Raw genomic sequence first — 57671 nt, forward strand, 5'->3', positions numbered from 1 at the left:
GAAGGCCGGGACCCAAGTTTGCGTGAGCAGCAGTTAGCCCATCAGCAAGCCGCGTGATTGACGGTCACCACATGCACCGCCAACCCGCCCAGCGAGGTTTCCTTGTACTTCACCTGCATATCCGCCCCGGTCTGGCGCATCGTCTCGATGACGTTGTCCAGGCTGACGAAGTGCGTCCCGTCGCCCTTGAGCGCCAGCGACGCGGCAGTAATCGCCTTGATCGCCCCCATCCCGTTACGCTCGATGCAAGGAATCTGCACCAGCCCGCCGATCGGATCGCACGTCATGCCCAGGTGATGCTCGATCCCGATCTCGGCCGCGTTCTCGATCTGCTCGTTCGTCCCGCCCAGCGCCGCCACCAGGCCGGCCGCCGCCATCGCGCAGGCCACGCCCACCTCGCCCTGGCAACCGATTTCGGCGCCCGAGATCGAGGCGTTCTTCTTGCACAGCATGCCGATCGCCGCGGAAGTCAGCAGGAAATCGCGCACGCCGCGCACCGGGTCGCTCGGATGGCAGTCCTCGGCGTAGTAGCGCAGCACCGCCGGGATGATGCCGGCCGCGCCGTTGGTCGGGGCGGTCACGACACGGCCGCCGGCCGCGTTCTCTTCGTTGACCGCCATCGCGTACAGGGTCACCTGGTGGGTGAAGTCGTGCGGCAGCTCGTTGACGCGCTTGCCTTCGTTGCAGTGCGCCTGCTTCCACAGCTTGGCCGCACGGCGCTTGACGTTCAGGCCGCCCGGCAGCTGGCCTTCGGTGACCAGGCCGTGGGCGATGCAGTCGCGCATCACGCGCCAGATGCGGTCCAGTCCTGCGTCCAGCTCGGCCTCGCCCATGCGCGCCAGCTCGTTCGCACGCAGCATGTGCGGAATCGACAGGCCGCTGCGCTTGCCCTGCTCCAGCAGCTCGCTCATGGTGCTGAACGGGAAAGGCACCTCGACCGCCGGCGCTTCGGCCGAGCGCGACTGGCTCTCGCCCGCCGCCGTGATGAAACCGCCGCCGACCGAATAATAGATGCGCTCGATGACGCTGCCGTCCGCCAGCTTGAGCACGAACTTCATGCCGTTCGGGTGCTCGGGCAAGGTCGAGGCCTTGTGCCAGACCAGGCCCGTATTGTAGGTGAACGGTACTTCCTTCGTGCCCAGCAGCTTGAGCACGCCGTCCAGCTCCGCCTCGGCCAGCTTGTCCTCGACCGAGTCCGGATCGATGCCCTGGGGCGTTTCGCCCATCAGGCCCAGGATCACCGCCTTGTCGGTGGCGTGGCCGACGCCGGTCAGCGCGAGCGAACCATACAGGTGAGCCTCGACGCCGACCGCCTGGTCCAGCGGGCCGCATTCCAGCAGAAAGCGGCGCGCCGCCACCATCGGGCCCACGGTGTGGGAGCTCGACGGGCCGATACCGATCTTGAACAGATCAAATACGCTCATGTCCATCTGTTGTCTCTTTATGTCGTTTTTTATGATGGTTTGACGATGACGATCAGGCGGTGATGCCGACGTCGATGTTCTTCAGCATGTCGGCGACCATCTCTTCGACGCCGATGCTGGCCTTCCAGCCCCAGTCGCCCTGGGCGCGGCTGTCGTCCAGGCTCTTCGGCCAGGAATCGGCGATCTGCTGGCGGCTGTCCGGCTTGTAGGCGATCTCGAATTCCGGCAGCGCCTTCTTGATGGCGGCAGCCAGTTCGCGCGGGTTGAAGGACACGCCCGCCACATTGTACGAGGAACGGATGACGACCTTCTCGGCCGGCGCGTCCATCAGCTCGATGGTAGCGCGGATCGCGTCCGGCATGTAGATCATCGGCAGCGTGGTTTCCGGACCCAGGAAGCATTCGTAGGTCTCGCCCTTGAGCGCCGAGTGGAAGATGGCGATCGCGTAGTCGGTGGTGCCGCCGCCCGGAGGCGACTTGAAGCTGATGATGCCCGGGTAGCGGATGCTGCGCACGTCCACGCCGTACTTGCTGTGGTAGTACTCGCACAGGCGCTCGCCGGCCAGCTTGCTGATGCCGTAGATCGTGGTCGGGTCCATCACCGTGTACTGGGCGGTGTTCTCGGCCGGGGTGTTCGGGCCGAAGGCGGCGATCGACGAGGGCCAGAAGATCTTCAGCGGCTTGCCGGTTTCGCCACGCTCGCGCGCGACTTCCAGGATGTTCAGCAGGCCGTCCATGTTCAGGGTCCATGCCTTCAGCGGGGCCTTTTCGCCGGTGGCCGACAGCAGCGCCGCCAGCTGGTACACCTGGGTGATGCCTTCGGCGTCGATCAGCGACGCCAGGCGGTCCTTGTCCAGCACGTCGAGCTGGGTGTAGCGCGCCGCGCCGTAGACGTTGTTGGCGCCGATGTCCGAGGCGATCACGTTGTTTTCGCCGTGCTGTTCGGCCAGGGCGGTGACCAGTTCGCTGCCGATCTGACCGTTGGCGCCGATAATGAGGATGCGTTCCATGCTGTTATTCCGATCTCTTGCTGATGACTGTTCTTATTGGTTCTTGATGATGCCCAGCTCGCGGCCGGCCTGCTCGAAGGCGGCCAGCACCTTGTCGAGCTGCTCGCGGGTGTGCGCGGCCGACAGCTGCACGCGCACGCGCGCCTGGCCCATCGGCACCACCGGGTAGAAGAAGCCCGACAGCAGCACGCCCAGCTCGAACATGCGGGCGGCGAATTTCTGGGCCACCGGCGCATCGAACAGCATCACCGGCACCACCGGGTGGGTGCCCGGCTTGATGGTGAAGCCGATGCGCTCGATCTCCTTGCGGAAGTGGGCGGTGTTCTCGTGCAGGCGGTCGCGCAGCTCGGTCGACTTGCTGATGCGGTCCAGGACGGCCAGCGAGGCGCCGGCGATCATCGGGGCCAGGGTGTTGGAGAACAGGTAAGGACGCGACTTCTGGCGCAGGGTCTCGATGACTTCCTTGCGGCCCGAGGTGAAGCCGCCCATCGCGCCGCCCAGGGCCTTACCCAGGGTGCCGGTAATGATGTCGATCTTGCCGATCACGCCGCAGTGCTCGTGGGTGCCGCGGCCCGTCTTGCCCATGAAGCCGGAGGCGTGCGATTCGTCGATCATGGTCAGGGCGCCGTATTTCTCGGCCAGCTCCACGATCTTGTCCAGCTGGGCAATGGTGCCGTCCATCGAGAACACGCCGTCGGTGACGATGATCTTGTGGCGCTTGCCCGCTTCAGTCGCGGCCTGCAGCTGATTTTCCAGGTCGGCCATGTCGTTGTTGGCGTAGCGGTAGCGCGCGGCCTTGCACAGGCGGATGCCGTCGATGATCGAGGCGTGGTTCAGGGCGTCCGAGATGATGGCGTCGTTCTCGTCGAACAGCGGCTCGAACACGCCGCCGTTGGCGTCGAAGGCGGCCGCGTACAGGATCGTGTCTTCGGTGCCGAGGAATTCCGACAGCTTCTGCTCCAGTTCCTTGTGCACGGTCTGGGTGCCGCAGATGAAGCGCACCGACGACAGGCCGTAGCCGTACTTTTCCAAGGCGGCGGCGGCCGCCTTCTGGGTTTCCGGGTCGCCGGACAGGCCCAGGTAGTTATTCGCGCACATGTTGATCAGGGTGCGGCCGTCCTGGGCGACGACTTCGGCGCCCTGGCGCGAGGCCAGCACACGCTCCGGCTTGAACAGGCCCTCGGTTTTCAGCGTGTCGAGTTTTTGCTGGAGGGTGCTGTAAAAGGCTTGATCGCTCATGTGATGCTCTCCTGGTTGGTCCGGCTTGACCGGGTGTTGTCGTATGTTGTACCGTTGACTCGTTCGATCTACAAAACTAGGTTCTTTATCTCGAACGAAAATTCAATATATTGAATCTTACCCCCGGCCAATGAACTTGGCAAGCTACTGTCTATAGGTAATGAATAAAAGTCTAGCAAACAACGCTCCGCCAGAAGTTGGCGCCACGCTACAGCGCCTGCGCCTCGCGCGCGGCCTCACATTGGAGGATCTGTCGCGCATCGCGGGCGTGTCCAAGTCGATGCTGTCCCAGATCGAACGCGAAAAAGCCAATCCCACCATCGCCATCACCTGGCGCCTGGCCAATGCGCTGGGTGTGCAGATTAGCGAATTGCTATCGTCCGAAGTGCGCCAGGCGGAACTGATCCGCGTGGTCGACGCGCACGAGATTCCCACCCTGCCCGGTGCGCATGCCGGTTATTCCCTGCGCATCCTGGGCCCGATGGACCTGGCCGGCAAGTATGAATGGTATGAGCTGACCCTGGCGCCCGGCGGCGCCCTGGCTTCGCAGGCGCATGATCCGGGCACCAACGAGCACCTGAGCGTGGTGGTCGGCAGCGTCGAGCTGGAAGTCGGCGGCGAGAAGAAAAAAATCCGTCACGGCGGCACGGCGCGCTATCCCGCGGACCAGGACCACGTGATCCGGAATCCCGGAAAGACCGAGGCCAAGGCGCTGCTGGTGGTCGTGCATCGCTAGCCCAAGCGCAGGTCAAATGAAAAACGGCTGCCGGATCGCTCCGGCAGCCGTTTTTATTTCGACAACAAGCTTAGTTCGAGCCGCCGACTGCTTTCGGCGCGTCGCCCATCTTCAGCTCGCGCGACAGGAATCCCCAGCGATCGGCCACTTCCTCGATCTGCTTGGTGGTCGGCTTGCCGGCGCCGTGGCCGGCCTTGGTCTCGATGCGGATCAGGATCGGTGCGCCGCCCGCCTGGGCCGCCTGGGCTGCCGCGGCGTACTTGAAGCTGTGCGCCGGCACCACGCGGTCGTCGTGGTCGGCCGTGGTCACCATGGTCGCCGGGTAGCAGGTGCCCGGCTTCAGGTTGTGCAGCGGCGAGTACTTGACCAGCGCCTTGAACTCATCCGGGTTCTCCGACGAGCCGTAGTCCGAGGTCCAGGCCCAGCCGATGGTAAACTTGTGGAAGCGCAGCATGTCCATGACGCCCACCGCCGGCAGCGCGGCGCCGAACAGGTCCGGGCGCTGGGTCATGGCCGCGCCCACCAGCAGGCCGCCGTTGGAACCGCCGCCGATCGCCAGCTTCTGCGGCGAGGTGACCTTGTTCGACACCAGCCACTCGGCCGCGCCGATGAAGTCGTCAAACACGTTCTGCTTCTGCAGCTTGGTGCCGGCCTGGTGCCAGGCTTCGCCGTACTCGCCGCCGCCGCGCAGGTTGGCCACCACATAAACACCGCCCATTTCCATCCAGGCCAGGTTGGCCGGCGAGAAGGCCGGGGTCAGCGAGATGTTGAAGCCGCCGTAGCCGTACAGGTAGGTCGGGTTCGAACCGTCCAGCTTGAGGCCCTTCTTGGACACGATGAACATCGGGACCTTGGTGCCGTCGCGGCTCGTGTAGAACTGCTGGCGGGTCTCGTAGTCGGCCGGGTCGAAGGCGACCTTCGGCTGGCGGAACACGCTGCTCTTGCCGTCCTTGAGGTTCAGGCGGTAGATGGTGGTCGGGGTGGTGTAGCCGGTGAAGGAGAAGAAGGTCTCGGTATCGTCCTTCTTGCCCTGCAGGCCGCCCACCGAGCCGATGCCCGGCAGTGCGATCTCGCGCACGGCCTTGCCCTTCAGGTCGACCACGCGCACGACGCTGCGCGCATCCTTCAGGTATTCGAGCACCAGCTGCTTGTTGACGATGTCGGCGCCCACCAGGGTGTCGCTGGACTCGGCGACGATCTCTTTCCAGTTGCTCTCCGCCGGCTTGCTCACGTCGATGGCGACGATGCGCTTGCGCGGCGCATTGCGGTCGGTGCTGAAGTAGAACACGCTGCCGATGTTGTCGATGAACTCGTAGCCGGCGTCGAAGTTGTCGATCAGGTCCACGACCTTGGAATCGGGCTTGCTCAGGTCCTTGTACGAGACGCGGTACTTCGGCGCGGTGCCCTTGGTGGTGGTGATGACCAGGTAACGGCCGTCGTCGGTGGCCTGGCCGCCGAAGCCCCATTCCTTCTGGTCGGGACGGTCGTACACCAGGGTGTCGGCGCTTTGCGAGGTGCCGATGCGGTGGAAGTACAGCTTCTGGAAGTAGTTCACGTCGGCCAGCTTGGTGGCTTCCTTCGGCTCGTCGTAGCGGCTGTAGAAGAAGCCCTTGCCGTCCTTGGTCCAGGCGGTGCGCGAGAACTTGACCCACTTGATATGGTCGTCGAGGTCCTTGCCGGTCTCGATGTCGCGGACCTTGATCTCGTTCCAGTCCGAGCCGGAGGCCGCGATGCTGTAGGCCAGCAGCTTGCCGTCCGGGCTGACTTCGGCGCCGGCCAGGGCGACGGTGCCGTCGGCGGCCAGGGTGTTCGGGTCGAGCAGCACGCGCGGGGTGTCGCCCAGGCTCTTCTGGGTGTACAGCACCGACTGGTTCTGCAGGCCGTCATTGCGGGTGTAGAAGTAGCGGCCGCCTTCTTTTTCCGGCACGCTGTAGCGCTCGTAGTTCCACAGCTGGGTCAGGCGCTGGCGGATCGCTTCGCGCTGCGGGATCTGCGCCAGGTAGGCCTGGGTCACCTTGTTCTGGGCGTCGACCCAGGACTTGGTCTCGGCGCTGTTCGCGTCTTCGAGCCAGCGGTAGGGATCGGCCACGGTGGTGCCGTGATAGTTGTCGGTCTGGTCGGTCTTCTTCGTTACCGGGTAGGTCAAGGAAGGGCCGGTGGCGGCGCAGGTTTGTGCGAGCGCATTGTGTGCGCCGAAGGCGGCGGCCAGCATGGCGACGAGCGTAGCGTGTCTCAGGTGCATGTTGTTCTCTGTCGGATTGAGATGGGGTATGGCATGTGCCGAGGGGCATCATAACGCGAATCACCGAGCATGCCTACCGCCGGGCCGGCTTTCCACCTGCGATTAGTAAATGTCCATACAGCAGCTGTCGACATCGGCATATTCATCCCCGCCGACAGTGCCGGCAGCCCGGCGCAAGCAGCCGGCACTGCGCTTATGCGGCATCCATACTGCCCAGCAGTCCCGGATTGAAGTCCGCCCTCCCTTCCCTCGCCGCGAGCCAGCGGCCCGCCAGTTCGCGCGCCCTTTGACGATCCGCGGGCGCGAGAGCCGCCGCCAATTGCCGCATGCGCGCCGCCGCCTGCTCGACGGCATGCGCCTCGGCCTGCTCGACCGGGCGCACCTCCGCCGGCTTGCGCGCCGGCGTGCCGGCGCCGGCCCGGGTGAGCGTCGCGGCAGGCAGCCCGGCCCGCGCGGCCAGCCAGAGCCACATGCAAGCCAGCACCAGGTCGCATTCGACGCCGCGCCCGGCCGCGTACATGCTGGCCAGGTTGACCTGCGCCGGCGCATACCCCTGTTCCGCGGCATGGCCGTACCAGTAGACGGCCAGCATGTCGTCGCGGCCCACGCCGTCGCCGCGTGCATGCAGTGCGCCGAGGTTGTTCTGGGCGCTGGCGTCGCCTTGCTGGGCCGCGCGGCGGTACCAGTCGGCGGCGCGCGCGAAGTCCTGGGGCACGCCCTGGCCATTGGCGTACAACAGGCCCAGCGCGAACTGGGCGTTCGCCGCGCCCTGCTCCGCCGCGCGCAGGTAGTAAGCCAGCGCGCGCGGATGGTTGCGCGCCACGCCGAAGCCGCGTCCGCAGCCGCCGGCCAGGATGTGTCCGGCCCGGTACTGGGCCTGGGCGTGGCCGAGGTCGGCGGCGCGCTCGAACCAGGACAGCGCGCGCTCGCGATCGCGCACCGAGCCGCGCCGCTCGGCCAGCAGCTCGCCGAGCGCATATTGCGCATCGCGGTCGCCCTGGTGGGCGGCGCGCTCGAGCCAGTGGCGCGCGCTGACCGGATCGGCGCGCACGCCCTGGCCGTCGGCATAGGCCAGGCCCAGGTGGCGCTGGGCGACCGGGTTCCCGGCCGCGGCCGCGTGCCGAAACCAGTACAAGGCCTGGGAAGGACTGGGATCGACGCCGTGCCCACGCTCGTACATCAGGGCCAGCTGCAGCTGGGCGTGGGGAAAACCCTGCATCGCCGCCTTGCGAAACCAGGCCATCGCGAGCGGATAGCTGACGGCGGCGCCCAGGCCATGCAGGTAGCACTCGCCCAGGTAGCTCTGGGCGCGCGCCATGCCCTGCTCGGCGGCGCGCCAGAACCAGCCGAGCGCGCACTCGTGCGACTGGCGCACGCCGCGCCCGCGCCGGTACAGCAGTCCCAGGTTGTACTGGGCGGAGCGGTCTCCCTGCTCGGCGGCGCGGCGGAACCAGGCGGCGGCCAGCTCCGCGCTGCGCGGCACGCCGCGTCCGTTGTAGTAGAGCGCGCCCAGCTGGCTCTGCGCATAGGCCAGCCCTTGCTCGGCCGCGCGCATCAGCAGATGGGCGGCGTGCTCGGCGTTGCGATCGGCGCGGCCGCCGCCATCAGCGTCCCGATTGCCGCCGTCCACGCTTTCGTCGTCGCGCTCGCCGGCTTTGCCCCGCAGGTACAGCAGGGCCAGGTTGAACTGGGCGTAGGGATTGCCGTCCTGGGCGGATCGGCGGAACCACAGGTAGGTCTCGTAGCCCTCGCGGGCGGCATTCTCGCGGCTCATCCATGTCCCCTTGCGGTGTCGGCGCTATCGCCGGTGGCGGCAGTGTCAGCGCGGCTGGGCGGCCATGGTCCGGGGCCGCAGCGGAAGCGCTGGCCCGCGCAAGCGAGGCCATCCACTTGCTAAAATTGTAAGTAGAGTGGCCGGGTCGGAGTTTGAGTCGGCACAATCGTGCGGACCGCGGCCGTCGCGTTCCGGGTTCGGACACGCAGCGGCCGGGAGGGAATCAGGCGGTGGCGGCGCGCTCGCGCATGGTGGCCGCGTACTTGTCCAGGAAGACGGGAATCTTTGCTGCCGCGACCTTGTTAATCGAGACCAGCAGATCCGGCGCCACACGCTCCAGGCCACAGGTGCGCCCCAGGTGGCGCGCGGCGTGCAGCAGCACTTCGGCGGCGACTTCGGCGTCGGCCTCGGCGCGGTGGGCGGTACCGCGGAACACGATCCCCAGCTGGCGCGAGAGCTGACCCAGCTTGTAGCTCGCCATTCCCGGATACAGCCGGCGCGAGAGCTTGAGCGAGCACACCAGCGCGGCGTGCGAGCAGCTGCGGCCGAGGCGCGCGCCTTCGGCCTTCAGGAACTTTTCGTCGAAGCTGGCGTTGTGCGCCGACAGCACGTCGCCGCCGATGAAGTCGAGCAGTTCCGGCACCACCTGGCGGGCCGACGGGGCGCTGTCGACCATCTCTTGCGTAATGCCGGTCAGGGCGGTGATGAAGGACGGAATGCGCACGCCGCAATTCACCAGCGAGACATAGCGTTCGGTGATCTCGCCGCCGACGATGCGCAGTGCCGCCACCTCGGTGATGCGGTCGCCCATCTCGGGCGACAAACCAGTGGTCTCGAAGTCCAGCATCACGATCGGACGCTCATAGCTACTCATGCTTCATCCCTTACAAATCTATCCAAACTTGCGCTGCGCATCCAGGGCCAGGCCGGCGCCGATACTGCCGAACAGGTCGCCTTCCACGGCGCGCGCATCCGGCACCAGCGCGGCGATATGCCGGCGCAGCAGGCCGACGCCGCTGGAACCGCCGGTAAAGAATACCGTATCGACGTCGCCAGGGGTGACGCCGGCGTCGGCGAACAGCCGGCGCACGGTCGCGCCGACGCTGTCGACCAGGTGGCCGATGGCCGCCTCGAACTCGGCGCGCCCCACGTGCAGCTCCTCGGGCGGCGACAGGCGGTCCAGCGACAGGGCCACCCGCTCGGCGCCCGAGAGCCCGATCTTGGCGGCTTCGACCTGGATCGCCAGCCAGTGCCCGGCCCGGTCCTCGATCAGGTTTTGCAGGCGCGCGATCTTGCGCGGCTCGGCCGCATCGCGCACCAGGTCGGCCAGCTGGGCCTGGCTCTTGCGGGTATAGGCCTGGTTGATCGTGTGCCAGGTCGCCAGGTTGAAATAATAGCTCGATGGCACCGCCGCGCCCGACAGCAAGTGGCTCCCATGGCCCAGCAGGGGCATCACCGTCGCCAGGCTCAGGTATTTGTCGAAGTCGGTGCCGCCGATGTGCACGCCGCCGTTGGCCAGGATGTCCTCGCGCCGGTCGGTGCGCCCTGCGCGTTCGGGTCCCAGGCGCACCAGCGAAAAGTCGGAGGTGCCGCCGCCGATGTCGGCGATCAGGACCAGCTCTTCGCGGTCGATCCCGGCTTCGTAGTCGAAGGCGGCGGCGATCGGTTCGTACTGGAAGCTCACGTCGCGGAAGCCCACCGAGCGCGCCACCTCGGCCAGCGTATCCTCGGCCAGCTTGTCGGCGCCGGCGTCGTCGTCGATGAAGAACACGGGGCGGCCGAACACGGCCTGCTCGAAAGGACGCCCTGCCTGGCGCTCGGCGCGGCGCTTGACCTCGCCGATGAACTGGGCCAGCAGTGCGCGGAACGGCAGCGCCCGCCCGGCGACCTCGGTCTGGCCGTCGATCAGGCTGGTGCCCAGCAGGCTCTTGAGCGAGCGCATCAGGCGGCCTTCGTAGCCTTCCAGGTATTCCGCCAGCGCTTCGCGTCCATAGGTCACGCGCTCATCGTCGGCATTGAAGAACACCACGGACGGGAGGGTCGGCTTGCCGTCCTCGAGGATGAGAAGCGACTCGGCCGCGGTGCGGGATGCGCCGGGGCGTAGCCAGCCGACGGTGGAATTGGACGTGCCGAAGTCAACGCCGCAAGCGTGCGTCATACAAACCTTTGCGTGGGAGGGGGCGGTATCGTAACAGATAACCGGGCTCTTGTATCGTGTGTCGCTGGCGCCCGACAGGCGAAGTAGCGCTATGATTAATCCTGTCAAATCGGCCACGGAGCGGCAATGGAAGCAGGAGGCGGCAGCGGCATGGGCCTGGGCGCCGGCGGCGCAGGTCCGGCCGCGTCCGTGCGCCATGAATGGCTCATGAAGCGCAATTGTTCCTTGAGCCCGCGCCAGGCGCTGCTGGTCTACGCACTCCTGAGCGCGGCCACCCTCGGCATCGCCCTGGTCTTCACCTTGCGCGGCGCCTGGATGGTGCTGGCCTTCGCCCTGGCCGAGAGCGCGGCGGTCGGCGCAGCCCTCCTCTACTACGCCCGCCACGCCCTGGACCAGGAGCGCATCCGCCTGGCCGACGGCTGGCTGCTGGTCGAGCGCCGGGACGGCGCGCGCGTGCTGGAGTCCAGGCTGGACCCGCACCATACCCGCGTCAGCCTGGCCGACCTGGGCATGCGCACCCTGATCGTCCTGGAAGCGCGCGGCGAGCGTGTCGACGTGGGGCGCTATCTCACCCCGCCCGCACGGCAGGAAGTCGTGCACCAACTGCGCCGCGCCTTGCGCCCCGCCTCCCTGTTGTCCTGAGCTACCGCGGGAAACACCTCTCTTCCCTGTAAGCACCCTCTTACATGCGCACGGCAATGCAACCGATATGGTGCGCGGCCGCGATCTTGCATAATTTTCATCACTCAGCGTGATCGAGCCTTGCATTCACGCCAAGACAACAATGAAGAGGAACAGGACAACATGAGTCACACCAAACAAGCCGGCGCCGTCGTGGTGCACGGCGGCGCCGGCGCGTCCGTCGACCACGAGGACGCCTGCGTGCTCGCCGCGCGCCGCGCGCTCGGGCAACTGGAAGTCAATGGCGACGCGCTCGATGCCGCCATCATTGCCGTCACCACGCTCGAAGACGATGGGCGCCTGAATGCCGGCAGCGGCGCCGTGCTGTGCCTGGACGGCGCCACGGTCGAAATGGACGCCTCGATCATGGACACCCGCGGCCGCCTGGGCGCGGTCGCCTGCGTGCAGGACGTGAAGAATCCGGTCCAGCTGGCGCGCGCCATTGCCGATACTCCGCACTGGATGCTGGCCGGCGAAGGCGCCCAGCGCTTCGCGCGCGCCATCGGACTGCCGGAAAGCCTGCCGCTCACCGAACGCCAGCGCGCCGAACACCGCAAGCTGATGGCCCAGATGGCCGGCTCGGTGCCGGTGATGCCCGGCGTCGACAATTCGGTCTTCGGCCGTATCTGGAACTACAACAGCCCCCTCGAATTGCCCGAGGCCAGCGCCTGCGACACCGTGGGCGCGGTGGTGCGCGGCCCGGACGGGCACTTCGCCGTCGCCACCTCGACCGGCGGCTCGGCTCCGTCCCTGCTGGGGCGCGTAGGGGACAGTCCGATCATCGGCAGCGGCTTCTTTGCGGGTCCGGAAGGCGCGGTGGCGGCGACCGGCATCGGCGAGCACATCGTGCGCCATCTGCTGGCGCGCACCGTCTACGGCTGGATCGCGGAAGGGATGCTTCTCGCACAAGCCCTGCAGCGCGGCATCGACCTGTTCGGCAAGGACGTGGCGGTCGGCCTGATCGCGGTCAGCCGCCAGGAGTCGGGCGCCTGCAGCAACCGCGGCATGCCGCAGGCGAGGATGACCCAGCGATGAGCGAACAGCAGAAGAACGGCCACCTGGTCATTATCGGCGGCAGCGAAGACCGCAAGGACGACATGCCGATCCTGAGCCGCTTCGTCGAGCTGTGCGGCGGGGCGGACGCAAGAATCATCGTGATCACAGCCGCCAGCCAGATCGCGGACCACATGTGGAAAATGTACGACGACGCCTTCAGCGCGCTGGGGGTGACGCGTCACAGCCATCTCGAAGTGACCAGCCGGCAGGACGCCAACAGCGCGGACTACGTGCGCCAGATCGCCGAGGCCGACGGCATCTTCATGACCGGCGGCGACCAGAAGCGCCTGCTGGCCCTGATCGGCGGCACCGCGCTGGATCTGGAGATGCACAAGGCGCTGAAGCTTCGCGGCGCCACCATCGGCGGCACCAGCGCGGGCGCCTCCGCCATGTCGGGCCACATGCTGGCCCAGGGCCGGGCCGAGATCCGCCCTGAAAAGGGGGCGGTGAGCCTCGGCGCCGGCCTGGGCTTCCTGCACCGCGTCGTCATCGACCAGCACTTCTCGGAACGCCAGCGCCTGTCGCGCCTGCTGACCGTGGTCGCGCAGAACCCCTACCTGCAGGGGATCGGCATCGACGAGGACACGGCCCTCGTGGTCGAGCGCGGCGTCGGCATCGAGGTCCTGGGGCAAGGCGCGGTCACGGTCGTGGACGGCCGCACCATGATCTCCAACGTCGCCGACATCGCCGATCGCGACACGCCCGAACTGATCGACGTCCGCTTGCACCTGCTGCCGGCGGGCAGCCAATACCGCCTGCCGGGCGGCGACGCGGCCAAGGCCAACAGCCTGCCGGCCCCGCTGCTCGACTTCCTGGAAAACGTCACCAAACGGAACCCGATTTCATGAGAATCAAGGAACGACGCGTCCTGCGCGGCCCCAACCTGTACGCCGCCAGCCCCTGCCTGATGGCGGTCATCGACGACCGGGCCGGTCCCAGACAAGTCTTCGCCGCCCGCCTGCTCGAGCTGCTTCCCGCGCTGCCTGCCGAGGCGGCGGTGCGCCTGGCCGACGACGGCCTTCCCGTCGACGCCCTCGAGGCGGTCGTGATGGAATTGCAGCGTCTCGCAGGCGCACCCGGCGTGTTCAGTCTTAGCCTTCCGGTCCCAAACCAGGCGGGGCGCCGCCGGGTAGTCTGCGGCTACACCATCGAACAGGTCGCCGTCGCCGCGCTGGACGAGGCCATGGCGCTGCTCGATGCGCTGGCTGCCGGCAAGGACTTCGACCTGGACGCGGCCGTCACCAGGCTGCACGGCCTGGCCGAAAGGCACGCGGTCGGGACCAGCACCGCCGCGGTGCTGGCGGCGGCCCAGAGGCGCGGCATCCCGTCGCTGCGCCTGACCGACGAGGCGAACCTGTTCCAGCTCGGCTGGGGCAGCCGCCAGAGACGGCTGCAGGCCACGATCACCGGGGCCACCAATTCGATCGCGGTCGGCATCGCCAGCGACAAGCAGCTGACCAAGGCCCTGCTCGACCAGGCCGGCGTCCCGGTCCCGGGCGGCGACACGGTCACCAGCCTGGAGCAGGCCCAGCGCGTGGCGCGCCGCCTCGGCGGCCCGGTCACGCTCAAGCCGCTGGACGCCAACCAGGGCAAGGGCGTGACCGTCGATTGCCGCACGCTTGAAGACGTGGCGCGCGCCTGGGAGCACGCGCGCCGCTACGGACGCCACGTCATCGTGGAGGAATTCCTGGAGGGCCGCGACTACCGCGTGCTGGTCACCGGCGACAGGATCGCGGCCGCCTCCTGGCGCCGCCCGCCCTGCGTCACGGGGGACGGCCGCTCGACCATCCGCGAACTGGTCGAACTGGAAAACCGCAACCCGGCGCGCGGCGACGGACACACCAATATCCTCACCAGGATTCCGCTCGACGGCCTGGCGCAGGAGACCCTGGCGAGGCAGGGCTTCGATCTCGACACCGTACTGCCGGAAGGCGTCCATGCCGACCTGCGCGGCAACGCCAACCTGTCCACCGGCGGCACCGCCGAGGACGTGACCGACCTGCTGCCCGAGGAGACGCGCGACATCTGCATCCGCGCCGCGCGGACCATCGGCCTGGACGTGGCGGGTATCGACATCGTCTGCCGCGACATCGCCCAGCCGCTGCGCGCGCAGAAAGGCGGAATCATCGAGGTCAACGCGGCGCCCGGCATCCGCATGCACCAGTACCCGAGCCGCGGCACGCCGCGCGACGCGGGCGACGCCATCGCCGAGGCGCTGTTCGGCCAGTGCGACGGCCGCATCCCGGTGGTCGCGGTCACCGGCACCAACGGCAAGACCACCACCAGTCTGCTGATCGGCCACACGGTGCGCATGGCCGGCCTGCGCGACGGCGTGACCACCACCAGTGGCGTCCATGTCCAGGGCCACCTGATGCGCGAAGGCGACTGCACCGGCTACCATTCGGCGCGCAGCGTGCTGTCGGCGCCGGACGTCGACTTCGCCGTATTGGAAACGGCGCGCGGCGGCATCCTCAGGCGCGGCCTGGCCTACGACCGCTGCGACGTGTCGGTGGTGCTGAACGTCTCCGCCGACCACCTCGGCCTGGACGGCATCGACACCATCGAAGACCTGGCCAGGGTCAAGGCGGTGGTGGCCAAGCGGGCCAGGCGCGCGGTGGTGCTCAACGCCGAGGACGAATGGTGCGTGCGGATGGCCGATGAGCTGGAAGACGGCGTCGAGCCGATCTACTTCGCCCTCGACGCCGAGGATCCGGTGCTGCTGCGCCACGTGGAGCATGGCGGGCGCGCGGTCTACCTGCAGGACTCGACCATGGTGCTGGCCAACGGCCTGCGCCACGAGGCGCTGCTGGACGTGCGCGAGATGCCGGTGTCCCTGGACGGCCGCGCGCGCTACAACATCGCCAACGCCATGGCCGCGGCGGCGGCGCTGACGGCCTGCGGCTTCGGCAATGCCGAGATCGCGGACGGCCTGCGCAGCTTCGTTTCGGACAGCAAGCACAATCCGCTGCGCTCGAACCTGTTCGACGTCGACGGCGTGACCGTGATCGTCGACTACGCGCACAATCCGGCCGCCTATGCCGCGCTGGCGGAGACCGCCCGTGCCATGACGCCGGGCCGATTGGTGGGTGTCGTGGCGGCGCCCGGCGACCGCCGCGACGCCGACCTGGTCGACGTGGGCCAGACCTGCGCTGCCGGCTTCGACGAACTGGTGATCTACGAGACGGAAAACCGCGGACGCCCTGACGGCGAGACCGCCGCCATGCTGGCGCGCGGCGCCCGCCTCGGGCGCATCGACAGCGAGCGAATGCGCATCGAGCTCGACGTGCACAGCGCGATCCGCCTCGGCCTGAGCCTGTGCGAACCGGGCGATGTCCTGGTGTTCGGCTGCGGCTCCTCGATCTCGGAACTGACCGAGGCGCTGCGTCCTACCCGGCCGGATCTCGCGGAGCGGATCGAGGCGGCGGCTATCTGAGCCAAGCCACCCAATAAAGAAGGGCTCCTCGCGGAGCCCTTTTCTTTTTGCCTCTCGCGGGGCGCTTACACCTGCGCCGCGATCAGGTCCGCACTCTCCGGATCGTCGACCCGGATCGCTTCGATGAATACCTGCAACGAGGAACCGCAGGCGAACACCAGCACGTCGCCCGGCTGGCACAAGCTCAGGCCCAGGCGGATCGCCTTGCCCACCTCGATTTCGCGGTGCAAGGTATCGCTCATGCCGATCGCCTCTTCCGCGCCCCCCAATATCAGGTCGACGGCGTCGCCCACCGGACGGCCGCGGCTTTGCGACTCGTACACCACCAGCTCGTCGAAACGCTCGCCGCAGACCACGCCGATCTCGTGCAGATCCTCGTCGCGGCGGTCGCCCGGAGCGGTGACGATGCCCACCAGCTGGCGCGGCAGCATGGCGCGCGCCATCTCGGCCATCGCCGCGTAGGCGGCGGCGTTGTGGGCGTAGTCGACGATCACGGTCACGCCGCGCACGTCGAACATATTGGTGCGCAGCGGATTGGTGCGGCCGTTGGACTCGAAGGTCGACAGGCCGGTGGCGATCTCCAGGTGCGACAGGCCCGACGCCATCAGGGCCGCGGCCGCCGCCAGGCAGTTCGCGATGTTGAAGCGCGCGCTGCCGTTGAAGGTGACCGGCATGCTCTCGATCTTCACCAGGGCCTGGTGGCGGCTGCCGTCCGCCACCACCAGGGCGCCGTCCTGGGCGTACACGCCGCGCCCGCCGTCTTCCAGGTGCTTGAGCAGCACCGGATTCTCCGCATCCATCGAGAAGAAGATGATCTCGGCGCCCGGCTTGACCCGGCGCGCCATGGCCACGCACAGGGCGTCCTCGGCATTCAGTACCGCCGCCCTGGACGCCGACAGCGCGACCACCGCCTTGACCTGGGCCAGGTCCTCGATCGTGTCGATCCCGTCCAGCCCGAGGTGGTCGGCAGCCACGTTCAGCACCACGCCCACGTCGCAGCGGTCGAAGGCCAGGCCGCGCTTGAGCAGGCCGCCGCGCGCCGTCTCCAGCACCGCGAACTCGACATCCGGCGCCGACAGCACGGTGCGCGCCGACCAGTAGCCGGTGCAGTCGCCCTTGACGATCTGCTTGCCGTCGATGAACACGCCCTCGGTGGTGGTCACGCCCGTCACCAGGCCGGCCATGCGCACCGTGTGCGCAATCAGCAAGGTGGTGGTGGTCTTGCCGTTGGTGCCGGTCACGGCCACCAGCGGGATGCGGCCGTCGGAACTGCCCATCAGGCCTTCGACGATGGCGTCGCCGGCGTCGCGCGGCGTGCCGCTGGACGGGTACTGGTGCATACGGATGCCCGGCGCCGCGTTGACCTCGATCACCGCCCCGCCCTGCGCCGCCAGCGGTTGGGAGATATCGCGGCAGACGATGTCGATGCCCGCCACGTCCAGGCCGATCTTGGCGGCCGCGCGCACGCACAGGGCGCGCGTGGATTCGGGCAGCAGGTCGGTCACGTCTTCCGCGGTGCCGCCGGTGGACAGGTTGGCGTTGCCGCGCAGCTCGGCCGTCACGCCGGCCGCCGGCACCGAGTCGAATGTGAATCCCTGGCGCGCCAGCATGTCGGCCGCGTGTTCGTCGAGGGCGATCTGGGTCAGGATATTCGTGTGGCCCTCGCCGCGCGCCGGATTGCGGTTCTCGAGCTCGACCAGCTCGCGCACCGTCAGGCGGCCGTCGCCGACCACATGGGCGGGACGGCGGCAGGACGCGGCCGCGACACGGCCGCCCGCCACCAGCACGCGGTAATCGCGGCCCTCGACGTGGCGCTCGACGATGATCTGGCGGCCGTACTGGCGCGCGAACTCGAAAGCCGCGGCCACGTCGTCCGGCGTGCGGCAGTCCACCGTCACGCCCTTGCCCTGGTTGGCGTCGAGCGGCTTGACGGTCACCGGGACCTTGAGGCGCGCGGCGACGCGCTGGGCGGCCGCGAGCGTGGTGACGGTCTCGCCCTCCGGCACCGGTACGCCGGCTTCCTTGAGCAGGACCTTGGTCAGCTGCTTGTCGCTGGCGATCTTCACCGCGATGAAGCTGGTGTCGCCGGTGGTGGTGGCGCGCAGGCGCTTCTGCTTCACGCCCCAGCCGAGCAGGAACAGGTTCGCTTCCTCGGTGATGCGCTGGGTCGGAATGCCGCGCTCGTGGGCCGCGGCCAGCACCGCCGCGGTGCTGGTGCCGATGGCGTAGCGCTCGGCGATGTCGTGCAGTTCTTCGAGGCGCGGCGCGATGTCGAAGTCCTCGCCACGGGCCAGCGCGGTGACCAGGTCGACCGCGAGCTGGAAGGCCGGCTGGGCCAGTTTTTCGCACTGGTAGGCGCACACGATGCGGAATTGGCCCGGGTGGCCGGCCACGGGGCGCGTGCGGCCATAGCTGGCCGGCGCGCCGGCCTGGGTCTGCAGGTCGAGCGTGACATGCTCGACCACCCGTCCGAGATAAGTGCCTTCGCGCAGGCGCTGGGCGAAGCCGCCGGGCTGGCCGGTCGGCAGGAGCTGCCCGTGCAGCGAAGGCAGCAAGTCCAGCAAGGCTTCGTTAAAGCTTGGCAGGTCGCGGGTGGAGCGGCCATACAGGTCTTCCAGGTCGATCACGGAGAGCAGGCAAGGCGAATCGGCGTGCACGTTCGGGCCACGCAAAAAACGTTGTTCGAGGATTTGCACCGGTGGTTCCTTGTAAAATCTCAATACGTTCAATCGCAGAAAGGGCGCCCACGGGACGCCCTTTCCAAATGCAGCCGGACGACTCAGGCGTCGAATAGCTGCGTGTACATGCGGGTGGCCATCAGGCCCGCCGCGGTGTGGTGCACCTCGGGCGACATCAGCCCGGCGAGCAGGTCCATCGCTTCCTGCTTGCCGCTGGCCGCCGCCACTTGCTGCTCCAGCAGGCGCAGCTCGTTGTCCGGCTCTTCCAGGCGCGGGTGACGGCGGATCAGCCCGCGCTCCGGGAAGGCGATGCCGCGCTCGGCATGCTGGCCCAGGGTGTCGAGGGTACGCTGGCGCGCCCGGTGGGTCAGCACGCGCGGCGCCGCCGCCATATTGCGTCCCGCCCCGGCATCGGGCGAGCTCATGATCCAGTCGCGCAGCACCTGCTGCTCATAGGCGTTGAAGACGCCGAACATCTCGGCGCGCTCGCCGTGGATCAGGCGCCAGAAACGGCTGTTTTCCGGGTCCTCGCCGCGCTTGATCCAGCCGGCCTTCTCGAGCGCCGCCAGGAAGTCGGGGATGCGGCCGGGCTCGGCCAGCCAATCGTTGACCGAGCGGCCGGCGACGCGGCAGTAGTCGGAGTGCATGTTCTTGCCGACCTTGCTCTTCGCCGCCAGGATGCTGACCAGTTCGGCCTGCAGGTCGAACTCGGAAATCACCGAGATGGTGCTCGCGCCCAAGTCGTTCAGGCGGTAGCCGTCCAGCACGCGGCGGTAGAAGGCCTCCCGGTCGCCGACGCGCGGCATCAGGTCGGCCAGGGCCTGGGCTGCCTTGCGGGCATGGCCGCTGGCGGCGTTGTCGACCGTGACGTGCAGGGTGAAATAATAGGGATCGATGCCCAGCTCGTTCAGCTCGTAGGAGGTGATCAAGAGGTGCAGCGGCAGTTGCTCGTAGCCGAGGTTGTAGCCGATGACTTCGGGCAGGAAGCGGTCGGCGTGGTGGCCCAGCACCAGCTGGATCGCGCCCTGCAGGAAGTGTTCGTCGTCCAGCTGTTCCCAGTCTTCGCAGCCATGGGTCGCCAGCAGCTTGCGGTAGATGGTGACGTGGTTCTTGTCAGGCACGCCCTCGCCCAGCTCCTCGAGATAGGTCTTGATCAGGTGGTGATAGGCCTGGTTGTCCCATTGGCGCAGCAGGCCGTAGAGCCAGGCGCCGTCGACCAGCTTGGTCGGCGCGGCGCCCTTGATGAAATACAGCGCATGGGAGCGGCAATGAAAATAGCGGCGCGGGGCGCCCGCCTTGCGCGCGGCCAGGTAGTCGCGGTACTGGGCGCCGACGGCATCGGTGCGTTGCTCGATCCAGGCCGGCAGCTCGTGGATGCTCGCGGGAAGGTCGGCAGGCAGCCTGGACGCCACTGCGATCTGCTCGCGCAGGAAGTCCTGGGCTTGCTCGGGCATCGATGCGGGGTCCGCGTACAGCGAGAAATACACCTTCTTCGCCTCTCCAGCCACGCCCGCCTCTTGTGGAGCGGCGCTGGCCGGCGCTTCGGCTAACAGCATGTGATTCATGGGTGCTCGACGATTCTAATTGGTCTTGACGACGATGCACCCATTATCCGGACTGGTCATTTGTACGAGAATCGGTAGGCGCGCTGCGAAGATGTAAGAAAGGGATTACAAAAAAATAACAAATTGTCATCCCCGCCGACACTCACTCGCCCTGCTGGCCGACGCCGCGCCGCGCGTCGGCGCCTTCCGGGTCGCCCTTGGCGATCGCTTCCTCGACCTGGGCCTCCTGCTTGTCGACCGTCTGCGGCGGCAGCGGAGGAATATTCGGATCGGCCATCACTTCGAGGACGAAGGGCCGGCCCGCCTTCAGCGCCCGGTCCCGGGCGGGCCCCAGGGCGTCCGGATCGTCGACGCGCTCGCCTTCGAGGCCGAGCATGCGCGCGAAGGCCGCGTAGGAAAAGTCGGGCAGCTCCTGCGAGGCCGCGAACTTGGGTTCGCCCTGCATCCCGCGCTGTTCCCAGGTCACGAAGTTGAGGTCGCGGTTGTTGAGCACGAGGACCACAAAGCAGGGATGGTCCCAGCGTCCGCAATGGCGCGCGACCGTCATCAGGCAATTGATGCCGTTCATCTGCATCGCGCCATCGCCGGCCAGGGCGATCACCGGGCGACCGGGATGCGCCATCTTGGCCGCGAAGGCATACGGCAGCGCCGAGCCCATCGTGGCCAGGCCGCCCGACAGCGAGGCCATCATGCCTTCCTTCACCTGCAGGTGCAGTGCGTACCAGGCGGCGACCGAGCCGGAATCGCCCGCCAGGATCGCGTCATCCGGCAGGCGTGCCGACAGCTCGCTGAAGGCGCGCTGCGGATTGACCGGTTTCCCCGGCCGCCGCGCCCGCTCGTCCAGCCGGGCGCGGCTCTCGCGCACGCTGCTGCTGGCCGACGATGGCCACCACCGGCTGGTGGTCGAGCTTGGCGTCGTAGAGACCGTTCAGGAGGTGGATGGCGCCGGGCCCGGACGTCGCCAGGCAGACGCCCGCCTCGTCCGTGAACTTGGCGTGGCCGCAGGCCATGAAGGCGGCCATCTCTTCATGCCGGGTCTGGACGAACTCGATGCGGTCCTGGCGGCCGAAGGCGCCCAGGATGCCGTTGATGCCGTCGCCGGGATAGCCGTAGATGCGGCGCACGCCCCAGCGCGCCAGCCGCTCAAGAAGAAAATCGCCGCAAGTGGCCATCCCGCCCTCCGTCCGTGCGCACCATGTGAAGCAGCACTCTAGGAGAAAGATCGAAGGCGGACTGTGCGCAAACGCGCACAAGCCGGGACCGGCTTACAGCTGCGCGCCGAGCAGGACGTCGGCCACCAGATGGCCGCCGGAGAGGCGCACCGGCACCGCGCCCTGGCGCAGCATGCGCGCCACGGCGTGGTCGCCATCGCCGGGCCGCACGTCCACCGCGCGCACCGCTTCGGGCACCAGCAAGACTTCGAAGCCTTCCTTGATGCCGTCCAGGACGGTGTTGAGCACGCAGTAATCGGTGGCCAGTCCGCACACGGCGACGCGCGAGATGCCGCGCCGGCGCATGGCGTCGGCCAGGCCGGTGCCGCTGAAGGCGGAATAGGCGTCCACCTCGGCCGTGTCGGCCTTGGAGACGATGATGGTGTCGTCGCGCAGCTGGAGCGCGGGACTGAAGCGCGCGCCTTCGGTGCCGGCCACGCAGTGCGGCGGCCAGGGGCCGCCCTGGGCGCCGAAGGAGCAATGTTCGGGAGGATGCCAGTCGCGCGAAGCGTAGACCGGCAGGCGCCGCGCATGGTAGAGATCGATCAGCGTGTTGATCGGCGCGACGACGCGGTCGCCCTGGGGTACCCCAAGGCTGCCGCCCGGCAGGAAGTCGAGCTGCATGTCGACGATCAGGAGGGCGTCGGCCTGGCCGAGCACGATGGCGCTCATTGAAGATCTCCGCAATGATTGGGCAGTTGCGCATGTGGGCGCACCGGATGGCGCGCCCACTTGCCTAGCTTACCACGTTGCCGCCGCAGCGGCGGTGCTTCAAGCCTGTGCCGCCGGGTTCAGCAGCGAGCGCTGGCGCGCATAGCCGAAGTACACCACCAGGCCGATCAGCAGCCAGACGATGAAGGCGACCCAGGTATGCCAGCTCAGGAAGGACATCAGGGCCAGGCAGAACACGACGGCCAGGGCCGGGATCACCGGCACGCCCGGGCAGCGGAAGGCGCGGTGCAGGTCCGGACGGTTCTTGCGCAGGATGATGACGGCCACCGACACCAGCGAGAAGGCGGCCAGGGTGCCGATGTTGACCAGCTCGGCCAGCACGCCCAGCGGCACCACGGCGGCGATCAGACCGAAGATGATGCCGACCATCCAGGTGGCGAAGAACGGGGTGCCGTATTTCGGGTGCACCTTCGACAGCTTCTTCGGCAGCAGGCCGTCGCGCGACATGGCGAACAGGATGCGGGTCTGGCCGTAGGCCATCACCAGGATCACGGTGCTCATGCCCAGGATCGCCGCCAGGTCGACGAAGCCGGCGACCCAGTTCTGGCCGGCGACCTGCAGGGCCAGCGAGACCGGGTGGTCGATGCCCTTGAAGTCCATGAAGGGAACGATGCCGGTCATGATCGCCGCCACCGCCACGTACAGCACGGTGCAGACGGCCAGCGAACCGATGATGCCGATCGGCAGGTCCTTGCTCGGATTCTTGACTTCCTCGGCGGCCGAGGTGACGGCGTCGAAGCCGATGAAGGCGAAGAACACCAGTGCGGCCGCGCTCATCACGCCACCCATGCCGAAGGGCATGAACGGCTGCCAGTTATCCGGCTTGACGTAGTTGACGCCGACAAAGATGAACAGCAGCACGACGCCGGTCTTGATCAGCACCATGATGTTGTTCAGGCGGGCCGATTCGCGCACGCCCAGCGACAGCAGGAAGGTCAGGACCATCATGATCAGGAAGGCCGGCAGGTTGAACATGGTGTTCACGCCCGGGATCGCGCCCGGCGCGCCGCGCAGCGCCTCCGGCAGCACCACGCCGATGCCCTTGAGCAGCGACTGGAAGTAGCCCGACCAGCCCACGGCCACGGTCGAGGTGGCCAGGCCGTACTCGAGCAGCAGGTCCCAGCCGATCATCCAGGCCACCAGCTCGCCCAGGGTAGCGTAGCTATAGGTGTAAATCGAGCCGGCGACCGGCACGGTCGAGGCGAATTCGGCATAGCACAGGGCGGCGAAGGCGCAGGCCAGGGCCGCGATGACGAAGGAGACGGTCAGCGCGGGGCCGGCGGTGACGGCGCCCGTGCCGGTGAGCACGAAGATACCGGTGCCGACGATGGCGCCGATGCCCATCAGGACGAGGTCGAAAGGACCCAGGACTTTCTTCAGTCCGCCAGGGGTGCGGGCAGCCGCCACCATGGTGTCAAGATTCTTGGTTCTGAAAAGACTCACTACATGTTCTCCAATCAAAAAATAGTTTGGTTCCGCGTCTTGTCCTTATTGCCACGCCACAGTTCATGCGACGCCGCTATGCGACATGCGTTGGGTGCCACGCATGCCCGACCCGAAACCGCCTGTGCAAGCGCCCGCAGGATGCCGGATTTTTTGCAGACGCGCCATTATCGCCAGAATGTTGTTAGGAATCAAAGCAAAGTGATGAATAGGCTTCAATTCTTCGATGAATAGTCCAAAACGGGTCGTTGTGTAAACACCCTCCGTCAGGAATCTTGCTTGCTTTCCACAGATCAAGCTTTCATAATGGATGGACACATTTCGGCCCGCCGGCCACCGCCCTCAGGATAGCCGGCACAGCTCACCCACCAACCAGCCCGGCAGCCACCGCCACCAGATGAAGATTCGACAGCCCAAGCCTGGGGCGACGCGAGCGCTCCGTGCGCTGCACCGGGCCGGTCCGTCCGGGCTGTTGGCCCTTGCCCTGACCCTGCCCCTGCCTCTATCCGCCTACGCCGCCGAGCCCGAGCAGCGCTTGCGCGAACTGGCGGAGCTGTCCGAGCGCAGCAACGTCAAGGCGCGCGCGGCCCTGCTGGCCGAAGCGGACGCCCTGCACGACGCCGCTCCCTATGCGGTCCGCATCCAGTACCTGCGCCTGCTGCGCCGGGTCCAGAACGACGCCGGCAAGCTGCGCGAGGCCTACGAGGTCAACGAACGCATCATGCAGCTGGCCGAGGCGGAACGCGACCCGGTGAATATCGCCCTGGCGAGCCTGGTGCGCATCAACCGCCAGCTGGACAGCAACGAACCGGTGGCCGCCCTGGCCCTGCTGGAAACCCTGGACGCGCGCTACCGCGACCTGGGCAACCTGGAATTCGCTGCCAGTTTCGAGGTCGTCACCGGCATGGCCTACAACGCCATGGGCCAGTTCGACCGCGCGCTCCACCATTACCTGCGCGGGCTGGAGATCGTCCAGCGCCATCCGGAGCTGTGGAGCCCGCGCGAAGTCGACATCCGCCTGGCGATGGCGCGCCTGTACGTGAATTCCGGCGACCCCGACAAGGCGCTCGAGACCACACGCGAATTCCGCGCCGCCCATCGCAACCTCCCTGCGCGTGTCGCCGCCTCGCTGCATTTCTTCGAGGGCCGCGCCCTGGTGGCGGCCAAGCGCATCGAAGAAGCCCTGGTCTCCTTCGACCAGGCGCTCACACTAGCCCGCGGCAACGAATTGCGCGCGCTGGAAGCCAATGTGCTCGGCAATATCGCCGACGCCCACCTCAAGGTCCACCGCTACGAGGCTGCCGAGCGCGTCGCGCGCGAGGCGCTGCCGCTGGCCCAGCAGATCCAGGAACAATCCAGCCTGCAGATGGCCAAGGCCAACCTGGGCTTCGCCCTGTTCGGCCAGGGACGCATGCGCGAAGGCATGGTCTACATCGACGAGGTGGGTGCGGCGCTGCGCGACAAGGGCGCGATGGCGGCGGTGGCGAACCTGCTGGCGGAAAAGTCGCAGGCGCTGGAAAAGGCCGCGATGTACCGCGAAGCCCTGGCCACCACGCGCGAGCGCGACAAGCTGCAGGCTGAACTGGCCATGGACGACCGCAACAAGGCCATCTCGGCCCTGCAGGAACAGTTCAAGGCCAAGGAGCGCGGGGCCCAGATCGACCGCCTGCGCCAGGAAAACGCCGTCAAGGATGCCGAGATCCGCAACCGCAGCCTGCGCCAGGTGGTCGCCTGGCTGGCGGCGGCGCTCGGCCTGGTGCTGTCCGGCTTCGTATTCTTCCTGTACAAGAAGTCGGTGCGCACCAGCCGGCGCCTGGCGGAACTCAACGAGGAACTCGCCTACCGCTCGGCCCACGATCCGCTGACCGGCCTGTACAACCGCCGCTCGTTCCAGGAACGGATGCGCCTGCGCGCCGAGGAGGAAGCGGCGCGCCTGGACGCCGCCGACTGCTTCACCCTGCTCGACATCGACCACTTCAAGCGCATCAACGACGTCTACGGCCATGCGGCCGGCGACGCCGTGCTGATCGAAGTCGGACGCCGGCTGCGGCTGGCGGTGCGCGAATCGGACATGGTGCTGCGCTGGGGCGGCGAGGAATTCCTGGTGTATTCGCAAGGCGTGACGCCGGCCCAGCGCCCGCTGCTGGTGCAGCGCATCCTGCACACCATCGGCGCGACGCCGGTACTGCTCGAGAACGGCGCCGTGATCGACATCAGCGCAACCGCGGGCGCGGTCTCGCTGCCCCTGGAAGCGGACGGCGGCAACGTCGGCTGGGAACAGGCCATCGCACTGGCCGACCGGGCCCTCTACAAGGGCAAGGAAAGCGGACGCAATCGCGGCTTCATCGTCGAGGGCTTGCGCGAGGCCGGCGCCGATGCGCCCGATGCACTCGACATGCAGCTGGTCCTGCCCTGAGCGGGCGGCGCCGCTTTCGCCCTTCCCCTCGTTACATCGTCACATCGCGCGCAATAGCGCCTTGCGTTCCACGATCGCCACCACGGCCTGCACCAGCACGGCCGGGCGCAGCGGCTTGGCCAGGTATTCGTCGAAGCCCGCCTCCAGGGCCCTGAGCTGGTCTTCCTTGCGCGAGAACGCCGTCAGGGCAATGGCCGGCACGCTCGCCGCCTGCGCGTCGCGCAGGGAGCGCACCTGGCGGATCAGCTCGAAGCCATCCATCAGGGGCATGCCGATATCGCTGATCAGGAGATCGGGCCGGTGGCGCTCGACGCTGCGCAGCGCTTCCTGTGCGCTCATGGCCGAGAGCACGGTGATCCTGGTGTCGGCCAGCACCTGCTGTACCAGTTCCAGCGAATCGAGCTCGTCGTCCACCACCAGGACGCTCAGACCGGCGAGGTCGACTGAAGCGTTGCCGCCACCATAGAGGCTGCGTACTTCGGCCACGGTCGCGGGCAGGACTTCCTGCGGCGCCGGCGGCAGGTGCAGGGTGAAGGTGGCGCCCTGGTCGACGCCCGGACTGGACACGCTGATGGTGCCGCCGTGCAGCTCCACCAGCTGGCGCGCGATGGACAGGCCGAGGCCAAGGCCGCCATGGCGGCGCGCCGACGAAGCGTCCGCCTGGCGGAAGCGGTCGAACACGTAAGGCAGGAAATCGGGGGCGATGCCGATGCCGGTGTCGGTGACGTCGATCGCCACGCCCTCGTCTTCGCGGCGCAGCGCGATCGTGATCTTACCGCCAGGCTCGGTGAACTTGATCGCGTTGGAAATCAGGTTGGACATGACCTGCTGCATGCGGCCGATATCGCCGGCGACCAGGCCGGCGTCGGGGTCCAGCACGGTGGTGAGCTGGATGCGCTTGGCCATGGCGGCCGGGCGCGCGGTCTCCACCGCCGCCAGCACGAATTCTCCGGGCGATATCGACTTGGCGTCGAGACGGACCTTGCCGGCGATCAGGCGGCTCATGTCGAGCATGTCCTCGATCAGCTGCGACTGGGCGCGCGCATTGCGTTCGATGGTCTCCAGGCCGCGCCGCAGCATCGCCTCGTCGCGGGCGCCCTGCAGCAGCAGCTGGGACCAGCCGAGCATGGCGTTCAGCGGGGTGCGCAGCTCGTGCGACAGCGTGGCCAGGAATTCGTCCTTGAGCTGGTTGAGCTGCTCCGCCTCCACCCTCGCCTTCTGCTCGCGCAGGAAGAGCTGCTGGCGCTCGGCGGCGGTTTCCAGCGAAGCCGCCAGGGTGCGGTTGCGCGCTTCCAGGCGCGCGTCGAAGATGGCGGCCAGCAGCGCGATGGTGAGCAGCGCGACGGTCGCCACCGTGACCAGCAGCGCCAGGTGGTCCTGGTCGACGCCATCGACGGCGGCGCGGCACACGCTGCCCGCCTCGAAATGGGCCGCCGCCATGCCGGTGTAATGCATGCCGGCGATCGCGAAACCCATCACCGTGGCGGCGCCGCCCTGGGCCAGGCGCGGAAAGCGCAGGTTCTCGTTCAGCCGGAAGGCGATCCACAGCGCCATGGCGGAGGCCCCGATGGCGATCGCGACCGAAGCCGCGAACAGCCAGGGATCGTAGGTGATCGGAGGGTCCATGCGCATGCCGGTCATGCCGGTGTAGTGCATGGCGTTGATGCCCAGGCCCATCAGCAGCGCCCCCCAGGCCAGGTGGCGCCCGCCGATCCGGCGGTGGCGCAGCTGCCACAAGGCGAGGCCGGAGACGATCACCGGCAGCAGCCAGGAAATGAAGGTGATGCGGCTGTCGTAGGCAATGGGGATGGGCAGCCGGAAGGCCAGCATGCCGATGAAGTGCATGGCCCAGATGCCGCTGCCCATGGCGAAGGCACCGCCCGCGATCCAGAAATACGGTGCGCGGCCTTGGGATTCCTTGACGCGCATGGCGAGGCTGAGCGCCGTGTAGGACGCCATGATCGCTACCAGGATCGACACCAGTACCAGGAAGGGTTCGTAATGGCCGTTCAAGATGAAATCTCGTCCGTTGTGGTTTGCCGGCGTGCCCCGACTGCCGGATTTGTCCGCGCTTCGAGTCTACACGAGCGATACAGAGTTGGCAGAGAGCAAATCGTATTGAATTGTCGTCCTTTTTACGACAGGCACGCCATGCTGAAAAACGAAAAGCCACGCTGGTGCGTGGCTTTTCGTTTTTCAGCGCGAAGCTGAAGAATTCTGGTGGGAAGTGCAAGTTTCGAACTTGCGACCCCTGCAGTGTGAATGCAGTGCTCTACCCCTGAGCTAACCTCCCGAGCGGCGCTATTATGACACAAACGCCAACTTATGCCAAATAGCAATTTCATGCCAAAGCAGACAAATCCGCGGACTGAAATGAAACAGGCCAGCACGAAGCTGGCCTGTCGAATTCTGGTGGGAAGTGCAAGTTTCGAACTTGCGACCCCTGCAGTGTGAATGCAGTGCTCTACCCCTGAGCTAACCTCCCAAAGCGAGGCGTATTATGGCACAGATTGCGCCTTTCGTCACCCCTGCGGAGAATAATTTCTCCACACACAGCTGCCTTTGACGTTCTTGTCGAGGCCGGCCAATACTTCTTCGTGGGTCGCGAGTTCGTCCGCGGACGCCGCCACCACGATGATCTCGCCCAGCGGCACGGCTTCCAGCAGCTCGCCGCCAGCACTCGCTTCGACCTCGACATCCATGGTCAGCGAATTCTGGCCGCGCGTCATCGCCAGGTAGACATCGGCCAGCAGCTCGGCGTCCAGCAATGCGCCGTGCAGCTTGCGGTGGGCGTTCGAGATTTCGTAGCGGTCGCACAGCGCATCCAGCGAGTTGCGCTTGCCCGGATGGAGTTCCTTGGCCTGCACCAGGGTGTCGATCACGCTGCTGCAGTGCTCGACGAAGGGCGGCAGGCCGAGGCGCACGAACTCGTGGTTCAGGAAGCCCAGGTCGAAAGGCGCGTTGTGGATGATGACCTCGGCGTCCTGGATGTAGGCGCGCAGTTCCTCGGCGATCTCGTGGAACTTCGGCTTGTCGCTCAGGAACTCGGTGGTCAGGCCGTGCACCGCCAGCGCCGCCTCATCGGAATCGCGTTCCGGGTTGATGTAGCGATGGAAGTTGTTGCCGGTCAGCTTGCGGTTGAAGATCTCGACGCAGCCGACCTCGATGACGCGGTCGCCCGTGCGGGGATTCAGGCCGGTGGTTTCGGTATCGAGAACGATCTGGCGCATATGGAATACTGATGAGTACTGATGAGTTATAGCGGAGCGCAGTATAGCAAACCGCGGGCGGCTCAGCGACGCACCGAGGCAACACCCCGGTTCGCCAGCACGTCGGCGCGTTCGTTGCCCGGATGGCCGTTGTGCCCGCGCACCCAGCGCCATTCGACGGCGTGCTGCTGCTGCGCCAGGTCGAGCGCCTTCCACAGGTCGTCGTTCTTGACCGGCTCCCTGGTCGAGGTCTTCCAGCCGCGCGCCTTCCAGCCGTGGATCCATTCCGAGATCCCCTTCTGGACATACTGGCTGTCGGTGTGGAGCACGACATTGCACGGGCGGTTGAGTACGCCCAGCGCCTCGATCACGGCGCGCAGCTCCATGCGGTTGTTGGTGGTATTGGTCTCGCCGCCGAAGATTTCCTTCTCGTGGCCGTTGGAGACGAGCAGCGCGCCCCATCCGCCCGTGCCCGGGTTGCCCTTGCAGGCGCCGTCCGTGAAAATCTCGACCTTGGTAAGCTTGTCTGCTGCTTTATTCTGTTCTTCGTTCATTCTCTGTTCGCGGCCGGCACTGCTTGCGGCCGCTTGCTCGTTTTCTTGTTCCATGCGGGTCCGATGATGTGCATGCCCTTGACCCGCTTGATCGCATGCACGACGTAGACCGCGCCCAGGTAGGGCCACCAGCGGCGCCCGGCGGACTCCAGCATGGAGAACCGGCTCAGCCAGTGCGCCGTCCGGCACGGCGGCGCGTAGCAGCCGAAATGGCTGCGGGTCACGCCAAGGTTCAGCAATTTTAGCCAGTCTTTCAGCCGCGGCATAGAAATGAATTCGCCGGAGGCCGGCAGGTAGTCGTTGCGGGTGACGCGGGCCACGCCCTGGCGCATGCCCCACAGGCTGGCCGGATTGAAGCCGCAGATGATCACCTGCCCTTCCGGAATCAGGACCCGCTCGACCTCGCGCAGCACCTGGTGCGGCTCGGCAGCGAACTCCAGCACATGCGGCAGCACCACCAGGTCGATGCTCTGCGAGGCGAAGGGCAGCTCGGCGAAGTCGAGGGCGACCGCGATTTGCTTGCCGCCCGCCGCGAAGGCGAGTTCGTCCGCGGTCGAGGTGCGCGTGGCCGCCTGCCACTTGTTGGGCATGCGGTTGGCGGCCAGCGCATCCAGCTGGGGCACGCCGATCTGCAGCGCATTGAAGCCGAAAATGTCCGCAGTCAGCTCGTCCAGGCAGGCCTGTTCGAAGGCGCGCACGTAAGCGCCCGCCTGCGATTGCAGCCAGAGGTCGAGCGCTATAATGGATTTTTCGGCGCTGTCCATGCCATCCTTCTCTATACTGATCCCACCATGACGAATTCGCCGAGCAAGGCCCAGGACCTCACCGTTCTCACTATACCCGCCTTCAACGACAACTACCTCTGGCTGATCCACGACGGCGTCCATGCCGCTGTCGTCGACCCGGGCGACGCCCGGCCTATCCGCGACGCGCTCGCCGCGAACGGGCTGACCCTGACCGCCATTCTACTCACCCATCACCATGCTGACCATATCGGCGGCGTTCCCGCCCTGCTGGCGGAAGCGCCGGTGCCGGTCTACGGCCCGCGCCACGACGGCATCGCCGAGGTCACCCATCCGCTCGACGAAGGGGACCGGATGCGGGTGCCGGGCCTGGATCTGGAGCTCGAGGTGCTGGCGGTGCCGGGCCATACGCGCGGCCACATCGCCTACGTGCGGCGCAAGGGCGACGCCGCCGAGGGCGCCAACTGGGTGTTCTGCGGCGATACCTTGTTTGCGGGAGGCTGCGGACGCCTGTTCGAGGGCACGCCGGAGCAGATGACGGCCTCGCTCGCCAAGCTGGCGGCGCTGCCTGACGATACGCTCGTGTATTGCGCGCACGAATATACGATAGCGAACCTGCGCTTTGCCCAGGCGGTGGAGCCGGACAACCAGGCGGTGGCCTTGCGCATGCGCGATGCATCGGAACGGCGCGGCACCCGCCTGCCGACTGTGCCCTCGACGATCGGGCTGGAGCGCGGGACGAATCCCTTCCTGCGCTATACCGAGCCGGGCATCGTGCACAGCCTGGTGACGGCCGGAAGGCTGCCGGCGGGCGCGCCGCCGGTGCAGGCCTTCGCGGCCCTGAGGGAGTGGAAGAACGTGTTCTGAATCACGCGGGATGAACGGCCAAGGCCGTTCATCCCAGGCGCATCAGATTTCTTCGTACAGCGGCAGGGTCAGGAACTCGGCGAAGGTTTCCGAGGTCGACATCTGCTCGAAGATCTCGGCGGCACGCACATAGCTCGGGTTGTCGCCGTTCGGCGCGACCTGCTTCACCTTGGCCAGTTCCTCTGGGATCATGGCGCGCACCATGTCGGCCGTGACCTTGCGGCCGTCTTCCAGCACACCCTTCGGTGTGCGGATCCACTGCCACACCTGCGAGCGGCTGATCTCGGCGGTGGCGGCGTCTTCCATCAGGTTGTGGATCGGGACGCAGCCGTTACCGGCCAGCCAGGCGCCCAGGTAGTGGATGCCGACGTTGATGTTGTAGCGCAGGCCGTCTTCGGTGATCGGGGTCTCGGGCTTGAAGTCCAGCAGTTCCCTGGCCGTGACTTCGACGTCCGGACGCTGCTTGTCGATCTGGTTCGGACGGTCGCCCAGCACCTTGGTAAATTCGGTCATGGCCAGCTCCACCAGGCCCGGGTGTGCGACCCAGCCGCCGTCGTAGCCGTCGCTCGCGTCGCGCGCCTTGTCGCTGCGCACGCCGCCCATCGCGACTTCGTTCTTGGCCGGGTCGTTCTTGATCGGGATCAGGGCCGCCATGCCGCCGATCGCCGGCGCGCCGCGCTTGTGGCAGGTCTTGAGCAGCAGCAGCGCGTAGGCGCGCATGAAGGGCGAGGTCATGGTGACCTTGGCGCGGTCGGCCAGGCAGAAGTCCTTGTCCAGCTTGAACTTCTTGATGCACGAGAAGATGTAGTCCCAGCGGCCCGCATTCAGGCCGGCGCTGTGCTCGCGCAGCTCGTACAGGATCTCGTCCATTTCGAAGGCGGCGAGGATGGTCTCGATCAGCACGGTGGCCTTGATCGTGCCTTGCGGCAGGCCCAGTTCGTTCTGGGTCATGACGAAGATGTCGTTCCACAGGCGCGCCTCGAGGTGCGACTCCATCTTCGGCAGGTAGAAGTAAGGGCCGGCGCCGCGCGCCAGCTGCTCCTTGGCGTTGTGGAACATGAAGAGCGCGAAGTCGAAGATGCCGCCCGAGACGCGCTTGCCGTCGACCAGCACGTGCTTCTCGTCCAGGTGCCAGCCGCGCGGGCGCACCACCAGGGTGGCGACCTTGTCGTTCAGCTTGTAGGTCTTGCCGTTCTGCTCGAGCGAGATGGTCTTGCGCACGGCGTCCATCATGTTGATCTGGCCGGTGAGCTGGTTGTCCCAGTTCGGGGTGTTCGAATCCTCGAAGTCGGTCATGTAGCTGTCGGCGCCCGAGTTCAGCGCATTGATGACCATCTTGCGCTCGACCGGGCCGGTGATTTCGACGCGGCGGCATTCGAGGGCCTTCGGAATCGGGGCGATCTTCCAGTCGCTTGTGCGGATGTGGGCGGTATCCGGACGGAAGTCCGGACGCTCGCCGGCGTCCAGGCGGCGGGCGCGCTCGGCGCGGGCCGCCAGCAGCTCCTGGCGGCGCGGCTCGAAGGCGCGCGACAGCTTGGCGACGAGTTCGAGTGCCTGCGGCGTGAGGATCTGTTCGTACCCGGGCTTGATCTCGGCCCGGATTTCCATACCGGCGGGGGTGGCGATGGTCATACTTGACTCCTGGATGAAAGAAAAAAATCTTTTGCAAACTGCCAGATCAAGCCAGTCTACACCGGCTTGGCGTTTGTCATACCTTCAAGTATATTCACCAGAACATAGCTAAACGATACAATTTCTCACTACATCTGTGCGTTTTTGATAGGTAATCAGAAGAGATGGACAAGTTCAGGCAGATCGAGACCTTCGTCGAAGTGGTGGCGCGCGGCAGCTTGTCGGCCGCGGCGCGCGCGGAAGGCATTGCCCCGGCCATGATCGGGCGCAGGCTCGACGCGCTGGAAGCGCGCCTCGGCGTCAAGCTGCTGCAGCGGACCACGCGCAAGCTGGTCCTGACCGACGAAGGCGCGGCCTTCCTCGAAGATTGCCAGCGTATCCTCGACGAACTGGACGAGGCCGAGAACGCGGCCTCGGAACGCAGCGCGCGCGCCACCGGCCATCTGCTGGTGTCGGCCCCGGCGGGCTTCGGCCGCCAGCACGTGGCGCCCTTGCTGCCCTCCTTCCTGGCCGAGCATCGCGAGGTCACCGTCAACCTGAACCTGAACGACCGGGTGGTCGATGTGGTGGGCGAAGGCGTGGACGTGGCGATCCGCATCGCCAGCCTCAACGACTCGAGCCTGGTGGGCGTGAAGCTCGCGGACAACCACCGCGTCGTGGTGGCCACGCCGGCCTACCTCAAGCGCCATGGCAGGCCCCAGGCCCTCGCCGACCTGGCGCGCCACAACTGCCTGGCGATCAGCAGCGAAGGCAGCCAGCGCGGCTGGACCTTCCTCGACAAGGGCAAGCCGGTGACGCTCAAGGTAGGCGGAAACATGGTGTGCAACGACGGCGCGGTGCTGCACGCCTGGGCGCTGGCCGGCAAGGGACTGGCCTGGCGCTCGATGTGGGAAGTGGGCGGACAGATCGCCAGCGGCGAACTCTGTACGGTACTCGACGAATACGCTGCGCCGGGCAACGATATCTATGCGGTCTTTGCGCAGCGCCGGCATTTGCCCTTGCGCATCAGGACCTTCGTCGATTTCCTGCGCCGCTCTTACGCGCAGCCGGACTATTGGCGGCACCGGTGACGCCGAGCTGGCCGTAGGGTTGGCGGCTATGCCGCCGGCGCGTTCCACACATGTCCGCACGGCCACGCGAGCGCTGGTTAAACGCGTCGGCGGCGGAGCCGCCAACCCAAGCGGCGCCCGATCGCGCAATGCGTACAGGCAAAAAAAATCCCCGGCAATTCCGGGGATTTTGTGGATCGCAGCGTATGCGATCAGTGCATTACAGCGGCTGGATGTTCGCTGCTTGCTTGCCCTTCGGGCCGGTGGTCACGTCGAACGAGACGCGCTGGTTTTCCTGCAGCGACTTGAAGCCGGCGCTCTGGATAGCCGAGAAGTGCGCGAACAGATCTTCGCCGCCTTCATCCGGGGTGATGAAGCCGAAACCCTTCGAATCATTGAACCATTTTACGATGCCAGTTGCCATTACAATTTCCTATTTCAGTTAAGTTGGGCTTGCGCCCGTTTAAGATCGTTTGAAGAAGCAAGAAAGGAATGACAGACAGACTGCACTACTACCTCGAACCCAACGATCCCGTATTATACCGAATAAAAACAGGGTATGCCCTATTCGTGAAATAAAAAATCGAAGAACCCGCAACATTCCGCAAATCAACGAATTGGCGCGGCGATTTTTTATATTCGGCTTTACGTGAATATAGGGGAATGAGCAGGCCAAATGTTTGCGCTGAATCAAATTTGGCCGGATAGGACACTTGCGCGGCGGCCTTGCGCCGCCGCGGGTTTCAGCTAAGCGATTTCGGATCGCGCCGCGCGTCGAGGATGAAGCGCTCCAGCTCGCCGAGCCAGTCCTGCCAGTCCGCAGCCGCCACCGACTCGAAGGTCTGCAGCACGCGCAGGCGCTGCTCGAGGGTGCGTGCATGCTGGCCCAGGCCGCGGTAGCCGAAGGTGGCGGCGGAGCCGGCCACCGTGTGCAGCATGGCCTGCAGTTCGCCGGCCGCCTCGGCCGGCGCGGCCGGGTCGAGCTGGCCGGCCAGCATGGCGAGGCGGTCCAGCGTGCCCGGCAGCGTACTGGCGAACTTGTCGTTCAGCGCGGCCAGGCGCGCGAAGAACTGCTGGTCGGCCGGATGCGCCATCGCCTCGCCCTGCCGCCTTACTTGGTGCCGAAGATGCGGTCGCCCGCGTCGCCCAGGCCCGGCACGATGTAGGCGTCGTCGTTCAGGTGCGAGTCGAGCGAAGCCACGTACACCTTCACGTTCGGATGCGCCTTCTGGAACACCGCGATGCCTTCCGGCGCGGCCACCAGGGCCAGGAACAGGATCTGCTCGTCCGGCACGCCGCGCTTCTTGAGCACGTCGACGGCATGCACCGCCGAATTGCCGGTGGCGACCATCGGGTCGCACAGGATGAAGGTACGGTCGGTCACGTCCGGCAGGCGCACCAGGTATTCGACCGGCTCATGGGTGTCCGGGTCGCGGAACACGCCGATGTGGCCGACGCGCGCCGACGGCACCAGTTCCAGCAGGCCGTCGCTCATGCCGATGCCGGCGCGCAGGATCGGCACCACGGCCAGCTTCTTGCCCGCGATGACCGGCGCATCGATGGTGACCAGCGGGGTGGTGATCTGGCGCGTGGTCAGCGGCAGGTCGCGCGTGATCTCGTAGCCCATCAGGAGCGTGATCTCGCGCAGCAGCTCGCGGAAGGTGCGGGTCGAGGTGTCGTGCTCGCGCATGTGCGACAGCTTGTGCTGGATCAGCGGGTGGTTCAGGATGAACAGGTTCGGAAAACGCGGGTCTTGTTTCATGGTCGGCTTGGAAGGTCGGTGTAAAGCTGAGGCGGTTCGCTCAATGTGCGCAGCATTATCCCAGCCGCGCGGCCCTTTGTCGAAGAAATAATTGTGGCGGGTGCGCCGGAGCGCCGCCGCCAGCCGCCTTCAAACCGGCAGCGCCCGCTCCAGGATCGCCGCGCAGTCCGTCCCGCCCGGCAGCCGCCCGAAGGCGCCGCCGACGTCCTGCGCAATGCGCGAGGTGACGAAGGCGCCGGCCACGAAAGGCGGCGCATGGCGCAGCAGCAGTGCGCCCTGGACCGCCAGCACCAGCCGCTCGGCCAGCTTGCGGGCGCCGAATTCGTCCTGCACCCTGGCCGGCAGCTCGTCCAGCAGGCGCCCGGCGTAGGCGGCGAAGCGCGCATCCAGTCCCGCCGCCGGCATCAGCTCGGCCGCCAGGGCCTCGCGCGCCGCCGAGGGCGACTTGCCGATCGCGCGCAGTACGTCCAGGCACATGACGTTGCCCGAGCCCTCCCAGATCGAATTCACCGGGAATTCGCGGTACAGCCTGGCCAGCGGGCCGTCTTCGACATAGCCGTTGCCGCCCATGACTTCCATCGCCTCGGCGCCGAACACGGGGCCGCGCTTGCAGATCCAGTACTTGCCGGCCGGGGTCAGGATGCGGGCCAGCAGCGCCTGCTGCGGATCGTCCAGCTGGTCGTAGCAGCGCGCCAGGCGCAGCGCGAAGGCCGTCGCCGCTTCCGATTCCAGCGCCAGGTCGGCCAGCACGTTCTGCATCAGGGGCTGCTCGGCCAGCTTGCGCCCGAAGGCAGCGCGGCCGCGGGCGTGATGCAGCGCGTGGCACAGGGCCGCGCGCATGATGCCGGCGCTGCCCAGCACACAGTCGAGGCGGGTGTGGCTGCCCATTTCGAGGATGGTCGGGATGCCCCGCCCAGGCTGGCCGATCATCCAGCCGACCGCGTCCTGGAACTCGACTTCGGACGAGGCGTTCGAGCGGTTGCCCAGCTTGTCCTTGAGGCGCTGCACCCGGATCGCATTGCGGCTGCCGTCGGGCAGGAAGCGCGGCACAAAGAAGCAGGACAGGCCCGCGCTGCCCTCCTCGTCCAGTTGCGCCAGGATCAGGTGGGCGTCCGACTGCGGCACCGAGAAGAACCATTTGTGGCCGACGATGCGGTAGGCGCCCTCGCCTTCCTCGCCGAAGCGCGCCTGCGCTTCCGACGGCGGCATCTGCGCGGCGCGGGTGGTATTGGCGCGCACGTCGGTGCCGCCCTGCTTCTCGGTCATGCCCATGCCGATCAGGGCGCCGCGCTTCTGCTCGACCGGCAGCGAACGGGGATCGTAGTCGCGCGACAGGATCTTGGGCAGCCATGTGGCCGCGATGCGCGGATGGCGGCGCAGCGCGGGCACCGAGGCATAGGTCATGGTGACCGGGCACTGGGCCCCGTTCTCGAGCTGGCCGAACAGCAGGTACTGGGCCGCGCGCGCCACCTGGGCGCCCGGTCCGGCCTCCAGCCAGGGGGCCGCATGGGCGCCGGCGCCGATCATCATGCCCATCAGCTGGTGCCAGGCCGGATGGAACTCGACCTCGTCGACGCGCTTGCCGCTGCGGTCGTAGGCCACCAGGCGCGGCCCGTGCACATTGGCGAGGCGCGCCAGCTCCTGCGCCTCCGCGCTGCCGAGCCTTGCGCCGAGCGTTTCCAGCGCCGGCGCGGCCAAGCCGCCGCCCTCGCGCCGCAGCCCTTCCCGCAGGGCCGGGTCGCAGGCGTACAGGTTGGCCCCGACGAAAGGCGGCGCCTGGTTGAATACCTCATGGGTATCGAAAGCCGTAAGCCGGGTGTCCATCAGTGTCTCCTCACTGTTGCTTAGGCGTCGAGCCCTTTTTTTTTAAAGTGATGTTGCATGTAAGCATCAAACTCACCAACTGTCATTTTCTACTCAGCAAGAATAGGCGACAATGATGGCGTACGTACGCTTATCTATCCGACAAGCAGGCTAGCGCAAACGTTCATGCGTGGCAAGCCGCCTGTTCCAGCGCAAATCTCCGCTCAATGAGGCCAAGGCTTGTGTTTTTTAATGCCTTTTGGAATCTTTCGGTGATAGAGTCGCATGAGGTTTGGTAGACTTGCACGGTTTTGGACGGCATGTCGTGCACGTGCCAGCGATCAGAAGGCAACTATTTAACGATGCACACCAGTTTTTCCGCCGTGCCCCAGCCTCCGGCGCGCGCCCCGCTCCCGGCGGGGCTGCTCGACGGCCTGTTGGAGACCGCCGGCGACGCCGTATTCCGCATCACGTCGGGCGGCCAGATCCGCACGGCGAGCACGCGTGCGCAACGCCTTGGCGGAGTCGAAGCGGGACGTGCGCTGGTGTCGCTGGTCCACGAAGTCGACCAGCCGGCGCTGCGCAACGCCCTGGTGAACGCGGCCGGCAACATCGGTCCCGGCGACGCCGTTCCCGCCATCGTCGAAGCGCGCTTCCGCCTGGGCGAGCGCGACGTCTGGTACGAACTCCGCATCGCCCTGCTCGACACCGGCGACGACGCCCCGATCCTGGTCATCGGCCGCGACATGTCGGCCCAGCACGCCACCGAAGAGCGCCTGCGCCACATGGCGACCCACGACGCGCTCACCGAACTGCCCAACCGCGTCCTGCTGTCCGACCGCATCCGCATGGTGATCGCCAACGCGCGCCGTTCCGGCCAGGGCTTCTCGGTCGCCACCATCGGCCTGGACGGCTTCAAGAAGGTCAACGACGGGCTGGGCCACCCGATCGGCGACGCCGTGCTGCAGATGGCCGCCGGCCGCCTGCGCCGCACCCTGCGCGACAGCGACACCCTGGCCCGCGTGGGCGGCGACGAATTCGTCGCGGTCCTGCCGGGCACCTTCACCGACGCCCAGATCAAGCTGGTCACCGGCCGCCTGATGGCCACCCTGCAGTCGCCCTTCGAAGTGGGCGGCCACACGATCTACCTGGGCGCCTCGATCGGCATCTCGATCTACCCTGACCACGCCGAAGACGAAGTGCGCCTGGTGACCCTGGCCGACACCGCGATGTCGCGCGCCAAGGAAACCGGCAAGGCCCGCACGGTGCTCTACAGCCCGCGCGACCAGGGCCCGCCTGAACACGACATCTCGCTCGAGGCGGCGATGTTCAACGCCGTGCGCGAGGGTGAATTCCTGCTGTTCTACCAGCCCATCGTCGACGCCCGCACCCGCACCATCGAGGGCTTCGAGACCCTGATGCGCTGGAAGCACCCGACCCTGGGCATGGTGCCGCCGGGCCGCTTCATCCCGATCGCAGAAACCAACGGCCTGATCAACCTGCTGGGCGCCTGGGCGCTGAAGGCGGCCTGCATGCAGATCCGCCAGTTCCAGGAAGTGGCGGGCCGCGAACTCTACATCTCGGTCAACATCAGCCCGCGCCAGTTCCGCAGCGACCGCTTCCTGCAGGTCCTCGACGACGCCCTGGCCTTGTCCGGCACGCCCGGCCGCCAGCTGGTGCTCGAGATCACCGAGGGCACCCTGATGGTCGACCCGCTGCACGCCGAAGCGATCCTGGCCAAGATGGCCGAGCGCGAAGCGCGCATCGCGATCGACGACTTCGGCACGGGCTACTCCTCGCTGGCCTACCTCAAGCGCTTCCCGATCTCGGTCCTCAAGGTCGACCGCGCCTTCGTGAAGGACCTGCCGGAGGCCACCAAGGACGCCGCCATCTGCAACGCCGTGCTCGACCTGGCCAAGCACCTCGACCTGTCGGTCGTGGCCGAAGGCGTCGAGACCGAGGAACAGCTGTCCTGGCTCGATGGCCAGGGCGTGCATTACGTCCAGGGCTACCTCACGGGCAAGCCGATGCCGGCCAACGTGGCCGTGGCCGCCCTCAAGGAAAACCTTTACACCGCTCTCCTGCCTTCCGAAACCCGGACGGCCAAACCATGACGACACAAGCCGACACCGTGCGCTCGCCGAAGGGGGAAGCCACCCTCGCCCTGCTGTGGGAACGTATCCGCCGCCAGGGCGACATGCCTGGATTTACCAAGGCGATCAACGCCATCCTCGCCTCCATGCGCGGCGAGGACGAGCGCGAGTTCTCCATGACCCAGACCGTGCTGTCCGATCCCGTGCTCACCCAGAAGGTGCTGCGCCTCGCGAACAGCAGCATGTACTCGGCCTTCGGCCAGCGCATCAACACCGTCTCCAAGGCGGTGCTGGTGCTGGGGACGGAGGCCATCGGCCACCTGGCCCTGGGCCTGAAGCTGATCGAGGAACTCAGCCGCAGCACTCCGGACACCGAAGCCGCCCATATCGAGATGGAAAAGGCGGTGCTGGCCGGGATGGTGGCCCAGCAGGTGGCCGCCAGCGCGGCCACGCGCGACCCGGAGGAAGCGGTGGTCTGCTCGATCCTGCATTCGCTGGGCCGCATGATGATTACCTTCTACATGCCGGAGCGCTGGACCCAGATGCTCGAAGCCGCCGGCGCCGGGAAAGAAGAAACCGCCGCCGTGACCGTGCTCGGCATGTCGCTGGAAGAAATCGGCCGCGCCACCGCCGGCTACTGGGGCCTGCCGCGCAACCTGATCGCCGGCATGCGCCGCGTCGAACCGGCCGAGCGCGGCGAAGGCTTCGGCCACGACGAGTGGCTGGCCGCCCTGGGCACCATGTCGACCCTCGCCGCCGACGCCCTGTGGGCCGACGACGAAGCCGGCGCCGCGCGCGTGGCCACGCTGGCGGAGAGCTTCTCGCCGATGCTGGGCGTGGAGCCCACCGGCATCCTGGGCGCGATCGACAAGGCCAAGGCGAATGCGGCCTCGGACCTGTCCATCGCGCCGCTGGCCAAGCCGCTGGAAAAGCGCGCCAAGGAAGCCATGGCGACCCGCAAGCGCATGGCCGGCAACAAGATCCTGATGAGCGGCGTGGCCGACATGCGCGACGCCGGCCCGAACGCCACCGCCGGCCAGATGATTTCGATGGCGCTGGAGACGATGCACAACGGCCTGTCCTTCAGCCGTTCCTTCGCCTTCCTGCGCAACCGCCGCGACGGCAAGTACTCGGCGCGCATCGGCTTCGGCGAGGATGCCAAGGCGCTGCTGCCGAACCTGGCGTTCGACGACGTCTACGAGCCGAACGTCTTCCATGCGGCGCTCGGGAGCGACCGCGTGATCTTCATCGAGAACGCGCGCGACGCCAAGTTCGCGGCCAAGCTGCCGGGCTGGTGGAAAGGCACCCTGTCCGAGGCGCGCTGCTTCGTGGTGATCCCGCTGTGCGCGCACGGGCAGCCGGCGGGCTTCATCTACGGGGACTGGGACGACAGCTTCCCGTCGGTGATCCTGAGCCAGACGGAGTTTTCGCTGCTGAACGATTTGCGCGGGCTGGTGGTGCGCACCGTGGAGCGGCGGCATCAGCTGGAGGCGATTGCTACGCGGGTTTAATCGCGCGACGCTTGCAACTCGGCGTCCCCCTTGGCCGGAACCCAAGTTCGGTGAGCCGCCGCAAGCTTAGCCCAGCTTGGGCGTCGAAACCCGCACATCCCCGCACTGCGCCCGATTCATGAGCGCATGATCGATCAGCACCAGCGCCAGCATCGCCTCCGCGATCGGCGTCGCACGGATCCCCACGCAGGGATCGTGGCGCCCGAAGGTTTCCACCATCACCGGATTGCCCTGCTTGTCGATCGAGCGCCGCGGCGTGCGGATCGATGAGGTCGGCTTGATCGCGATCGACACCGTGATGTCCTGCCCCGTCGAGATCCCGCCCAGCACGCCGCCGGCGTTGTTCCCCACGAAGCCTTCCGGCGTCAGCTCGTCGCCGTGCTCCGAACCCTTCTGCGCCACCGAGCCGAAGCCCGCCCCGATTTCCACGCCCTTGACCGCGTTAATCCCCATCATCGCGTAGGCGATGTCGGCGTCGAGTTTGTCGTAGATCGGCTGGCCCAGGCCCACCGGCACCTTGCGCGCCACCACGTCGATGCGCGCGCCGATCGAATCGCCGGCGCGGCGCAGTTCGTCCATGGCGGCTTCCATGCGTGCGATCAGGTCCGCGTCGGACGTCGCCGCGAAGAAAGGATTCGCATGCACGTGCTCGAAGGATTCGAAGGGCACCGCGATATCGCCCAGCGCGCTCATGCAGCCAAAGAACTCGGTGCCGTACATTTCGCGCAGCCATTTCTTGGCCACCGCGCCCGCGCCCACCACCGGAGCCGTCAGGCGCGCCGAGGAACGGCCGCCGCCGCGCGGGTCGCGCACGCCGTATTTGTGCCAATAGGTGTAATCTGCGTGACCTGGACGGAAACTCTCGGCGATATTGCCGTAATCCTTGCTGCGCTGGTCCTCGTTCTGGATCAGCAAGGCGATCGGGGTGCCGGTGGTCACGCCCTCGTACACGCCCGACAGGATCTGGACACGGTCGGCTTCCTGGCGCTGGGTCACGTGGCGCGAGGTGCCGGGCTTGCGGCGGTCCAGCTCGGGCTGGATGTCGGCTTCGCTCAAGGCCAGGCCGGGCGGGCAGCCGTCGATGACGCAGCCGATGGCCGGGCCGTGCGACTCGCCGAAAGTGGTTACGGAAAACAGCTTGCCAAATGAGTTGCCGGACATGGTGTACTTCTTCTCAAAGGGATTGGTCGAAAGACCATTTTACCAGTACGCCAGACAAGCCGTAGGCCACCCCTCCATGTTGCCTTGCCGTAAAACTCGTTGCTTTTGGGATATATTTTATGCAGATGGGGGAATTGGTGATTTTCTTGTGGGAAATTACCTTTATACTGGCCCGATCACATGCCGAGCAACCTGGAGAAGTAATACATGCCCGCATCGATGACGCCTTCGGGCGCCTTGAAGGACGTGCCCATGAGCCATGACGACCTCGTTTTCGCCGACGAGGCGGACGACGGTTCGGCAAGCGCTCCCCGTGCCGCCTGGCGCATCCTGGTGGTGGACGACGATGCCGACGTGCACTCGACCACGACCTTCGCGCTGGACAATGTGGAGATGCAGGGCCGGCCGCTGAGCTTCCTGCACGCCTATTCGGCGGCCGAGGCCTTCGAATTGCTGCGCCGCGAACCCGACATCGCCGTCGTGCTGCTCGACGTGGTGATGGAAAGCGCCGACGCCGGCCTGGCGCTGGTGCGCCGCATCCGCCACGAACTCGGCCTGACGGATGTCCGCATCATCCTGCGCACCGGCCAGCCCGGCTACGCACCCGAGATGGACGCCATCCGCGGCTACGACATCAACGATTACCGCACCAAGTCCGAGCTGACCCGCACCAAGCTGTACACGACGGTCGCGGCCGCGATCCGCTCCTACCAGCAGATCCGCGCGCTGGACGAGAACCGCCTGGGGCTGGAGCGCATCGTCGCCGCCGGCGCCGAGCTGATGGCGCTGCACGGCGTGCGCGACGTCGCGGTCGGCATCCTCGAGCAGCTCGGGCGCCTGCTCGGCCAGCCGCCGGAAGGCGTGCTGTGCGTGCGCGAAACCGGCCATGCCCACCCCGACGTGCTGCACGCGGTGGCCGCGAGCGGCGCCTGCCGCCACCTCGACGGCCGCGAGCTCGGCGGACAGCGCGGCGGCCACCTGGCCCTCGCCATCGAACGCACCATGGTCACGCGCCGCGGCATGGTCGACGACGGCCTGCTGACCCTGTACTTCCCCGGCAAGACGGGGCGCGATTTCGTGGCCTGCGTGCCGCTCGACCGCAGCATCGGCGACACCGAGCAGCGCCTGCTGCAGGTCTTCGCCGGCCTGGTGGCGGTCAGTCTCGACAACGTCGAACTGGTGAGCCGCCTGAACCAGGCCGCCTTCCACGATCCCCTCACCTGCCTGCCCAACCGCACCCGCATGGTGGAGCTGATCGACGCCACCCTGGCCGCGCCGGAACGGGGCCAGGCGATCCTGGCCCTGGTCGACCTCGACCACTTTGCGGAAATCAACGACGCGCTCGGCCACCTGTTCGGCGACCTGCTGCTGGTCGCGGTCGGGCGGCGCCTGAAATCGCGCCTGGACGCGGGGCTGCAGGTGGCGCGCATCGGCGGCGACATCTTCTGCGTGCTGGGCGACGCCGCGGCGGTCCAGCCGGCGCCGATCCAGGCACTGTTCCGCGAACCCTTCCAGATCGACGGCCAGGACGTGCAGGTGTCGGCCACCCTGGGCCTGGTGCGCCTGGGCGAGCATGACGGCAGCGGCGCGGACGCGCTCAAGGATGCCGACATCGCCCTCAAGCGCGCCAAGTCGCAGCAGCGCGCCGGCCATTTCTATTTCTCGCGCAGCATGGGGGTCGAGATCCGCGAGCGGGTGCGCATGATGCACGCGCTGCGCAGCGGCTTCCAGCACGGCCAGCTGTTCCTGGCCTACCAGCCCCAGGTCGACCTGGGCGCCAACCGCCCCTTCGGCGCCGAGGCGCTGCTGCGCTGGCGGCTTGATGACGGCCGCCTGGTGCCGCCGGACCGTTTCATTCCGATCGCCGAATATTCCGGCCTGATCGTCGAGATCGGGGAATGGGTGCTGCGCCAGGCCTGCGCGGAGCTGATGCGCCTGCGCCAGGCCGGGCACCTGGACTTCACGATGTCGGTGAACGTGTCCCAGGTCCAGTTCCGCCATCCGCACTTCCTCGAGATGCTGGGCCGCGCTCTGGAGGATACCGGCGCGCCGCCCGAGTTCATCGAACTCGAGATCACGGAATCGATGGCCATGGAAGAACCGGCCCTGCTGGTGGAAAAGCTGGCCCAGGTCAAGCGCACCGGGGTGTCGATCGCGATCGACGATTTCGGCACCGGCTTCTCGTCCCTGTCGCACCTGCAGCGCCTGCAGGTGGACCGGCTCAAGATCGACCGCGCCTTCGTCACCGAGATCACGGGCTCGGCGCGCGGCAGCAGCATCGCCGAGATGGTGGTGCAGCTGGGACGCAACCTGGGCTTGTCGGTGATCGCGGAAGGGGTGGAGGACGAGCGCCAGGCGCAGATCCTGCGCCAGCTGGGGTGCCCGTTGGCGCAGGGTTACCTGTTCTCGCGGCCGCTCAGCCCGGAAGATCTCCAGGCATGGCTGAAACAGCAGGCGCCGAATCGCGCTGCTTGATACAGGACCGGCGGCACAGCCGCCAACCCGAGCTCGACGCTTAATCCGTGGCGGTTTCTTCGGCCGGCCAGTCGCGGATGTAGGCCTTGAGCATGCGGTTCTCGAAGCTCTGGGCTTCCAGCACGGCCTTGGCCACGTCGTAGAACGAGATCACGCCCAGCAGGGTGCGGGCATTCATCACCGGCAGGTAGCGCGCATGCTTCTCCAGCATGATGCGGCGCACCTCGTTGACTTCGGTGTCCGGCGTGACGGTGATCGGGCTGTCGTCCATGTGCTTGCGCACGGTGCCCGCGCCCAGGGAGCCGCCGTTTTCGCGCAGCGCCTTGATCACTTCGCGGAAGGTCAGCATGCCGACCAGATCGCCGTATTCCATCACGACCAGCGAACCGATGTCCTTCTCGGACATCGTGGTTGCCGCGTCGACCAGCGGCGTGTCGGGCGCTACGGTGTACAGGACCTCACCCTTGACCTGCAGGATCTCGGAGACTTTCATGTTGGCCACCCCGGTTTCGTTGAGAAGAGCGCTAGAAGATACTTTTGTATAAGGCATAACTCCGACTGTAGCTGATGCCAGTCAAAAAATCCAGCGAAGCGCCAGCACGCATAGACAACTAGTTGCGCAAAATTAAATAAATGCTAGGATGCCCGCCATCTTCACTCCCGATGAGTTCAAGCGATGAGCGGTCCGCGCGGTCCCCAATATCCTGGTTTCGACACCCTCTCCCTGCACGCGGGCGCCACGGCCGACCCGGCCACCGGCGCGCGTGCCACCCCGATCCACTTCACGTCCTCGTTCGCCTTCCGCGACTCCGACCATGCCGCGGCGCTGTTCAACATGGAGCGCGCCGGCCATGTTTATTCGCGCATCTCGAATCCGACCAATGCCGTGCTGGAAGAGCGCATCGCCGCGCTCGAAGGCGGCGTGGCGGGCATCGCCACGGCCAGCGGCCAGGCCGCGATGCACCTGGGCCTGGCGACCATCGCCGGCGCCGGATCGCACATCGTCGCCTCGCGCGCCCTGTACGGCGGCTCGCACAACCTGCTGTCCTACACCCTGAAACGCTTCGGCATCGAGACCACCTTCGTCGATCCGCGCGACCTGGACGCCTGGCGCGCCGCGATCCGGCCAACTACCAGGATCCTGTTCGGCGAAACCCTGGGCAACCCGGGCCTTGACGTGCTCGACATCCCGGCGATTGCCGCCATCGCCCACGAGCACGACCTGCCGCTGATGGTCGATGCGACCTTCACCACGCCTTATTTGCAGCGCCCCTTCGACCTGGGCGCCGACCTGCTGTTCCACTCCGCTACCAAGTTCCTGTGCGGCCACGGCACCGCCATCGGCGGATTGCTGGTGGATGGCGGCACCTTCGACTGGCAAGCCGCGCACGAGCGCAGCGGACGCTTCCCGGAGCTGTGCGAACCCTATGACGGTTTCCACGGCATGGTGTTCGCCGAGGAATCGACGGTCGGCGCCTTCGCCCTGCGCGCGCGCCGGGAGGGCCTGCGCGACTTCGGCGCGGCCATGAGCCCGCACAACGCCTTCGCCATCCTGCAGGGCATCGAGACCCTGGGCCTGCGCATGGACCGCCATGTCGCCAACACCCGCCGCGTGGTCGAGTTCCTGCTGTCGCACCCGATGGTCGAGTCGGTGTCGTATCCCGAGCTCGACAGCCACCCGGACCACGCGCTGGCCCAGCGCCTGCTGCCGAAAGGTTGCGGCGCCGTGTTCACCTTCAACCTGAAGGGCGACCGCGCCGCTGGCCGCCGTTTCGCGGACGGCCTGCAGCTGTTCTCGCACCTGGCCAACGTGGGCGACGCCAAGTCGCTGGTCATCCATCCGGCTTCCACCACCCACTTCCGCGTGCCGGCCGAACAGCTGGCCGCCTCCGGCATCACCGAGGGGACTATGCGCCTGTCGGTGGGCCTGGAAGATCCGGCCGACCTGATCGAAGACCTCAAGCGCGGCCTGAAGCTGGCCCAGAAAGGAGCCTGAGATGCTGCTCGACGTACAAGGCAAGCAGGCCTACTGCTACACCGGCCGCAAGGTGTTCGATGCCGCCCTGCCCGCCATCGTTCTGGTGCACGGCGCCCAGAACGACCATTCCGTGTGGGGACTGCAGAGCCGCTACCTGGCCCACCACGGCCACGCGGTGCTGGTCCCGGACCTCCCCGGCCACGGCCGCAGCGCCGGCCCGGCCCTGACCAGCGTGGAGGCCATGGCCGACTGGCTGCTGGCCCTCCTCGACGCCGCCGGCGTGCAGCGGGCCATCCTGGGCGGCCACAGCATGGGTTCGCTGATCGCGCTGGAAGCGGCGCACCGTGCGCCGGCAAAGGCCGCCGGCCTGGCCCTGCTGGGCACGGCCTATCCGATGAAGGTGTCCGAGGCCCTGCTCGAAACTTCGCGCAGCAACGAGGAGGCGGCGATCGACATGGTCAACATCTTTTCGCACTCGTCGATGGCGCACAAGCCATCCTGCCCCGGCCCCGGCTTCTCGGTGATGGGCGGCGCGCGCCGCCTGATGCAGCGCATGTCGGCGCGCAACCCCGAGCAGCTTTTCTACACGGACTTCGCCGCCTGCAACAACTACGCCAACGGCGAAGCGGCGGCCGCCGGCATCGCCTGCCCGGCCCTGTTCATCCTGGGCAGCAAGGACATGATGACGCCGGCGCGTTCCGCGAAACTGCTGACCGGCGCAGTCAAGCATGGCACAATCGTCACCGTGGAAGCCGGCCACTCCCTGATGACCGAAGCGCCCGATGCGGTGCTGGACGCACTCGCCGGGTTTGCGGCCTCCGCCTACGCGACCTGAAAAGGAACGAGGAGACCCCGCCATGACCGCCCCTGCACGCGCACGCTTCGCCAGCTTCGCGGAGTTCTATCCCTACTACCTGAGCCAGCACGAAGACCGGCGCTGCAGGCGGGCGCATTTCTTCGGCACCTCGTCGGCGATCGCGGCCATCGCCCAGTTCATCGACAGCATGAACTGGTGGTGGCTGCTGTTCGCCTTCGTCTCCGGCTACGGCGGGGCCTGGATCGGCCATTTCTTCTTCGAAAAGAACCGGCCGGCCACCTTCGACTACCCCTGGTATTCGTTCCGGGCCGACTGGGTGATGTACTGGCAGATGCTGACAGGCAAGCTCAGCTGGTAGTTGCCTGGAAGTGCTGGTCCAGGGTCTGGTCCAGGCCCTGTTCGACGGCCTGTTCCACCTGCCGGGCGAGCTGCACGGTATCGACCGCCAGCGGCGTATCCGGCTGGGGTTCGTCGCGCTTGACCGCCTCGGCGCCGCTGTGGTCGAACACGAACAGGCGGTAGACATCGGCCACGCGCAGCTTGCACGGATCGATCAGGAGCACCCAGTTGTCCGCGTTCTCGCGCACCCCACGTCCCCAGCGCGTGCGGGCAGACAGGTCGTCCTGTACCCGCCCGACCCAGCCGGCCGCCACCATCTTCTCCAGCAGCATGCCCATCTCGTCGTAGCCGATCCGCGTATGCGCGCGGATCGTCGCACTCGACACCAGGGCCGTGCCGGTCACCTGAGAGCTGCCGTACAGCACCTTCAGCACCGCCATGGCGTCGACAAAGGCGCTGCCGGGCGCCGGCTGGTACCACCAGCGTTCGTACTTGACCACCGGCAGCGCCGCCGTCAGGACAGCGCCGACCAGGGTGATCAGCCAGGACACGTACATCCAGATCAGGAACAGCGGCAAGGCCGCCAGCGCGCCGTAGATGATGGCGTAGGTCGGGAACTTGCTGATGAACAGGGCGAAGACGCGCTTGGCGACTTCGAAGGCGATCGCCGCGGCCAGCCCGCCCCAGACGGCGTCGCGCCAGTCGACCGAGCGGTTCGGCACTGTGATGTAGAGCAAGGTGTAAGCGCCGGTCGTCAAGGCCACCGACACCAGGGTATAGAACAGCGCGCCGACGAAAGGCACGGCCTTGGTCACGCTGAACAGCTGCGAAGTGGCGGTCAGCGACAGGCCGAACAGCATCGGGCCCAGCGACACCAGCGCCCAGTAGATCAGGATGCGCTGGGACAGCTTGCGCGGCCGGCGCACGCCCCATATCTGGTTGAAGGCGCGTTCGATCATGCCCATCATCGCCGCCGTGGTGAACAGCAGGGCCACGGCGCCCACCACCGACAGGCCCTTGGCCTTGCTGGCGAACTGGGTCAGGTTGGAACTGATGGTGCTGGCGATGGCCTTGGGCATCAGGGTCTGCACGAACCAGGTATCGAGGGCTGTGCGCAACTGACCGAAGACCGGAAACGTGGTAAAAATGGCCAGGACGATTGTGAGCAGCGGTACCAGGGCCAGGGTGGTGGTGAAGGTCAGGCTGCCCGCCACCTGGGGCAGCTTTTCCTCGGTCAGGCGCCGGCGCGCGAAGCGCACCAGGTCGCGCGCCTCCGCCCAGGTCAGGCCGCGCACGCGATCGACGCTGACGTTGAACATCCCGCTGGTGGTTCGTGAAAGATGGTGGACGGTCCTGGAAAGCATAGTCGCTGGTCTGTGTGCGGGGTGATATTTCAGCAAAGCATTCTATAATACCAACGATGAACCGGAACCTGACCATCCTCGTGTTGTACTACTCGCGCCATGGGGCCACGCGCAAGCTGGCCGAACTGATCGCCCAGGGCATCGACAGCATCCCTGGCGCCGAGGCGCGCCTGCGCACCGTGCCCGCGGTCTCCACCGTGGCCGAAGCCACCGAGCCGGACATTCCGGCGAACGGCGCGCCCTATGTCGAACTCGAGGACCTGGCCGACTGCGCCGGGCTGGCGCTGGGTTCCCCCACCCGCTTCGGCAACATGGCCTCGGCGATGAAATACTTCCTCGACGGTACCGCCACCGAATGGGTCAACGGCACGCTGTCCGGCAAGCCGGCGGTCGTGTTCACCTCCACCGGCAGCCTGCACGGCGGCCAGGAGGCGACCCTGCTCTCGATGATGATCCCGTTGTTGCACCACGGTATGCTGGTGATGGGCTTGCCCTACACCCATCCGGAACTGATGAACACCGCCAGCGGCGGCAGCCCCTACGGCGCGACCCACTGGGCCGGCGTCGACGGCAAGCGCGCGCTGACCGAGGACGAGCGCAGCCTCTCGGTCGCGCTCGGGCGGCGCCTCGCCGAGGCCGCCGTCAAACTGCATGGAACGCGCTGAATGAATACCGCAAAACTCTTCCATACCGGCGCCATCGCCAGCCTGATCTGGCTGATCGGCTGGCTGGTGGCCTGGGAAGTCGTCGTGGCGCCCCTGCAGCCGGGCAGCTGGCTGCTGGCGCTGAAGGCCCTGCCGCTGCTGCTGCCGCTGCGCGGGGTCATCAAGCGCGACCTGTACACCCTGCAATGGTCGTCGATGATGATCCTCGTGTACTTCGCCGAAGGCGCCGTGCGCGCCTGGGCCGACCAGCTCGAAGCCTCGCGCATCATGGCCATGGGCGAGGTGGCGCTGGTGCTGGTGTACTTCGCCTGCGCCCTGCTCTACCTGCACCCGTTCAAGAAGGAAGCCCGGCGCCTGGCCAAGGAATTGCTCGACAAGGTCAAAGTGCCGCATGACTGATGCGCTGCTGGCGCAATGCCGCGCCATCGTCGGCGACGCCCACGTCTTCGGCGAGCAGGCCGACATGGCGCCCTTTCTTACCGACTGGCGCGGCCGCTTCACCGGACGCGCCCGCGCCGTGGCGCTGCCCGCGAACACCGAGGAAGTCGCCGCCGTGGTGCGCGCCTGCGCCGCCAGCCGCACGCCGGTCGTGCCGCAGGGCGGGCGCACCGGCCTGGTGCTGGGCAGCGTGCCGGACGCCAGCGGATCGGCCATCGTGCTCTCCCTGCGGCGCCTGAACCGCGTGCGCGCCGTCGATGCCGCCAACCGCACCATGACCGTGGAAGCCGGCTGCATCCTCTACGACGTCCAGCAGGCGGCCTCGAATGCCGGCATGCTGTTCCCCTTGTCGCTGGCGGCCGAAGGCAGCTGCACCATCGGCGGCAACCTGGCGACCAATGCCGGCGGCACCGCCGTCCTGCGCTACGGGAACACGCGCGAACTGTGCCTGGGCCTGGAAGTGGTCACGGCCCAGGGCGAGATCTGGAACGGCTTGCGCGGCCTGCGCAAGGACAATACCGGCTACGACCTGCGCGACCTGTTCATCGGCGCCGAAGGCACGCTGGGCGTCATCACGGCCGCCGTGCTCAAGCTCTACCCCCAGCCGAAGGCGGCGCTCAGCGCCCTGGTCGCGCTCGAATCGCCGCGCCACGCGCTGACCTTGCTCGGCCTGCTGCAGGACCAGTGCGGGGCCGCGCTGACAGGCTTCGAACTGATGTCGGACTTCTGCCTGCAGCTGGTCGAGACCCATTTTCCCAAGCTGCGCCATCCCTTCGCGGCGCGCTACCCGCAGTACGCGCTGGTGGAACTGTCGAGCAACGAGTCGGAAGACCATGCAGCCGCGCTGCTGGAATCGAGCGTCGGGGCCGCCCTCGACAGCGGCGTCGCGCGCGACGCGGTGCTGGCGACGTCCGGCGCCCAGACCCTCGGCCTGTGGCAACTGCGCGAGCACATTCCGCTGGCCCAGGCGGCGGCCGGCAAGAACATCAAGCACGACATCTCGCTGCCGGTGTCGAGCATCCCGGACTTCATCGCGCGCACCGACGCGGCCCTGCTGCAGGCCTTCCCGGGCTGCCAGCTGGTCACCTTCGGCCACCTGGGCGACGGCAACCTGCACTACAACGTGGCGCCTCCGGGCGGCAGCGGCCACGACGCCTTCCTCCAGCACCAGGACGTGGTCAACCGCATCGTGCACGACAGCGTGGCCAGCTTCGGGGGCTCGATCTCGGCGGAACACGGCATCGGCGCGCTCAAGCGCGAGGAACTGGCGCGCACCAAGTCGCCGGTCGAACTGGACATGATGCGTGCCGTCAAAGCCGCGCTGGACCCGCTCGGCATTATGAACCCTGGCAAAATTCTTTGACCAGGAGAGCGACATGTTGCGACACCTACCCATCCTGACCGCCTGCATCGTGTGCCACGCCGCGGCGGCGGACCCCGTCTACAAATGCAGCGAAGGCGGCCGGATCAGTTATGGCGACCGGCCTTGCGGCCATGCGGCGAGCGTGCTGGCGGTGCCGGAAGCGCCCGCGCCCGATCCCGACGCTTCGGCGCGCCTGGAGCGGGACCGCGCCGCCTTGCTGGAACTTGAGAAGGCGCGCGTGACCAGGGAACTGCGTGAGGAGCGCGAGGCGGTACGCGCGCGCCGCGAAGCCGCTAGCATGCGCCGCCGCTGCGACAAGCTCCGTCTCAATCAGCGGTGGGCCGAGGAAGACGCGCGGCGCAGCACCGGCGCGGCCCTGGAGGCGGCGCGCATCAAGGCGCGGCGCCAGGCCGAGGCCCTGGCGGTGGAATGCCCGGCCTGACGATCCTGTCACGCTGGCTGCTGCTCGGCGAATGGCGCGCCCATCCGGTGCGCGCGCTGGTGGCGGTGGCCGCGATTGCCGTCGGGGTGGCGATGGGTTTCGCCATCCACCTCATCAACGCCGCCGCGTTCAACGAATTCTCCGCCGCCGTCAAGAGCCTGTCCGGCCAGGCCGACATCCAGGTGGCGGGCCGCGAACCCCTGTTCGACGAAGCCGTCTATCCGCGCCTGGCGAGCCATCCGCTGGTGGCGGTGGCGTCTCCCGTACTCGAAGTCTCTGCCGGCATCGCCGGCCGCGAAGGCGCCTTGCGCATCATCGGCATCGACGCCTTCCGGGCCGGCTTCATCGCTCCCGACCTGGTGGGCGTGGCCTCGGAAGGCCGCGTGACCGACGTGCTGGCCGACGACGCCGTATTCCTGTCGCCCGCCGCACAGGCCTGGCTGGGCCTCAAGACGGGCGATATGCTCACCCTGCGCGCCGGCACCGGCGACCTGGCCTTGCGCGTGGCTGGCCCGATCCAGCGCGCCCGCGCCGGCCAGCGCATCGCGGTCATGGACATCGGCGCCCTGCAGTGGCGCTTCCAGCGTCTGGGCCAGCTCTCGCGCGTGGACCTGAAACTGCGCGACGGCGTCGACCGCGCCGCCTTCCAGCGGCAGCTCGCGGCGGAGCTGGACCGCGACTTCCCGAACCGCTACACGGTCGGCCAGCCGAACGACGAGAACCAGGCCAGCCGCACCGACAACATGAGCCGCGCCTACCGCGTCAACCTGACCGTGCTGGCCCTGGTCGCCCTGTTCACCGGCGCGTTCCTGGTGTTCTCGACCCAGGCCCTGTCGGTGATGCGGCGGCGCAGCCAGTTCGCGCTGCTGCGCGTGCTGGGCTTGGCGCGCGGCCAGTTGCTGCGCCAGGTGCTGCTCGAAGGCGGCAGCCTGGGCGTCGCCGGGGCCCTGCTGGGCGTGGCCGCCGGCTACGGACTGGCCGCCGCGGCCCTGCATTACTTCGGCGGCGACCTGGGCGCCGGCTACTTCCCCGGCATCCGGCCGCAAGTGCAGTTTACGCCGGTCGCGGCCTTCGTCTTCTTCGCCCTCGGCCTCGGCGTCGCCCTGCTGGGCTGCGCCATGCCGGCGCTGGAAGCGGCGCGCGCCCGTCCCGCGGTCGCCATCAAGTCGGGCGCCGACGAAGGCGCGCTATCCAGGCTGGCGCGTGTCTGGCCCTCGGTCCTGTGCCTGCTGCTGGCGGCCGCTTTCGCCTTCGCGCCGCCGGTATTCGAACTGCCGCTGTTCGGCTACTTCGCCATCGCGCTGCTGCTGATCGGCGGCATCGGCCTGATGCCGCGCTTTGCCGCCGTGACTTTCCGCGTGCTGGAACGCCTTGTCGTGCGCAGGCCCAGTGCACCGCCCGTGTTGACGCTCTCGCTTGCCCGCCTGGCCAACGCGCCCGGCCAGGCCTCGATCGCCCTGGGCGGCGTGCTCGCCAGCTTCAGCCTGATGGTCGCCATGGGCATCATGGTAGCCAGCTTCCGCGTGTCGGTCGACGACTGGATGGGCCACATCCTGCCGGCCGACCTCTACGTGCGCACCGCCGCAGGCGGCAACACGGGCTTCCTGAGTCCCGCACAGCAGGCCGCCCTGGCCGCCGCGCCGGGCGTGGCCCAGGCCCAGTTCCTGCGCACCCGGCGCGTCACGCTCGACCCGGCGCGCCCGCCGGTGGTCGTGATCGCGCGCGACATCGATGCCCGCGATCCGGGCCGGCTGCTCTACCTGGTCGGCGATTCCGCCACCGCGCCGGCCGGCGCGCGCCCCGCCTGGGTCTCCGAGGCCATGCTCGACCTGTACGGAGCCCGCGTCGCTGGGACGCTGCGCGTGCCGCTGGGCGGGGCCACGGTGGAGTTCTTCGTGGCCGGGGTCTGGCGCGACTATGCCAACCAGTCGGGTTCCATCGTGATGCGTTTGGGCGACTACCGCGCGCTCACCGGCGAAGGCGAGGTGACCGACGCCGCCCTGTGGGCCGCGCGCGGCGCTTCTGTCGACCAGCTCGAGCAGGGGGTGCGCGCCCTGCCTTTCGGCGCCTTCCTGCAGATGATGCGACCCGGCGACATTCGCGAGATGAGCCTCAGGATCTTCGACCGCAGCTTCGCCGTCACCTACCTGCTGGAAGCCATCGCGATCGCCATCGGCCTGTCCGGCGTGGCCGCCAGCTTCTCGGCCCAGACCCTGGCGCGGGCGCGCGAATTCGGCATGCTGCGCCACGTCGGCGTCACGCGCGGCCAGGTGTACAAGCTGCTCGCCTTCGAAGGCGGCCTGCTGACGATGCTCGGCGTGGCCGCCGGTTTCGCACTCGGTTTGGTGATCAGCCTGATCCTGGTCTACGTCGTCAATCCGCAATCGTTCCATTGGACCATGCAACTGCACCTGCCCTGGCCGCTGCTGGGTAGCGTCGCTGCCGTGCTGGTCGCCGCCTCGGTCGCCACCGCGCTGGTGTCGGGCCGTTATGCGCTCTCGGCAGGTCCGGTGCGCGCAGTCAGGGAGGACTGGTAAATGCGCTTCACCCTTGTTCTGATGCTGTTCCTGGCCCAGCTCTGCCACGCCGCCCCGCCGAACTTCGCCGCCGTCACGCCGGGCAGCGCGCTGTCCTTCCCGCGCGACTACGGGGCGCACCCGGAATTCCGCACCGAGTGGTGGTATGTCACCGGCTGGCTCGAGACGCCCGAACGCAAGCCGCTCGGCTTCCAGGTGACCTTCTTCCGCAGCCGTACCGAGCACGATCCGAACAATCCCAGCGCCTTCGCCCCGCGCCAGCTGGTAATCGGCCATGCCGCCCTGTCCGATCCCTCGGTCGGCCGCCTGGTGCACGACCAGCGCAGCGCGCGCGAAGGCTTCGGGCTGGCCTGGGCGCGCACCGGCAACACCGACCTCAAGCTGGACGACTGGCGCATGGTGCGCGACGCCGCAGGCGGCTACCGCGTCACCATCCGCTCCGGAGAACTCAACCTGGAGCTGCGCCTGCGCCCCACCCAGCCGGTGCTGGTCCAGGGCGAAGGCGGCTATTCGCGCAAGGGTCCGAGCCCCCGGCATGCGAGCTACTACTACAGCGAACCCCACCTGGAAGTCAGCGGCACTGCCGGCCGCGCCGGCATGGCGCCGGTGGCGGTCAAAGGGAGCGCCTGGCTCGATCACGAATGGTCGAGCGAAGCCCTGATGCCGGACGCTTCGGGCTGGGACTGGATCGGCGCCAACCTCGACGGCGGCGGCGCCCTGATGGCTTTCCAGATCCGCGCCAAGGGAGGTGGTAAACTATGGGCGCACGCGACCGTGCGCGAGGCGTCGGGAAAAGTGACGCGCTACGCGCCCGACGAGGTCAGTTTCACCCCGCAGACGCGCTGGAAATCGCCCCGCACCCAGGCGGAGTACCCGATCGGCACCCTGGTGGCGACCGGGCCGCTCCGCTGGCAGATCCTTCCCCTGCAGCCGGACCAGGAACTCGACTCGCGCCGTTCGACCGGCGCGGTCTACTGGGAAGGCGCGGTCACGATCCTGCGCGACGGCAAGCGCATGGGGCGGGGCTACCTGGAGATGACCGGCTATGTGCAGCCGATGAAGTTGTAACCTGAGAGAACAATAAGCGACACGATGACCAAGCGTTCCACCAGTAATCCGGATTCCGACCCGTCCCGCAAAGGCAGCCTGGCCACGCTCAAGGGCCTGCTGCCCTTCCTGCGTCCCTACCGCCGCCAGTTCATCCTGGCCGGCATCGCGCTGCTGTTCGCAGCCGGCGCCACCCTGGCCATTCCCGCCGCCTTCAAGCAGATGATCGACCTGGGCTTCGCGCCCGCCATCGCCGGCAGCGGGGGCAGCAGCAATATCGAACACGTCGACGCCACCTTCCTGGCCCTGTTCGGGCTGGCCGCGCTGCTGGCCGTCGCCACCGCCGCGCGCTTCTTCACCGTCTCGTGGCTGGGCGAACGCGTCACCGCCGACATCCGCAGCGCCGTGTACCGCCACGTGGTGCAGCAAAGCCCCGAATTCTTCGAGACCACCCGCACCGGCGAGGTGCTGTCGCGCCTGACCACCGACACCACGCTGATCCAGACCGTGGTCGGCACCAGCATCTCGCTGGCGCTGCGCAACACCCTGCTGTTCGCCGGCGGCCTGGTGATGCTGTTCGTGACCAGTCCCAAGCTGACCAGCATCATCCTCGGGCTCATGGTCCTGGTGGTGCTGCCGATCGTGATGTTCGGCCGCCGCGTGCGCAAGCTCTCGCGCGATTCCCAGGACCGCATCGCCGACGCCTCGGCCCTGGCCGGCGAGATCCTCAACGCCATGCCGACCGTGCAGGCCTTCACCCACGAAGCCCAGGAAGCCAAGCGCTTCGGGGCCTCGGTGGAAGACGCCTTCGGCACCGCGATCCGCCGCATCCGCGCGCGCGCCACCCTTACCATGCTGGCGATCCTGCTGGTGTTCGGCGCCATCGTCTTCGTGCTGTGGCTGGGCGCCCACGCCGTCCTGCAAGGAACCATGACCAGCGGCGACCTGGGCCAGTTCATCCTGTACGCCGCGATGGTGGCCGGCTCGGTGGGCGCGCTGTCGGAAGTGATGGGCGACGCCCAGCGCGCGGCCGGCGCCACCGAGCGCCTGCTGGAGCTGCTGGCGGCCCGTTCCGACATCCAGAACCCGGCCCATCCCAGCCCGCTGCCGGCGCGCACCGCCAACGGCGCCCGCCTGAGCCTGGCCGACGTCACCTTCGCCTATCCCTCGCGCCCCGAGAGCGCGGCGCTGTCGCACCTGAACCTGGACATCCGCGCCGGCGAGACGGTGGCCGTGGTCGGCCCCTCCGGCGCCGGCAAGACAACCCTGTTCCAGCTGCTGCTGCGCTTCTACGATCCGCAAGCCGGCAGCATCCGCCTGGACGGCGTCGACATCCGCGACCTGGAACTGCACACCTTGCGCAGTGCGATCGGCATCGTGCCCCAGGATACGGTGATCTTCTCGGCCAACGCGCTCGAGAACATCCGCTACGGCCGCCCGGACGCCAGCGACGCCGAAGTGTTCGCGGCCGCGAAGATGGCCGCCGCCCACGAATTCATCGAGCGCCTGCCGGAAGGCTACGAGTCCTTCCTGGGCGAGCGCGGCGTGCGCCTGTCGGGCGGCCAGCGGCAGCGCATCGCGATCGCGCGCGCCCTGCTCAAGAACCCGCCGCTGCTGCTGCTCGACGAAGCCACCAGCGCCCTCGACGCGGAATCCGAACGCCTGGTGCAGCGCGCGCTGGAGGCGGCCATGGTGGGCCGCACCACCATCATCATCGCCCACCGCCTGGCGACGGTGCAGCGCGCCGACCGCATCGTGGTGCTGGACGAGGGCCGGATCGTCGAATCCGGCAGCCATGCCGAACTGGTGGCGCTGGGCGGGGTCTACGCCAACCTGGCGGCGCTGCAGTTCCAGCTGCACGCGCCCGTAGCTGCCTAGTACGCGAAGTCCACAATTGTAAATTCCGGCGCACCGCGGTGCGCCGTTTTTCATTCTCGTTCAATATCTTATCGAAGCCATATGTGTGTTGTTGCGTGACACAATCCGGCTGCCGGAACGCTGTTTTTAGTTGCCCAGTGACAACTT

44 protein-coding genes, 2 tRNA genes and 1 pseudogene are annotated in these 57671 nt (G+C 67.4%); 21 read left to right on the forward strand and 26 right to left on the reverse strand.

Features of this window, described 5'->3' with window-relative positions; genetic code table 11:
• Window positions 1–41: 41 nt before the first annotated feature.
• From KBW95_RS09415 to KBW95_RS09425, 3 genes are read right to left on the reverse strand one after another with little or no spacing between them, the layout of a single operon-like run.
• Complete coding sequence (locus KBW95_RS09415) at window positions 42–1430, reverse strand: L-serine ammonia-lyase (RefSeq protein WP_211528105.1); 1389 nt, start codon at window positions 1428–1430, stop codon at window positions 42–44.
• Between the two features lie 46 nt (window positions 1431–1476).
• Entirely contained in the window at window positions 1477–2433 is a 957-nt protein-coding gene (locus KBW95_RS09420; RefSeq protein ID WP_211528106.1) for an NAD-dependent epimerase/dehydratase family protein, read from the reverse strand.
• A gap of 33 nt (window positions 2434–2466) precedes the next feature.
• Entirely contained in the window at window positions 2467–3672 is a 1206-nt protein-coding gene (locus KBW95_RS09425) for a glycine C-acetyltransferase (protein WP_211522722.1), read from the reverse strand.
• A 160-nt stretch (window positions 3673–3832) separates the two neighbouring features.
• Between KBW95_RS09425 and KBW95_RS09430 the strand changes: the two genes are divergently transcribed.
• A complete protein-coding gene (locus tag KBW95_RS09430) occupies window positions 3833–4408 on the forward strand; it encodes a helix-turn-helix domain-containing protein (RefSeq protein ID WP_211522721.1) in 576 nt (191 codons plus the stop codon).
• 70 nt (window positions 4409–4478) lie between these two features.
• Here KBW95_RS09430 and KBW95_RS09435 read toward each other — a convergent pair whose 3' ends face one another.
• The 4 genes from KBW95_RS09435 to KBW95_RS09450 all read right to left on the reverse strand — a co-directional run bounded on the left by KBW95_RS09435 (window position 4479) and on the right by KBW95_RS09450 (window position 10582).
• Window positions 4479–6650, reverse strand: a complete 2172-nt coding sequence (locus tag KBW95_RS09435) for a prolyl oligopeptidase family protein (protein WP_211528107.1) — start codon at window positions 6648–6650, stop codon at window positions 4479–4481.
• A 193-nt stretch (window positions 6651–6843) separates the two neighbouring features.
• On the reverse strand, window positions 6844–8424 hold the full coding sequence (locus tag KBW95_RS09440) for a tetratricopeptide repeat protein (RefSeq protein WP_211528108.1): 1581 nt from the start codon (window positions 8422–8424) through the stop codon (window positions 6844–6846).
• A 223-nt stretch (window positions 8425–8647) separates the two neighbouring features.
• Window positions 8648–9298: a PolC-type DNA polymerase III gene (locus KBW95_RS09445; RefSeq protein ID WP_211528109.1), complete on the reverse strand. Its 651-nt coding sequence runs from the start codon at window positions 9296–9298 to the stop codon at window positions 8648–8650.
• 18 nt (window positions 9299–9316) lie between these two features.
• Complete coding sequence (locus tag KBW95_RS09450; protein ID WP_211528110.1) at window positions 9317–10582, reverse strand: Hsp70 family protein; 1266 nt, start codon at window positions 10580–10582, stop codon at window positions 9317–9319.
• Between the two features lie 126 nt (window positions 10583–10708).
• Between KBW95_RS09450 and KBW95_RS09455 the strand changes: the two genes are divergently transcribed.
• From KBW95_RS09455 to cphA (KBW95_RS09470), 4 genes are all read left to right on the forward strand, one after another.
• Window positions 10709–11224 carry a DUF2244 domain-containing protein gene (locus tag KBW95_RS09455; RefSeq protein ID WP_211522716.1) on the forward strand — a complete coding sequence of 172 codons (516 nt, stop codon included), beginning with the start codon at window positions 10709–10711 and terminating at the stop codon, window positions 11222–11224.
• Window positions 11225–11386: 162 nt separating this feature from the next.
• A complete protein-coding gene (locus KBW95_RS09460; RefSeq protein WP_211522715.1) occupies window positions 11387–12298 on the forward strand; it encodes an isoaspartyl peptidase/L-asparaginase in 912 nt (303 codons plus the stop codon).
• Window positions 12295–13167, forward strand: coding sequence for a cyanophycinase (locus tag KBW95_RS09465; RefSeq protein WP_211522714.1), 873 nt, complete (start codon window positions 12295–12297; stop codon window positions 13165–13167). The genes KBW95_RS09460 and KBW95_RS09465 overlap by 4 nt, the downstream gene beginning before the upstream one ends.
• On the forward strand, window positions 13164–15752 hold the full coding sequence (gene cphA / locus KBW95_RS09470; protein WP_211528111.1) for a cyanophycin synthetase: 2589 nt from the start codon (window positions 13164–13166) through the stop codon (window positions 15750–15752). Before KBW95_RS09465 ends, cphA (KBW95_RS09470) begins: the two co-directional genes overlap by 4 nt.
• A gap of 65 nt (window positions 15753–15817) precedes the next feature.
• On the opposite strand, the gene cphA (KBW95_RS09475) is transcribed toward cphA (KBW95_RS09470), so the two are convergent.
• From cphA (KBW95_RS09475) to KBW95_RS09495, 5 genes and pseudogenes are all read right to left on the reverse strand, one after another.
• Window positions 15818–18448 carry a cyanophycin synthetase gene (cphA, locus tag KBW95_RS09475; protein WP_211522712.1) on the reverse strand — a complete coding sequence of 877 codons (2631 nt, stop codon included), beginning with the start codon at window positions 18446–18448 and terminating at the stop codon, window positions 15818–15820.
• Window positions 18449–18531: 83 nt separating this feature from the next.
• Entirely contained in the window at window positions 18532–19995 is a 1464-nt protein-coding gene (locus tag KBW95_RS09480; protein ID WP_211522711.1) for an iron-containing redox enzyme family protein, read from the reverse strand.
• A gap of 142 nt (window positions 19996–20137) precedes the next feature.
• Window positions 20138–21167: pseudogene (locus KBW95_RS09485) on the reverse strand (thiamine pyrophosphate-binding protein).
• 93 nt (window positions 21168–21260) lie between these two features.
• Window positions 21261–21878 (reverse strand): isochorismatase family protein, encoded by a 618-nt coding sequence (locus KBW95_RS09490; protein WP_211528112.1) that lies wholly within the window; start codon window positions 21876–21878, stop codon window positions 21261–21263.
• A gap of 99 nt (window positions 21879–21977) precedes the next feature.
• A complete protein-coding gene (locus tag KBW95_RS09495) occupies window positions 21978–23381 on the reverse strand; it encodes an amino acid permease (RefSeq protein ID WP_373888780.1) in 1404 nt (467 codons plus the stop codon).
• 397 nt (window positions 23382–23778) lie between these two features.
• Between KBW95_RS09495 and KBW95_RS09500 the strand changes: the two genes are divergently transcribed.
• Window positions 23779–25797 (forward strand): GGDEF domain-containing protein, encoded by a 2019-nt coding sequence (locus KBW95_RS09500; RefSeq protein ID WP_211522708.1) that lies wholly within the window; start codon window positions 23779–23781, stop codon window positions 25795–25797.
• Between the two features lie 39 nt (window positions 25798–25836).
• Here KBW95_RS09500 and KBW95_RS09505 read toward each other — a convergent pair whose 3' ends face one another.
• The 6 genes from KBW95_RS09505 to KBW95_RS09530 all read right to left on the reverse strand — a co-directional run bounded on the left by KBW95_RS09505 (window position 25837) and on the right by KBW95_RS09530 (window position 30324).
• Window positions 25837–27810, reverse strand: a complete 1974-nt coding sequence (locus KBW95_RS09505) for an MHYT domain-containing protein (protein ID WP_211522707.1) — start codon at window positions 27808–27810, stop codon at window positions 25837–25839.
• 205 nt (window positions 27811–28015) lie between these two features.
• A tRNA-Val gene (locus tag KBW95_RS09510) sits at window positions 28016–28090 on the reverse strand.
• Window positions 28091–28207: 117 nt separating this feature from the next.
• Window positions 28208–28282 (reverse strand) — tRNA-Val (locus KBW95_RS09515).
• Window positions 28283–28319: 37 nt separating this feature from the next.
• Window positions 28320–29027 (reverse strand): DNA polymerase III subunit epsilon, encoded by a 708-nt coding sequence (dnaQ, locus tag KBW95_RS09520; protein WP_211522706.1) that lies wholly within the window; start codon window positions 29025–29027, stop codon window positions 28320–28322.
• 62 nt (window positions 29028–29089) lie between these two features.
• Window positions 29090–29560: a ribonuclease HI gene (rnhA, locus tag KBW95_RS09525; RefSeq protein WP_211528113.1), complete on the reverse strand. Its 471-nt coding sequence runs from the start codon at window positions 29558–29560 to the stop codon at window positions 29090–29092.
• Window positions 29557–30324: a class I SAM-dependent methyltransferase gene (locus KBW95_RS09530; protein ID WP_211522704.1), complete on the reverse strand. Its 768-nt coding sequence runs from the start codon at window positions 30322–30324 to the stop codon at window positions 29557–29559. Before KBW95_RS09530 ends, rnhA begins: the two co-directional genes overlap by 4 nt.
• 27 nt (window positions 30325–30351) lie before the next feature.
• Here KBW95_RS09530 and gloB point away from each other — a divergent pair, with 27 nt between their 5' ends.
• Complete coding sequence (gene gloB, locus KBW95_RS09535; RefSeq protein WP_211528114.1) at window positions 30352–31170, forward strand: hydroxyacylglutathione hydrolase; 819 nt, start codon at window positions 30352–30354, stop codon at window positions 31168–31170.
• Between the two features lie 42 nt (window positions 31171–31212).
• On the opposite strand, the gene aceB is transcribed toward gloB, so the two are convergent.
• On the reverse strand, window positions 31213–32802 hold the full coding sequence (gene aceB / locus KBW95_RS09540; RefSeq protein ID WP_211528115.1) for a malate synthase A: 1590 nt from the start codon (window positions 32800–32802) through the stop codon (window positions 31213–31215).
• Window positions 32803–32966: 164 nt separating this feature from the next.
• On the opposite strand from aceB, the gene KBW95_RS09545 reads away from it, so the two are divergent.
• Window positions 32967–33872, forward strand: a complete 906-nt coding sequence (locus tag KBW95_RS09545) for a LysR family transcriptional regulator (protein ID WP_211522701.1) — start codon at window positions 32967–32969, stop codon at window positions 33870–33872.
• 199 nt (window positions 33873–34071) lie between these two features.
• Here the strand turns inward: KBW95_RS09545 and KBW95_RS09550 are convergent, their stop codons facing one another.
• From KBW95_RS09550 to KBW95_RS09565, 4 genes are all read right to left on the reverse strand, one after another.
• Complete coding sequence (locus KBW95_RS09550) at window positions 34072–34275, reverse strand: cold-shock protein (RefSeq protein ID WP_211521980.1); 204 nt, start codon at window positions 34273–34275, stop codon at window positions 34072–34074.
• 319 nt (window positions 34276–34594) lie between these two features.
• Window positions 34595–34945, reverse strand: a complete 351-nt coding sequence (locus KBW95_RS09555; protein WP_211522700.1) for an Hpt domain-containing protein — start codon at window positions 34943–34945, stop codon at window positions 34595–34597.
• A gap of 17 nt (window positions 34946–34962) precedes the next feature.
• Complete coding sequence (gene upp / locus KBW95_RS09560; RefSeq protein WP_211522699.1) at window positions 34963–35613, reverse strand: uracil phosphoribosyltransferase; 651 nt, start codon at window positions 35611–35613, stop codon at window positions 34963–34965.
• 129 nt (window positions 35614–35742) lie between these two features.
• Window positions 35743–37437: an isovaleryl-CoA dehydrogenase gene (locus KBW95_RS09565; RefSeq protein WP_211528116.1), complete on the reverse strand. Its 1695-nt coding sequence runs from the start codon at window positions 37435–37437 to the stop codon at window positions 35743–35745.
• Window positions 37438–37778: 341 nt separating this feature from the next.
• On the opposite strand from KBW95_RS09565, the gene KBW95_RS09570 reads away from it, so the two are divergent.
• Both KBW95_RS09570 and KBW95_RS09575 read left to right on the forward strand, forming a co-directional pair.
• The gene (locus KBW95_RS09570) at window positions 37779–39530 is read left to right on the forward strand and encodes a bifunctional diguanylate cyclase/phosphodiesterase (protein WP_211528117.1); all 1752 of its coding nucleotides are present in this window, start codon (window positions 37779–37781) and stop codon (window positions 39528–39530) included.
• Window positions 39527–41020, forward strand: a complete 1494-nt coding sequence (locus KBW95_RS09575; RefSeq protein WP_229429650.1) for an HDOD domain-containing protein — start codon at window positions 39527–39529, stop codon at window positions 41018–41020. The genes KBW95_RS09570 and KBW95_RS09575 overlap by 4 nt, the downstream gene beginning before the upstream one ends.
• 66 nt (window positions 41021–41086) lie before the next feature.
• Here KBW95_RS09575 and aroC read toward each other — a convergent pair whose 3' ends face one another.
• Entirely contained in the window at window positions 41087–42181 is a 1095-nt protein-coding gene (aroC, locus tag KBW95_RS09580; RefSeq protein WP_211522696.1) for a chorismate synthase, read from the reverse strand.
• Window positions 42182–42388: 207 nt separating this feature from the next.
• Here aroC and KBW95_RS09585 point away from each other — a divergent pair, with 207 nt between their 5' ends.
• The gene (locus KBW95_RS09585) at window positions 42389–44656 is read left to right on the forward strand and encodes a bifunctional diguanylate cyclase/phosphodiesterase (RefSeq protein WP_211522695.1); all 2268 of its coding nucleotides are present in this window, start codon (window positions 42389–42391) and stop codon (window positions 44654–44656) included.
• A gap of 40 nt (window positions 44657–44696) precedes the next feature.
• Here the strand turns inward: KBW95_RS09585 and KBW95_RS09590 are convergent, their stop codons facing one another.
• The gene (locus tag KBW95_RS09590) at window positions 44697–45149 is read right to left on the reverse strand and encodes a CBS domain-containing protein (RefSeq protein WP_211519930.1); all 453 of its coding nucleotides are present in this window, start codon (window positions 45147–45149) and stop codon (window positions 44697–44699) included.
• Window positions 45150–45332: 183 nt separating this feature from the next.
• Here KBW95_RS09590 and KBW95_RS09595 point away from each other — a divergent pair, with 183 nt between their 5' ends.
• From KBW95_RS09595 to KBW95_RS09605, 3 genes are read left to right on the forward strand one after another with little or no spacing between them, the layout of a single operon-like run.
• Window positions 45333–46652 carry an O-acetylhomoserine aminocarboxypropyltransferase gene (locus KBW95_RS09595; protein WP_211522694.1) on the forward strand — a complete coding sequence of 440 codons (1320 nt, stop codon included), beginning with the start codon at window positions 45333–45335 and terminating at the stop codon, window positions 46650–46652.
• Window position 46653: 1 nt separating this feature from the next.
• Complete coding sequence (locus tag KBW95_RS09600) at window positions 46654–47469, forward strand: alpha/beta fold hydrolase (protein WP_211528118.1); 816 nt, start codon at window positions 46654–46656, stop codon at window positions 47467–47469.
• 22 nt (window positions 47470–47491) lie between these two features.
• Window positions 47492–47809: a DUF962 domain-containing protein gene (locus KBW95_RS09605; protein WP_211522692.1), complete on the forward strand. Its 318-nt coding sequence runs from the start codon at window positions 47492–47494 to the stop codon at window positions 47807–47809.
• On the opposite strand, the gene KBW95_RS09610 is transcribed toward KBW95_RS09605, so the two are convergent.
• Window positions 47799–49109, reverse strand: coding sequence for a YihY family inner membrane protein (locus KBW95_RS09610; protein ID WP_211522864.1), 1311 nt, complete (start codon window positions 49107–49109; stop codon window positions 47799–47801). The genes KBW95_RS09605 and KBW95_RS09610 overlap by 11 nt on opposite strands.
• 101 nt (window positions 49110–49210) lie before the next feature.
• Here KBW95_RS09610 and wrbA point away from each other — a divergent pair, with 101 nt between their 5' ends.
• From wrbA to KBW95_RS09645, 7 genes are read left to right on the forward strand one after another with little or no spacing between them, the layout of a single operon-like run.
• Entirely contained in the window at window positions 49211–49819 is a 609-nt protein-coding gene (wrbA, locus tag KBW95_RS09615) for an NAD(P)H:quinone oxidoreductase (RefSeq protein WP_211522691.1), read from the forward strand.
• A complete protein-coding gene (locus KBW95_RS09620) occupies window positions 49820–50218 on the forward strand; it encodes a DUF2069 domain-containing protein (protein ID WP_211522690.1) in 399 nt (132 codons plus the stop codon).
• A complete protein-coding gene (locus KBW95_RS09625; protein WP_211528119.1) occupies window positions 50211–51620 on the forward strand; it encodes an FAD-binding oxidoreductase in 1410 nt (469 codons plus the stop codon). The genes KBW95_RS09620 and KBW95_RS09625 overlap by 8 nt, the downstream gene beginning before the upstream one ends.
• Window positions 51621–51633: 13 nt before the next feature.
• Window positions 51634–52062, forward strand: coding sequence for a DUF4124 domain-containing protein (locus tag KBW95_RS09630; protein WP_211528120.1), 429 nt, complete (start codon window positions 51634–51636; stop codon window positions 52060–52062).
• On the forward strand, window positions 52050–54599 hold the full coding sequence (locus KBW95_RS09635) for an FtsX-like permease family protein (RefSeq protein ID WP_211522687.1): 2550 nt from the start codon (window positions 52050–52052) through the stop codon (window positions 54597–54599). The genes KBW95_RS09630 and KBW95_RS09635 overlap by 13 nt, the downstream gene beginning before the upstream one ends.
• Complete coding sequence (locus KBW95_RS09640) at window positions 54600–55667, forward strand: lipocalin-like domain-containing protein (RefSeq protein WP_211522686.1); 1068 nt, start codon at window positions 54600–54602, stop codon at window positions 55665–55667.
• Between the two features lie 24 nt (window positions 55668–55691).
• Window positions 55692–57524, forward strand: coding sequence for an ABC transporter transmembrane domain-containing protein (locus KBW95_RS09645; protein WP_211522685.1), 1833 nt, complete (start codon window positions 55692–55694; stop codon window positions 57522–57524).
• Window positions 57525–57671: the final 147 nt, after the last annotated feature.

It is taken from the genome of Massilia sp. ZL223 (assembly GCF_018119395.1).
Lineage (GTDB): Bacteria > Pseudomonadota > Gammaproteobacteria > Burkholderiales > Burkholderiaceae_D > Telluria.

What these genes read in the sequence shown, in the direction of transcription:
- KBW95_RS09415 (WP_211528105.1), bottom strand. Translation starts at nt 1,430, where the DNA reads ATGGACATGAGCGTATTTGATCTGTTCAAGATCGGTATCGGCCCGTCG.
- KBW95_RS09420 (WP_211528106.1), bottom strand. Translation starts at nt 2,433, where the DNA reads ATGGAACGCATCCTCATTATCGGCGCCAACGGTCAGATCGGCAGCGAA.
- KBW95_RS09425 (WP_211522722.1), bottom strand. Translation starts at nt 3,672, where the DNA reads ATGAGCGATCAAGCCTTTTACAGCACCCTCCAGCAAAAACTCGACACG.
- KBW95_RS09430 (WP_211522721.1), top strand. Translation starts at nt 3,833, where the DNA reads ATGAATAAAAGTCTAGCAAACAACGCTCCGCCAGAAGTTGGCGCCACG.
- KBW95_RS09435 (WP_211528107.1), bottom strand. Translation starts at nt 6,650, where the DNA reads ATGCACCTGAGACACGCTACGCTCGTCGCCATGCTGGCCGCCGCCTTC.
- KBW95_RS09440 (WP_211528108.1), bottom strand. Translation starts at nt 8,424, where the DNA reads ATGAGCCGCGAGAATGCCGCCCGCGAGGGCTACGAGACCTACCTGTGG.
- KBW95_RS09445 (WP_211528109.1), bottom strand. Translation starts at nt 9,298, where the DNA reads ATGAGTAGCTATGAGCGTCCGATCGTGATGCTGGACTTCGAGACCACT.
- KBW95_RS09450 (WP_211528110.1), bottom strand. Translation starts at nt 10,582, where the DNA reads ATGACGCACGCTTGCGGCGTTGACTTCGGCACGTCCAATTCCACCGTC.
- KBW95_RS09455 (WP_211522716.1), top strand. Translation starts at nt 10,709, where the DNA reads ATGGAAGCAGGAGGCGGCAGCGGCATGGGCCTGGGCGCCGGCGGCGCA.
- KBW95_RS09460 (WP_211522715.1), top strand. Translation starts at nt 11,387, where the DNA reads ATGAGTCACACCAAACAAGCCGGCGCCGTCGTGGTGCACGGCGGCGCC.
- KBW95_RS09465 (WP_211522714.1), top strand. Translation starts at nt 12,295, where the DNA reads ATGAGCGAACAGCAGAAGAACGGCCACCTGGTCATTATCGGCGGCAGC.
- cphA (WP_211528111.1), top strand. Translation starts at nt 13,164, where the DNA reads ATGAGAATCAAGGAACGACGCGTCCTGCGCGGCCCCAACCTGTACGCC.
- KBW95_RS09480 (WP_211522711.1), bottom strand. Translation starts at nt 19,995, where the DNA reads ATGAATCACATGCTGTTAGCCGAAGCGCCGGCCAGCGCCGCTCCACAA.
- KBW95_RS09490 (WP_211528112.1), bottom strand. Translation starts at nt 21,878, where the DNA reads ATGAGCGCCATCGTGCTCGGCCAGGCCGACGCCCTCCTGATCGTCGAC.
- KBW95_RS09500 (WP_211522708.1), top strand. Translation starts at nt 23,779, where the DNA reads ATGAAGATTCGACAGCCCAAGCCTGGGGCGACGCGAGCGCTCCGTGCG.
- dnaQ (WP_211522706.1), bottom strand. Translation starts at nt 29,027, where the DNA reads ATGCGCCAGATCGTTCTCGATACCGAAACCACCGGCCTGAATCCCCGC.
- rnhA (WP_211528113.1), bottom strand. Translation starts at nt 29,560, where the DNA reads ATGAACGAAGAACAGAATAAAGCAGCAGACAAGCTTACCAAGGTCGAG.
- KBW95_RS09530 (WP_211522704.1), bottom strand. Translation starts at nt 30,324, where the DNA reads ATGGACAGCGCCGAAAAATCCATTATAGCGCTCGACCTCTGGCTGCAA.
- gloB (WP_211528114.1), top strand. Translation starts at nt 30,352, where the DNA reads ATGACGAATTCGCCGAGCAAGGCCCAGGACCTCACCGTTCTCACTATA.
- aceB (WP_211528115.1), bottom strand. Translation starts at nt 32,802, where the DNA reads ATGACCATCGCCACCCCCGCCGGTATGGAAATCCGGGCCGAGATCAAG.
- KBW95_RS09545 (WP_211522701.1), top strand. Translation starts at nt 32,967, where the DNA reads ATGGACAAGTTCAGGCAGATCGAGACCTTCGTCGAAGTGGTGGCGCGC.
- KBW95_RS09550 (WP_211521980.1), bottom strand. Translation starts at nt 34,275, where the DNA reads ATGGCAACTGGCATCGTAAAATGGTTCAATGATTCGAAGGGTTTCGGC.
- KBW95_RS09555 (WP_211522700.1), bottom strand. Translation starts at nt 34,945, where the DNA reads ATGGCGCATCCGGCCGACCAGCAGTTCTTCGCGCGCCTGGCCGCGCTG.
- upp (WP_211522699.1), bottom strand. Translation starts at nt 35,613, where the DNA reads ATGAAACAAGACCCGCGTTTTCCGAACCTGTTCATCCTGAACCACCCG.
- KBW95_RS09565 (WP_211528116.1), bottom strand. Translation starts at nt 37,437, where the DNA reads ATGGACACCCGGCTTACGGCTTTCGATACCCATGAGGTATTCAACCAG.
- KBW95_RS09570 (WP_211528117.1), top strand. Translation starts at nt 37,779, where the DNA reads ATGCACACCAGTTTTTCCGCCGTGCCCCAGCCTCCGGCGCGCGCCCCG.
- KBW95_RS09575 (WP_229429650.1), top strand. Translation starts at nt 39,527, where the DNA reads ATGACGACACAAGCCGACACCGTGCGCTCGCCGAAGGGGGAAGCCACC.
- aroC (WP_211522696.1), bottom strand. Translation starts at nt 42,181, where the DNA reads ATGTCCGGCAACTCATTTGGCAAGCTGTTTTCCGTAACCACTTTCGGC.
- KBW95_RS09585 (WP_211522695.1), top strand. Translation starts at nt 42,389, where the DNA reads ATGCCCGCATCGATGACGCCTTCGGGCGCCTTGAAGGACGTGCCCATG.
- KBW95_RS09590 (WP_211519930.1), bottom strand. Translation starts at nt 45,149, where the DNA reads ATGAAAGTCTCCGAGATCCTGCAGGTCAAGGGTGAGGTCCTGTACACC.
- KBW95_RS09595 (WP_211522694.1), top strand. Translation starts at nt 45,333, where the DNA reads ATGAGCGGTCCGCGCGGTCCCCAATATCCTGGTTTCGACACCCTCTCC.
- KBW95_RS09600 (WP_211528118.1), top strand. Translation starts at nt 46,654, where the DNA reads ATGCTGCTCGACGTACAAGGCAAGCAGGCCTACTGCTACACCGGCCGC.
- KBW95_RS09605 (WP_211522692.1), top strand. Translation starts at nt 47,492, where the DNA reads ATGACCGCCCCTGCACGCGCACGCTTCGCCAGCTTCGCGGAGTTCTAT.
- KBW95_RS09610 (WP_211522864.1), bottom strand. Translation starts at nt 49,109, where the DNA reads ATGTTCAACGTCAGCGTCGATCGCGTGCGCGGCCTGACCTGGGCGGAG.
- wrbA (WP_211522691.1), top strand. Translation starts at nt 49,211, where the DNA reads ATGAACCGGAACCTGACCATCCTCGTGTTGTACTACTCGCGCCATGGG.
- KBW95_RS09620 (WP_211522690.1), top strand. Translation starts at nt 49,820, where the DNA reads ATGAATACCGCAAAACTCTTCCATACCGGCGCCATCGCCAGCCTGATC.
- KBW95_RS09625 (WP_211528119.1), top strand. Translation starts at nt 50,211, where the DNA reads ATGACTGATGCGCTGCTGGCGCAATGCCGCGCCATCGTCGGCGACGCC.
- KBW95_RS09630 (WP_211528120.1), top strand. Translation starts at nt 51,634, where the DNA reads ATGTTGCGACACCTACCCATCCTGACCGCCTGCATCGTGTGCCACGCC.
- KBW95_RS09635 (WP_211522687.1), top strand. Translation starts at nt 52,050, where the DNA reads ATGCCCGGCCTGACGATCCTGTCACGCTGGCTGCTGCTCGGCGAATGG.
- KBW95_RS09640 (WP_211522686.1), top strand. Translation starts at nt 54,600, where the DNA reads ATGCGCTTCACCCTTGTTCTGATGCTGTTCCTGGCCCAGCTCTGCCAC.
- KBW95_RS09645 (WP_211522685.1), top strand. Translation starts at nt 55,692, where the DNA reads ATGACCAAGCGTTCCACCAGTAATCCGGATTCCGACCCGTCCCGCAAA.